Below are 55322 nucleotides of genomic sequence, written 5' to 3'. Positions count from 1 at the left end.
GGTAGATGCTCAGGCTCAGGCCCTTGAACAGCCAGAGCGGCCCCATGACACACAAGATGCAGGTGAAGGTCAGCCAGAAGCGGCCGCGGCTCAAGGCGAAGCTTTCCTTGATCGCCTGCAGCGGCTCGCGTCCGCGCAGTACCAGCAGGTATTCGGAGAAGGCCAGCACCACGATCAGCCAGATGCCCGGAATGAAATACAGCGACAGGCCCAGCACGATGGCGATGGTGTTGACCGCCGACAGCAGCGCAAAGCGCGGCCACAGGCGCAGGGACATGGCCAGCAGGTCACGGTTGAGCGGTGCCTCGCCACGGCTGCGGGCATCGAGAAACAGGATCAGCGCCGCCGTGTAGAGCGGATAGACCAGCAGCCCGGCCAGCAACCCGTAGATCGGCGAGGCATCCGGCCCCACGGCGTTGTCCAGCAGTTGCTGGAGCAGGGCTTCGAAGATCACCAGCGGCAGGCAGAGCAGGGCAATCTGGCGCAGGTTGCGCTGGAAAAAGTACAGGGAGTCACGGATTACATTGAACGGGTTCATCGCTTGTCTATCGCACAGGCTGGGGCAGGGCATCACTTTAACCGATGGCGCGGACCGACACCCAAATGTAAACGTTAGGTAAGGATCATTGAAACTTCCTGTAACAACCCCATAACTGATGTACGCCCGGGCCCGGTTGGGTCGGGGCAATCGATTTCTACCCGGCAATCTAACGAGGTCGCCATGAACAGCGAAGAGCAAACCCTGATCGATGGACTGTTTTCACGGTTGCAGCAAGCCGAAACGGGTTCAGGCCCGCGTGACGCCCTGGCCGAAGCACGGATCAAGGAGCACCTGACTCGCCAGCCGGCTGCACCGTACTACATGACCCAGTCGATCCTGGTGCAAGAGCACGCGATCAAGAGCCTCGACGAACAGAACAAGCAACTGCAGGCACAGGTGCAGCAGCTTCAGGACGAGTTGCAGCAGGCCCGCGCCCAGGGTGCCGCACCGGCACCGAGCAGCGGTGGTTTCCTGTCGAGCATTTTCGGGGGCAGTCGCGATCCAGCGCCCGCACCGGCACCGAGCAGTTCCGCGGGCGGCTGGCGTGAGCCGGGGCGTCCGGCATTCAATGCACCGCCGCAGCAGAACTACAACACCCAACCCAACTATGCCCAGCAGCCGGCCTACGCCCAGCCCGCGCCGCAGCAGGCGGCTCCGGCGGCACCTATCGGCAGCGGCTTCCTGGGTGGCGCGCTGAAAACGGCGGCGGGTGTGGCCGGTGGCGTGATGCTGGCGGAAGGGATCAGCAGCCTGTTCCATCACAACCAGCAGCAACCGCAGATCATCGAGGAAATCATCGAGCCCAGCCCGATGAGCAACAACGGTGGTTGGGGTGACGATCAGCGTATGGCCAACAATGATTCCTGGGGCAGTAATGACCAGGGTGGTTTCGCCGACGCCGACTTCAGTGGCGACAGTTCCTTCCTTTCTGACGATGACGATTCCTACGTCTGATCTCAGCCGCTGATGGGTGTCGAGCGCAGAGCCTGCGCTTGACACCCTCGGCTCATCCCCGTCCCGCCGATTATTCGCTGAACCTTCCCCCAGGCTGGCATACTGCGCACCTAATCGCTTCCGAGCGCTCGTCATCACCCGCCAGTGCGCCTTTGCGCCATGAGGATTTGCGGTGAAGAAAATCGCTGTGTTCGCCGATGTGCAGAACCTCTACTACACCGTTCGCCAGGCCTATGGTTGTCACTTCAACTATGCCGCCCTGTGGGCCGATATCAGCCAGCGTGGGCAGATTGTCGAGGCCTACGCCTACGCCATCGATCGTGGCGACAGCAAGCAGCAGCAGTTCCAGCAGATCCTGCGCAACCTCGGTTTCACGGTGAAGCTCAAGCCCTACATCCAGCGCAGCGACGGCTCGGCCAAGGGCGATTGGGACGTGGGTATCACCATCGATATCATGGACGCGGCGCCCCATGTCGACGAAGTGGTGCTGGCCTCCGGCGATGGCGATTTCGACCTGCTGCTCACGCGCATCATCGACAAGCACGGTGTCGAGGCCGTGGCCTATGGCGTGCCGGGACTGACGGCCAATTCGCTGATCCGCGCCGCCAGCCGCTACGTGCCCATCGAAGGCGCGTTGTTGTTGAAAAACTGAAACCGATTTTGCAAAGGGCTGGGCTTTTGGAACGTATTGCGGTCATCGACTTTGAAACCACGGGCATTACGCCGAACGCGGGGTGCCGGGCCACGGAAATCGCCGTGGTCATCCTGGAACAAGGGCGCATCGTCGACCGTTACCAGAGCCTGATGAATGCAGGCGTCAGGGTGCCGGCCTTTATCGAACAACTGACCGGTATCAGCAACGCCATGTTGCGCACGGCGCCGTCGGCGGAGCGGGTGATGAACGAGGTCAACGAGTTCGTCGGGACCACTCCGTTGCTGGCGCATAACGCCGCGTTCGACCAGAAGTTCTGGGACTACGAGCTGGGGCGGATCAAGCGTACGCGCTTGCAGAATTTTGCTTGTTCGTTGCTGCTGGCGCGGCGCTTGATGCCGGCGGCACCGAATCACAAGCTGGGCACGCTGACTGCCTTCGCCCGCTTGCCGCATACGGGGCAGGCGCACCGGGCCATGGCCGATGCCGAGATGGCGGCGAACCTGCTGGCGCATATGGCCGGCGAGTTGCGCGACAAGCATGGGGTGCAGGTGTTGTCCCATGAGTGGTTGTGCAAATTGCAGAAGGTGCCGGCGGCGAAGATTGGCGAGCATTTGAAGCGCTATCGGGGTGTTTGAGCGTCATTGCGGCTGTTACATGGCTGATCAGAAACGCTTCTTGGCCTGTTCATAAACAGCACTGCGCTCGCGCTTCCCTATAGCGAGTACTACAACAACGATTCGTTCGTCTTCGACTCGGTAAACGAGCCGGTACCCGGCCCCACGCAGCTTGATTTTGTAGCAGTCCTTGAGTCCATGGAGCGCGTCACTCTGAACACGTGGGCCACGCCGACGCTCATCGAGCTTGCGCAGCAGTTGCAGTCGAAGTGCGCCGTCCAGATTGCGTAGCTCCTTCAGCGCCTTGGGATCCCACTCGATGGTGTACTCAGCGCCCATTTGCGATATCGGCCTGGGCTTCGGCAATCAGGTCGTCAAAAGAAACACGCACAGGCGTTTCATTGGCCTCAATGCGTGCCCTGGCCAACTGAGCCAGATCCAGATCGTCCAGGCGCTCCATCATCGTCTCGAACATGTCCGCAGGCACCATGTAACCCATAACACGGTTATGGTTCAGCACTGCCACTGGTGCGCCACCCGCTCCGCTCAACACGGCCGATGGGTTTTTCTTGAGTTCAGAGATGCTCACGACCATGTTGCTCAAAATACTTTGCATAATAAAGACTCCTAAATAGGTCGTTATTTTGGTCTTTTTATTCCTGTTGGGCAAGGCGTCACTTTAGCCGTCAGTCGCCAGATATTACGAAGGATTGGGCTGGCGCGGTCGACAGACGCGATTGTCGTGTGGTTTTAGGAAATGTCGTACCGCTAGTGGCGACCTGCGCTGTCTTTCCCGAGCGGTGCAGTGAGGTTAGCCTTTCTCCTGTCATCGCCAAATCGGTGACAGGGCGTAGGAACCCTTGCAATTGACTCTGTCGGTACTGAGCATCCACCATGATGCCCCGATTTTGTATTCGGGGATCTGTTATGGCGGCCGTGCGCGGGCACGTTGATTCGTGGCCGAGTGTCCCGAGAGAGCTCGGTTCCTACCCCGCGTACGGCTGCCACCCAAGTCCGTAGGAAGGCTTTTATGGCAGCTCCTTGAATCTCTCGGAGTATTCCAACAATGGAAAAAGTCAGTCTAGAAAGTCCTGCTGAAACCATACAAAGCCTTCTTGATAACGGCAGTGTTCCTGACGCATCAAAGCCGTGTGATCTGGCTGTTGATATCGTCTTCGAACCGCACATTTTCACCCGCTACCACCTCAAGCTCCGCGCCTTGCTCCTGCATGACGAAGCTTGGTTCTGTGCTCGTGATATCGGGCATTTGATGGGTATCGAGTGGCATGAACGTAAAGCCATCAAACTCGATCCGGATCAGCGGCGGGTGCTGAAACTCAAGGGTAGTGGCCAATCTGAAGATCACCTGATGCTCAGCGAATCTGGTGTCTACGCGATGCTGGTGTATCACTACCTGCCGGAGAATCGCCACCTGCGCCAATGGCTGACGCATCAGGTGCTGCCGATGTTGCGCGGTCAGCCACAGCCGGCTTTGACCCAGGCGCCGAGTCTTGGGATTCTGGAATGGGATGGTGGTGCGTTGAGTCTGTTGCATTGGCGCAAGGAGCCGTGGATTCGGCTGCGTGATATGCCGCAGGTGGTGCCGGTCGGTGGGTGCGGTGGTATCTGGTAGATAGCTATCGCGAGCAAGCTTGCTCCTACAGGTTTTGCGTCGTACACAGGCTTTGCGTACGACGCGGTCCTGTAGGAGCAAGCTTGCTCGCGATGGGGTGCGAAGCGCCCCCAAAACCGGCCAACACGGACTCCCAGGCAGAACGCCGCAGCCGATTTATCAACCCTTCGCCTTTCCATTCACTTCCAAATGCCCCAACGGCACCCGCCGCTCAATCGCGCTCGACAGCACAATCGAGGTCTTGCTGAACCCGAACTGCGCAACCCGATTGATCAACTGCTCCAGCTCCGCCATGCTCCCCACCGCCGCCTGCAGGATCACACAGGGATCCCCGGTCACCCGATGGCATTCGGTGATCTGCGGAATCTGCGCCAGGTCGTCGTAGACCTGCTGCTTGCCATGCTGGTTGAGCCGCAACTCGATCACGCACTGGATCGGCAGGCCGATCTTGGCCAGGTCCACCTTGGCCTGGTAGCCGGTGATGACCCCACTGCTTTCCAGCTTCGCCACCCGCTCCGCTACCGCCGGCGCGGACAAGTTGACCTTGCGCGCCAGCTCGGCGAACGAGGCACGGCCATTGTCCAGCAGCTCACCCAGGATCAAACGATCGTATTTATCCATCCACAGCCTCTCTACTACATGGGCTTTCGAAACAACGGCAAACAGCCGTGATATCCATTTATTGCAAAGTGTACCGGCCTTATAACAGAGTTTTGTAACTTATTATTTGCCAGGCGCCTTTCTAGAATAGCTTTCCCTTGTCCAGCCTGGATCCGCCCCATGCCTGCCCCACGCCGCTTTCCGTTACCGCTGATCGGTGCCTTTTTTGCGTTGTATTTCATCTGGGGCTCGACCTACCTGGCCATTCGTATCGGCGTGGAATTCTGGCCGCCGTTGATGATGGGCGGCATCCGTTTCGTCATCGCTGGCAGCCTGCTGTACGTCTACCAACGCTTTCGCGGGGTACCGGCGCCGACCTGGCAACAATGGAAAGCGGCGGCGGCCATCGGCGTGCTGCTGCTCAGTTTCGGCAATGGCGCGGTGACCCTGGCCGAGCACATGGGTGTGGCCTCGGGCGTCGCCGCGCTGACGGTGGCCACGGTGCCGCTGTTCACCCTGCTCTTCGGCTATTTCTGGGGCAGCCGCAATACCGGCCTCGAATGGGCCGGGATCGTGCTCGGCCTGATCGGTATCGCCCTGCTGAACATGGGCTCCAACCTGCAAGCCAGCCCGCTCGGCGCCGGCCTGCTGTTGTTGGCGGCGGCGACCTGGGCCTTCGGTTCGGTGTGGAGCAAGCACCTGCCGCTGCCCCAGGGGGGCATGGCCAGCGCGGCGGAAATGCTGGTGGGCGGTGGGATATTGCTGCTGGCCAGCTTTGCCCGGGGCGAGCGCCTGACCCAGATGCCCTCGACCGACGGCTGGATCGCCCTGGCCTACCTGACGTTCTTCGGCTCGATCATCGCCTTCAACGCCTACATGTACCTGTTGAAGCATGTGCGTCCGGCGGCGGCCACCAGTTATGCCTACGTCAACCCGGCCGTGGCGGTGCTGCTGGGCATCCTCTTCGCCGGCGAGCGCATCGGCTGGCCGGAGTGCATCGCCATGGCCGTGATCATCAGCGCCGTGGTGTTGATCGGTTTACCGCAGTGGCGCAAGCCGAAAGAGGCCTGACAGGGTAAACTGCCGCGCATTGCTTCCATGCGCTGACACTTTTCCTCCGGTGCTTTTTTCTACGGGATCCCCATGACATTCGCCACACTCGGCCTGATCGAACCCCTGACGCGGGCCCTGGACACCCTCGGTTACCAGACCCCCACACCGGTCCAGACCCAGGCCATTCCCGCCGTATTGGCGGGGGGCGACCTGATGGCCGCGGCCCAGACCGGCACCGGCAAGACCGCCGGTTTCGCCTTGCCGCTGCTGCAACTGCTGACGATGGAAGGGCCGAAAGTCGCCGCCAACTCGGTGCGTTCGCTGATCCTGGTGCCGACCCGCGAGCTGGCCGAACAGGTGCATGAAAGCGTGCGCCAGTACGCTGAGCACCTGCCGCTGAGCACCTACGCGGTGTACGGCGGCGTCAGCATCAATCCGCAGATGATGAAGCTGCGCAAGGGCGTCGACCTGCTGGTGGCGACCCCGGGCCGCCTGCTCGACCTGTTCCGCCAGAACGCCCTCAAGTTCAACCAGCTGCAGACCCTGGTGCTCGACGAAGCCGACCGCATGCTCGACCTCGGTTTCCAGGAGGAGCTGGGCAATATCTACAAGGCCCTGCCGAAAAAGCGCCAGACCCTGCTGTTTTCCGCGACTTTCTCCGATGCCATCCGCCTGCTGGCCGGGCAGATGCTCAACGATCCGCTGAGCATTGAAGTCAGCCCGCGCAACGTGGCGGCCAACACCGTCAAGCAGTGGCTGGTGACGGTGGACAAGAAGCGCAAGCCGGAGCTGTTCGTGCACCTGATGCGCAAGCAGCACTGGAAGCAGGTCCTGGTGTTCGCCAAGACCCGCAATGGCGTCGACCAGCTGGTGGAAAAACTCCAGGGCCTGGGCGTCAATGCCGACGGCATCCACGGCGACAAGCCCCAGGCCACCCGCCAGCGCGCGCTGGACCGCTTCAAGGCGAGCGAGATCCAGATCCTGGTGGCGACCGATGTGGCGGCCCGTGGCCTGGACATCGAGGACTTGCCGCTGGTGGTCAACTTCGACCTGCCGATCGTGGCCGAGGACTATATTCATCGGATCGGTCGTACCGGTCGTGCCGGGGCCACCGGTGAGGCGATTTCCCTGGTCTGCGCCGATGAGGTGAATCTGCTGTCGGCGATCGAGACCCTGACCCGTCAGACCCTCAGACGCCAGGACGAAGCTGGTTTCGAGCCGGATCACCGGGTGCCGGACACCGATGCCTCGGGCAACGTGGTCAAGAAACCGAAGAAGCCGAAAAAACCGAAAGTCTCCGGCGGCGGCAAGCGCAACCTGGGCAAGTGGGTGGACAGCGGCGAGAAGCCGGAAGATGTGGCGCCGCCGATCAAGCCGGTGCGCAAGGTGCCGGCGTTCAATACCGGGCCGCGCAAGCGCAAGCCGTAAGGCTGTAGGAGCCGGCTTGCCAGCGATGAGGCCCTTGAGCCATGCGTCGTTTGTGCGGACGCCATCGCCAGCAAGCCGGCTCCCACAGTTGTCCGTGTCACCCTGAGATTTCCTGCGGGAACGCTTCCCCTTGCCGGTGCGAGCGGGGGCTCGAAAATCTTAAGCCCGCTGCCGCAACCACTCCAGCATCCCGTGTCCCGCCACCCGCCCGCTGGCAAAGCAGGCGGTGAGCAGGTAGCCGCCGGTGGGCGCTTCCCAGTCGAGCATCTCGCCGGCGCAGAACACCCCGGGCAACGCCTTGAGCATCAATCGCTCATTCAAGGCCTCGAACGGTACGCCACCCGCGCTGCTGATGGCCTCGTCCAGCGGCCGCGTCTTGACCAGCGTCAGCGGCAAGGCCTTGATGGCCCCGGCCAGTCGCGCCGGGTCGGCAAAGGTCTCGGCATTCGTCAGCTCGCGCAGCAATGCCGCCTTGATCCCGTCGATGCCCAACTGGCTGTGCAGGTGCTTGGCCATGGAGCGTGAGCCGCGCGGTTTGGCGAGCGCGGCCTGGACCTTGTCCAGGGGCTTGCCGGGCAGCAGGTCGATCTCGATCGTCGTGCTGCCCTGATGGTTGATCTGTTCGCGGATCGGTGCGGACAGCGCGTAGATCAGGCTGCCTTCGATGCCGCTGGCGGTGATCACGCATTCCCCCAGGCGCGGCGTGCCCTGGGGCGGGGCGATGGCGACGTTCTTCAGTGGAGCACCGGCGAACTTGTCACGCAGGACCTCGCTCCAGCCCGCGACGTCGAAGCCGCAGTTGCTCGGCTGCAACGGTGCAGCCGTCACCCCCTGTTGTTCAAGCAATGGCAGCCAGGCCCCGTCGGAGCCCAGTCGCGCCCAACTGCCGCCACCCAGCGCCAGAAGCGTGGCCTCGGGACGCAGGGTTTTTTCGCCGTCGGGGCTGTGGATAACCAGGCTGCCATCGCGCCAGCCCAGCCAGCGGTGGCGGGTGTGGATAACTACCCCGGCTTCGCGCAGGCGCTTGAGCCAGGCACGCAGCAGTGGGGCGGCCTTCATGTCGCTGGGGAAGACCCGGCCGGAGCTGCCGACAAAGGTAGTTATCCCCAGGCCGTGAATCCATTCGCACAGTTCATTGGCGCCGAAGGCCCGCAGCAACGGGGCGATCTGCGGTGCCCGTTCGGCGTAGCGGGACAGGAACGCCGGATAGGCTTCGGAATGGGTGATGTTCATGCCGCCGACGCCGGCCAGGAGGAACTTGCGCCCCACCGAGGGCATGCCGTCGTAGAGGTCGACCTGGATACCCGCCTGGCTCAGCACCTCGGCGGCCATCAGGCCGGCGGGGCCACCACCGATAATGGCGACGTGGGAGGAGGCGTCAGGGGCTGGTTGGGTCATGGCGGGCGGCGACTTGGCTGAACGAGCCGGGCATTCTACGTTTTTCCGCCGATGCTGTGGTGTATGCGGATTCTTGTGGGAGCCAGCTTGCTGGCGATGGCAGCTGGACGGGCACCTCAAGGCTCGAGGGCCTCATCGCCGGCAAGCCAGCTCCCACCGGATTGCTGTCGTCCCCGAGTCATGTGTTTGACGCGGACCACTGTGGGAGCCGGCTTGCCGGCGATGAGGCCCTTGAGCCTTGCATTGATTTCAAGGACGCCATCGCCGGCAATCGAGCGTCGACCGGCCGCTCCTACAGTAGAGCGCATTCGCCTGTGGGGGGAGCGGTGGATTCAGCGCTGTACGAAAAACATACAGCCTTCTGTAACCCTTTCCCCGTAAGGCCCGTAGCGTATTTCACTCAGGTTATCCACAGGCGGCTCCACAGCCATTGTGGGTAAGCCCAGGCTTCAATGACAACCCGATGACGTCCAGACCTTCCGTGCGCTGTGGTGCAGGATCCCGTGGCGCCGGGCCAGGGCCTGGCGATCCTTGCTGTAGCCGCCGCCGATCACCCCGACCACCGGGATATCCCGGCCCAGGCAATGGCGCAGGACGCTTTCATCCCGGGCGGCCACACCCTCATCGGTGAGTTTCAGGTAACCCAGGGCATCGTCCTTGTGTACATCCACGCCGGCGTCGTACAGCACCAGGTCCGGCTGGTAGAGCGGCAGCAGGTAGTTCAGGGCGTCATCCACCACCTTGAGGTAGTCGCTGTCACCCATGCCCATGGGCAAGGGAATGTCCCAGTCGCTGTGGGCCTTGCGCGCCGGGAAGTTTTTCTCGCAGTGCAGGGAAACCGTGATGGCGTCCGGGGTGTCTTCCAGGATGCGCGCCGTGCCGTCGCCCTGGTGCACGTCGCAGTCGAAGATCAGCACCCGACCCACGCGACCGCTTTCCAGCAGGTAGCGGCTGATGATCGCCAGGTCGTTGAAAATGCAGAACCCCGCCGGATGATCGTAATGGGCATGGTGTGTGCCGCCCGCCAGATGGCAGGCCAGGCCGTGCTCCAGCGCCTGCTCGGCGGCCAGCAGGGAACCGCCCACCGCGCGCACGGTGCGGCGCGCCAGGGCCTCGTTCCAGGGCAGGCCGAGGCGGCGCTGGTCTTCGCGGGACAGTTCGCCCGCCAGGTAGCGCTCGATGTAGCCACGGTCGTGGGCCAGGGCGAGGATATCCACAGGGCAGATCTCCGGGCGCAGCAGATCGGCGTCCCGGGTCAGGCCGCTGTCCACCAGGTGATCGCGCAGCAGGCGGAACTTGTCCATGGGAAAGCGATGCTCCGCCGGGAACTCGGGGCTGTAGTCATCGTGGTAGATCAGGGGCAACGGCATGGCATGCTTATGTGGGAAGACATGTAGGAAGAAGTGAAGGATCTTATCAGCGCGGTACACTGATGAGCAGGGAGTCAGCCTTGAAGGCATCCGCGGGAGGAATTGATGGAGCCGATACTGCAACTTGAGAGCGCACGCTTGCTGTTGCGCCAGTGGCGCGACGAGGACCTGCCGGAGTTTGCCCGGATGTGTGCCGACCCTCAGGTGATGCGCTATTTCCCGACGGCCCTGAACCGTCTGGAAAGTGCCGCATTGATCGGACGGATTCGCGGGCACTTCGCCGAATACGGCTTTGGCCTCTGGGCCCTGGAGCGCAAGGACACCGGGGCCTTTATCGGCCTGACCGGGTTGATGCAGGTGAACTTCGACGCCGCCTTCACCCCTGCGGTGGAGATAGCCTGGCGCCTGGCCCGCGAGCACTGGGGCCTGGGCTACGCCAGCGAGGCGGCCTGGACCGCGTTGGGTTGCGGCTTCGAGCACCTGGCCCTGGAGGAGATCGTGGCCTTTACCACCGAGAGCAACACGGCTTCGCAGAAGGTCATGCAGGCCATCGGCATGGATTACGATCCGCAGTCCGATTTCGATCATCCGAAGCTTGCCGACGACCATCCGTTGCGTCATCACGTGCTCTACCGCATCAGTCGCGAGCAATGGCTGCGAACCCTGCTTGGATAGCCGCGGGGTTGGCCGATCCGCTGCAACGCCTGGAGCGACAAACGCTGTATCATTCGAGGCCTGTGGCAAGCCTGCTGGCCACACAAGCACGGATGGCTTGATAGCGTCTTTAAGTGAACCGTATTGCCCTGTGTGAGGAGCGTTTGAATGAGCCAAGTGCTGGAAGACCTGGTCGACTTGCTGACCCTGGAGCCGATTGAAGAAAACCTGTTTCGCGGCCGCAGCCAGGACCTCGGGTTTCGCCAGTTGTTCGGCGGCCAGGTGCTGGGCCAGTCGCTGTCGGCGGCCAGCCAGACGGTCGAGCCGGCGCGGCATGTGCATTCGATGCACGGCTATTTCCTGCGCCCGGGCGATGCCGGACTGCCGGTGGTCTACTCGGTCGACCGGGTACGCGACGGCGGCAGTTTCAGCACGCGGCGCGTCACGGCGATCCAGAAGGGCCAGCCGATCTTCACGTGCAGCGCCTCGTTCCAGTACGACGAAGCCGGCTTCGAGCACCAGAGCAGCATGCCCCAGGTGGTGGGGCCGGAGAACCTGGCCACCGAGCTGGAACTCACCCAGCAGCGCGCCCACCTGATCCCCGAGCACATGCGCGACAAACTCCTGTGTCCCAAGCCCATCGAAGTGCGCCCGGTCACCGAGAAGGACCCATACAACCCGCAGCCGTCGGACCCGGTCAAGTACGTCTGGTTCCGCGCCGACGGTGCGCTGGCCGACTCGCCGGCGCTGCATAAGTACCTGCTGGCCTACGCCTCGGACTTCGGCCTGTTGACCACCTCCTTGCTGCCCCATGGCAAGTCGGTGTGGCAGAAGGATATGCAGGTCGCCAGCCTCGACCACGCGCTGTGGTTCCACGCCGACCTGCGAGCCGACGACTGGTTGCTGTATGCGATGGACAGCCCCTGGGCCGGCAACTCCCGCGGGTTCTCCCGGGGCAGCGTGTACAACCGCGCCGGGGTGTTGGTGGCCTCGGTGACCCAGGAAGGCCTGATCCGTCATCGCAAGGATTGGGCATGAGTCTGTCGGATGTGCGTCATTGGGTGTTCGACATGGACGGCACCCTGACCGTCGCCGTGCACGATTTCGCCGCCATCCGCGTGGCCCTGTCGATTCCGCCGGAACACGACATCCTCAAGCATCTGGCGGCGCTGCCCGCCGATGAGGCGGCCGCCAAACATGCCTGGTTGCTGGAGCATGAGCGGGATCTGGCGCTGGGTTCGAAACCGGCGGTGGGGGCGGTGGAGCTGGTCCGCGAGCTGGCCGGGCGCGGTTATCGCCTCGGCATCCTCACGCGCAATGCCCGCGAGCTGGCCCATGTGACGCTGGAGGCCATCGGTCTGGCCGACTGTTTCGCGGTGGAGGATGTGCTGGGCCGCGACGAAGCGTCGCCCAAGCCGCATCCGGGTGGCCTGTTGAAACTGGCCGCCGCCTGGGACGTGGCGCCGAGCGAGATGGTGATGGTCGGTGATTATCGCATCGACCTGGAGTGCGGACGGGCGGCGGGGGCGAGGACGGTATTGGTCAACCTGCCGGACAACCCCTGGCCGGAGCTGACGGATTGGCATGCCGAGGATTGCGTGGTGCTTCGGCAGATGCTTTCGGCTTGATGAGGATCGCCTACTTCCCGAACAACGCCTTCTGCCCCTGTGGCGAGGTCAACATCCCATCACCGTCATGCCCGACCCCGGGCACCTCCACCAGCGTCTGCGTGAACCCTTGCGGATGACGCTGCTGCAGGTAGGCAAAATAGTTATGTCCACGAATCAACCGATACGCGTCCTGGGCCTCCGCCGCGCAGCTCTTGTCCAGGGCCGGATGATTCGGGTCGGTATCCCGTTGCCCCAGCAGGTAGGTGATATCGCGCTGCACATAACCCTGCTCCAACTGCTCGGGTGATTGCCCCATGGCGTAGGCTGGCAGGTCCTGCAGGCCGTATTTCCAGCGGTTGAACCCCGGACAACTCGACGGATTGAATCCTGCCACCGGTCGCTGGGCGCTGAAATAGGCATAGGACGACGGGTTGGCGATCACATAGCGCAGCTTGATGCCGCTCCCCGCCAATTGCCTGTCGCCATGCCCCACCAGTGCATAGCGCTGCACCACCTGGGCACCGCCGGAGTGCCCGGCGACGACCACTTCGCGCAGTGCCGGAAACGCTTTGCGATCGTCCAGACGCGCGAGGATTTCATCCAGGGCCGTGTAGGAACTCAGCGCCGAAGGTCCGGTCGAGTCCGCACCGGCCATCCAGTCATTGCCCCGCCAGCGCAGCAGGTGATCCGGCAGGTGATGGCGCCGTACATCGCTTTCGTTGAGGAACTGCGGGGCGATGACCAGGCTGGTGGTCGCTTGTCCGGCCAGGGCGGCGGCCTGCTCGGCGCTGTGCAGATAGGTCTGGGCGTTGCGCAGGCGACCATGCACGATGATCACTGCCCGTTGGACTTCCGGTAGCGGCTGGCGCCAGTCCTGGCTGAGGCCCAGCGAAAGCTCCCCGGCGCCCATGGCCAGCCGTTCGGGGCTGATGACCGGCACTGCCGGCTGTGCCGCCTGGAGGCTGGAGGCACCTAGGCAGAGCGCGGCCAGTGTGAGTAGTCGGTACATTTTCCGGTGCTTTGCAGCCAAGGTGTCGTACTGGCCGCCGCCGCGAGCCTCCACCCCACCGTCGCCACGTCTTGCTGTTTTCCAGAGCATGCCGGAATCCTCTTGTGGGTCTCTTGTCGAGTGTCGCTGCTGCGTGGCCGGGAAGCCAGCCCGGGTGGCGGTCTGGCAGCTAAAGCCGGAAGCGGGTCACCAGGCCTTGCAGGTCCAGCGCCAGTTGGGCCAGCTCATGGCCGGTGGCCTGGGTCTGGCGCGACGCCTCGGCACTTTCCTGCGACAGGTCGCGAATGTTCAGCAGGTTGCGGTCGACCTCGCGCGCCACCTGGGCCTGTTCTTCCGAGGCGCTGGCAATCACTAGGTTGCGCTCGTGAATCTGCTCCATGGCCCGGGTGATCTCGCCCAGGGCACTGCCGGCATGCTCGGCGAAGGCCAGGGTGTCGGCGACCCGTTGGTGGCTGCCGTGCATCGAATCTACGACGCTGTCGGTACGCCCCTGGACATTGGCGATCATCTGTTCGATTTCCCGGGTCGACTGCTGGGTGCGGTGGGCGAGGGCGCGTACTTCATCGGCCACCACGGCAAAGCCGCGCCCGGCCTCACCCGCGCGAGCCGCCTCGATGGCCGCGTTGAGGGCCAGCAGGTTGGTCTGTTCGGCAATCGCGCGAATCACATCGAGCACTTTGCCGATCTCCCGCGATTGCTCGGCCAGCGATTGCACCTGTTGCAGCGCCGAGCCGACATCGCTGCTCATCGACTGGATCGAGCCCAGGGTCGCGTCCACCCGTTGGCGGCCCTGGCTGGCCTGTTCGCTCGACTGACGGGTGACGTCGGAGGTGGAGACGGCATTGCGCGCGACCTCCTCGACGGCCGTGGTCATCTCGTTGACCGCGGTGGCGGCCTGTTCGATTTCCTGATGCTGTTGCTGCACGCGGCGGCTGTCCTGCTCGGTGCTCCGGTTCATCCGCCCGGCAGTGTCGGCCAATCGGCCGGAGGTGCCGCTGATCATCTGCAAGGTCTCGCGCAGGCTGTCCTGCATGCTCGCCAGGGCCTTGAGCAGGCGCGCGGTCTCGTCGCTGCCGTGGCTGTGCGGGGTGCTGGTCAGGTCGCCACTGGCCACCTGTTCGGCGATGTGCATGGCCTGGCGAATCGGCCCCACGATACTGCGGATCAACCGCCAGGCCAGCAGCAGTGTCAGGCCTGAGACGGCGACCAGCGCGCCGATCACCGTGACTTTCACCCGGCCATACAGCGTATCGGCGCGGGCGGCGGAGTCGCCGACTTCCTGGGCGCTGAGGTTGACCAGTTCGGCGAACTGATCGCCGGTGCGTGTCGAATACTCCTGGATCCTGCCGTTGAGCAGGGCGTTCATTTCTTCGCTGCGGTTTTGCTGTGACAACTGCTCGTACTGATCCAGCGTCTGGCGATAATCCTGCACCGTGGCCAGGAAGGCGTCATAGGGCTTGCGGTTGTGCTCGTCGACCAGTGGCGCGAACTTGTCCAGCGAGTCCTGCAGCCAGCCTTTGACCAGGTGCAGGCGCGCGACGGTCGACTCGAGCACCTTGGGCTCGCGATTGAGCGCCATGCGCAGGCTCAGCACACGGATGCTCAGCACGTAGTCGCGGATTTCGCCCAGGTAACGGGTGCTGGGCAAGGAGATGGTTTCGATATGTTGTCCAGTGGCCCGCACCTGGGCGACCTGTTGCAGGGCAAACAAGCCCTGGAGCAGGACCAGCAGGGCGATCACACCGAAGCTGACCAGCGCACGCTGGGCGATGCTCGGATTTCTCAGGCTCATGGCTGATGCTCTTGCGTCGAGGGGGAGGGCAGCCGGTCGGCGGTTGCCGGTACGGGGGCCTGGAACCAGGCCCCCGTGGAGGGCCGATCAGTCCGCCAGGTTGGGGATCTTGCGCGGGGCCATGAAGTACAGCCAGGTCAGGGCAATGAAGTACATCGCCGGGATCAGGGTGAACAACACGGCGTAGTTGTTGTTGGTGACGGTCAGGATGTAGCCCACCAGTTGGGTCATGAACATGCCGCCGACGGCCGCGCACATGCCGCCGAAACCGAACACCGTGCTCATCATGTGCTTGGGGGTGTAGTCCATCACCAGGCTCCAGATGTTCGCGGTCCAGGCCTGGTGCGCGCCGATGGCCAGGGAGATTGCCGCGACGGCCACCCACAGGTGGCTGGCGCCGGCAGCCATCACCACGCCGACGATGCAGCAGGCGAACAGCAGCATCGACAGCAGGCGGGCGCGGATCGGGTTGATGCCGCGACCGATCAGGAACGAGGAGAGGATGCCGCCGCCGACGCTGCCGAAGTCGGCGGTCATGTAGATGATGATCAGCGGGATGCCCATTTGCGTCACGCTGATGCCCAGGTTGTATTGCTGGTTGAGGAACGGCGGCAGCCAGTACAGGTAGAACCAGAACACCGGTGCGGTGAGCGAGTAGGCCAGGGCGAAGGCCCAGGTGCCGCGCATGCGCAGGATCCGCGAGAAAGGCACGCCGGGTTGAACCGGTTCGGCTTCCTGCTGGATATAGGCCAGTTCCGAGGCTTTCACCGAAGGGTGCTCTTGCGGGTCGAAGTATTTCAGGCCCCAGCACACCAGCCAGACACCACCCAGCGCCGACATGCAGAGGAACGCCGCCTGCCAGCCCCAGACCTGCAGGATCAATGGCAACAACATGGGGGTGAACATCGCCCCGACATTGGTCCCGGCATTGAAGATACCGGTGGCCACCGCGCGTTCACCGGCCGGGAACCACAGGCGGGTGGTCTTCACGCAGGCCGGGTAGTTGGCGGCTTCGGTCAGGCCGAGAATGAGCCGGCAGACCATGAAGCCCACCGCCGAAGTCGCCAGGCCGTGGGCACCGGTCGCCAGGCTCCAGAACAGCACGGAGAAGAAGAACACCCGCTTCACGCCGATCTTGTCGATCAGCCGTCCCTGCAGGACGAAACCGACGGCGTAGCCGACCTGGAACCAGAAGTTGATGTTGGCGTAGTCCATCGCCGTCCAGCTCATTTCCTTGGACAGGATGGGCTGCATCACGCCCAGGGCGGCGCGGTCGATGTAGTTCAGGGTGGTGGCGAAGAACACCAGCGCCAGCATTCCCCAGCGGGTCGTGCCGACGGCCATGGCGCCGCGAATCTTGTCGGCGATACCGCCGCGGGTGCTGCCCTGGGTGACAGGGGAGCTTTGTGAAGTCGAGAGCATGAGCGATTACCCGTTTTTTGGAATTGTCTGGGTGTGTTTCTGGAGCGTTTGAAGCACTGCCTTGGCTGGGATGATGGTGCGCAGTGGGCAAAAAACCGTCAATTCGCCGGAGGTCATTGTGGTCGATAATCGCACACAAAACTAACTGGTTCGTACACTTTGATTGATGTCCGGGTTCCCTGCATCAATAATTCGATCGCCTCTTGAGTCCGACGGATGACGTCCTTGTAGGAGCCGGCTTGCTGGCGATGAACGATAACGCGGTCTTTCTGATGTACCGCGGCGCCTGCATCGCCAGCAAGCCGGCTCCTACGGTTTTGTTCCGTGTTCACAATAAAAATGCCCACTGTCGGGAGTCGTCCTATGCAGCGTTCCATTGCCACCGTTTCCCTGAGCGGCACCTTGCCGGAAAAACTCGAAGCCATTGCCGCCGCCGGGTTCGATGGCGTGGAAATCTTCGAAAATGACCTGCTGTATTACGACGGCAGCCCTCGGGAAATCCGTCAGATGTGCGCGGACCTTGGCATCGCCATCACCCTGTTCCAGCCTTTTCGCGACTTTGAAGGCTGCCGCCGCGACCGCCTGCCGCGCAACCTGGAACGCGCCGAGCGCAAGTTCGATCTGATGCAGGAACTGGGCACCGACCTGGTGCTGGTGTGCAGCAATGCGTCGGCCGACAGCGTGGGTGAGCAACAGATCCTGGTCGATGACCTGCACCTGCTGGCCGAACGCGCGGGCGCCCGTGGCCTGCGTATCGGTTACGAAGCCCTGGCCTGGGGCCGGCACGTCAATACCTACCAACAGGTCTGGGACATCGTCCGCAAGGCCGATCATCCGAGCCTCGGGGTGTTGCTCGACAGCTTCCACACCTTGTCGCTCAAGGGCGATCCGAGCGCCATCGCGCAGATTCCCGGCGACAAGATCTTCTTCGTGCAAATGGCCGATGCGCCGATCCTGGCCATGGACGTCCTGGAGTGGAGCCGACATTTCCGCTGTTTCCCGGGGCAAGGTGAGTTCGACCTGCCCGGGTTTCTCGCACCGATCATCAAGAGTGGCTACACGGGGCCGCTGTCCCTGGAAATCTTCAACGACGGTTTCCGCGCCGCGCCGCCTCGGGCCAATGCCGCCGACGGCTTGCGTTCGTTGCTGTACCTGGAAGAGAAAACCCGCGAGCGCCTGGCGCAGGAGGCCGAACCGGTGGCCAATCTCGATACCTTGTTCGCGCCGCCAGCGGTCAGCAAAAACGATGGCATCGAGTTCCTCGAGTTCGCCGTGGACGAAAGCCTCGGCGCCAAGTTGACCCACTGGCTGGAACGCCTGGGCTTTGCCAAGGCCGGGCAGCACCGCTCGAAAAGCGTCAGCCTGCTGCGCCAGGGCGATATCAACCTGATCCTCAACTCCGAACCCTACTCCTTTGCCCACAGTTTCTTCGAGGCCCACGGCCCGTCCTTGTGCGCCACGGCGATCCGGGTCGACGACAGCGCCAGCGCCTTGTCCCGGGCCGTGGCCTACAAGGGGCAGCCCTATCGCGGCCTGGTCGGCCCGAACGAACTGGAGCTGGCGGCGGTGCGGGCGCCGGATGGCAGCCTGATCTACCTGGTGGACAAGGACGCCACCGGGCAGACGCTCTACGACACCGATTTCAATCTGCTGCCCGTTACGCCTTCGCGCACGGGCCTCAAGCGCATCGATCACATGGCCATGGCGCTGCCCGCCGACAGCCTCGACAGTTGGGTCCTGTTCTACAAGAGCCTGCTGGATTTCGAAGCTGACGATGAAGTGGTGCTGCCGGATCCGTATGGCCTGGTGAAGAGCCGGGCACTGCGCAGCCGCTGCAGTTCGATCCGTCTGCCGCTGAACATTTCCGAGAACCGCAACACGGCGATTTCCCACGCGCTGTCGAGCTATCGCGGCTCAGGCGTCCACCATATCGCTTTCGAGTGTGACGATATTTTCGCCGAGGTCAGCCGGGCGAAAGCGGCGGGGGTGCCGTTGCTGGATATCCCGCTCAATTACTACGACGATCTGGCGGCGCGCTTCGATTTCGACGATGAGTTCCTCAGCGAGCTGGCCTACTACAACGTGCTGTATGACCGCGATGCCCAGGGCGGAGAGTTGTTCCACGTCTATACCGAGCCGTTCGAGGGGCGTTTCTTCTTCGAGATCCTGCAACGTCGTAATGGTTATGCCGGGTATGGGGCGGCGAACGTCGCGGTGCGCCTGGCGGCGATGGCCAAATCCCGCAGTGGCGGTGTGCGCCAGGCCCGGCTTTAATCCGACTGACACGCATCCCTGTAGGAGCGAGCTTGCTCGCGATGGAGGCCAACGATAACGCGGGCTCACTGGAGAAACGCGGTGTCCTTGCATTCATCGCGAGCAAGCTCGCTCCTACGAGAGATAGTGCTCATAATCGTCGGCATCTGCTGAGAAGGCCGTGAGCCCAGAATGACTATGACTTCAGAACTTTCCGCCACGTCCGACGCCTCGGGCGTCGTGCTGCGCAAGAGTCGCAAGAACAATCCCGAGAAGACCCGCGAGAACATCCTCCAGGAAGCGATTGTCGAGTTCGTTCAGCAAGGGCTCTCCGGCGCGCGGGTCGATGCGATTGCCGAGCGGACCCATACCTCGAAACGGATGATCTATTACTACTTCGGCAGCAAGGAACGGCTGTACGTCGAGGTACTGGAGAAGCTCTACGGAGATATTCGCAGCACCGAAAGCCGCCTGCACCTGACGGAACTGGAACCGCGGGAGGCGATTCGACGGATGGTGGAGTTCACCTTCGATCACCACGACCGCAACGTGGATTTCGTCCGGATCGTCAGTATCGAAAATATCCACAAGGGCGAGTACGTCAAGCAATCGAAGGCGATTCGCTCGCTGAACGTCACCATCCTGACCGCGCTGGGCGAAATCCTCCAGCGTGGCGCGCAGCAGGGGCTGTTCCGCAGTGGCCTGGACCCACTGGACGTGCATATGCTGATGACGTCGTTCTGTTTCCATCGGGTCTCGAACCGCCACACCCTTGGCGAGATCTTCCAGGTCGACTTGTCGGACGAGCAGATCAAGGCGCGGCATCGGGCGATGATTTGCGAGTCGGTGTTGCGCTACTTGCAGGCCTGAACGCCCGGACACTGGGCCGTGCTGAGCTTTATCCTGCATAAAGCTCAGCGAGGCGAGTCCTACAGACTCTGAAAATGCGCCACCATCCGCTGCGAGTCCGGCGTTACGCCGCTGAACAGTTCGAACGCCTTGACCGCCTGGAACACCGCCATCGTCCCGCCGTCCAGCGTGCGGCAACCCAGTTCCCGGGCGTTGCGCAACAGTTCGGTCTCCAGTGGGAAATACACGATCTCCGCCACCCACAGTTCGGCGCGCAGCAGCTCCAGCGGCACCGGCATACCGGGCAGCTTGGCCATGCCCATCGGCGTGGTGTTCACCAGACCGTCCGCTTGCGCCATGGCTGAAGGCAAATCGATGCCGGCCTTGGCCCGGCCACCGGCGAAATGCTGGTTGAGGTTGTCCGCCAGGCTTTGCGCGCGGCTGCTGTCGACATCGAAGATCGTCAACTGTTGTACGCCTTCGTCGAGCAGGGCATGGGCCACCGCCGCGCCCGCGCCGCCGGCGCCCATCTGCACCACGCGCTCCAGTGCAACCCCTTGGAGTCCACGGCGAAAGCCCTCGGCGAACCCCAGGCAATCGGTGTTGTGTCCCACCCGTTTGCCGTCCTTGAGCACCACCGTATTCACCGCGCCAATCCCCCGTGCCTCCGGGGACAGTTCATCGAGCAGCGGAATAATCGCCTGCTTGCAGGGAAAGGTGATGTTCAACCCGGTGAAGGCCATGCGCTCGGCGGCCAGCAACAGGTCGGGCAGGGCGTTGATGTTCAGCTGCAACGCATCCAGGTCGATCAGCCGATACAGGTAACGCAGTCCTTGGGCATCGCCCTCGCGCTCATGCAGGGCGGGGGTGCGCGATGCCTGGATACCGGCGCCGATCAGTCCCGCCAATACGCTTCCGTTGTTTTGCGACATCCTGCTTACCCCTTCAATTTCTGGCTGAAATAGTCCAGCGCCAGGCGATAGCCGTGGCTGCCGAACCCGCACATCACCCCGGTGGCGATGGACGAAACAAATGAGTGATGGCGGAACAGCTCGCGGGCGTGGACGTTGGACAGGTGCACTTCGATCACCGGCAATTCACTGGCCACCAACGCATCGCGGATCGCCACCGAGGTGTGGGTCCAGGCCGCCGGATTGATGACGATCCCGGCGCAACGGCCACGGGCAGCGTGAATCCAGTCCAGCAGCTCGCCTTCATGGTTGGTCTGGCGAAACTCCACGGTCAGGCCCAGTTCAGTGGCCGCGCGACCGCACAGTGCGGAAATGTCCGCCAGGGTTTCGTGACCGTAGGTGGCCGGCTCGCGCACGCCGAGCAGGTTCAGGTTCGGACCGTTGAGCACCAGGACGATAGGGGGCATCAGGGGATCTCCGTTGTTGTTTTTGGCTTGGACCGAAAGGCAATCGGTCTGTGGGGATAAAATGTACTAACCGGTTAATCCAAGTCAAATGAACAGCACGCGCCAGGCAGAAACCGCGCGCTTTAGTGTTCGATCAGCGAACAGTTCCCGGGAAATCTTTCAGGGCACGGGTCGACCAGTGATCGGCTGGGCGCTTGACGCTGTTTCATTCAAGGAGAATACTCGGGAAAAAATTCATATAGATGACTGGATAACCACAAAAATGAATGCCCTTTCCAGCGACGAACGCCTGCCCCTTTATCAACGCCTGCGCGACGAACTGGCCCGGCAGATTGCCAACAACCGCTGGCGCCCGGGCGAAGCGATTCCCACCGAAGCGGTGTTGGCCGGCGAGTACCAGCTGTCCATCGGCACCGTACGCAAGGCCATCGACAAGCTGGTGGAGGAGGGCATCCTCGAACGTCACCAGGGCCGCGGAACCTTTGTCCGGCGTCCGCAGTTCCAGTCTTCGCTGTTCCGTTTTTTCCGTTTCCAGACCCTGGCCGGCGAACGCCAGATGCCCGAGAGCCGGATCCTCAATATCGATTCCCTGCCCGCGCCCTCGGCGGTCAGCCAGGCACTGGGGCTGCCGCCCGAGGCTGAGGTGATCTGCCTGGTGCGCCTGCGGTTGCTGGAAGGCACGCCGCTGCTGGCCGAGGAAATCTGGCTGCCCAAGGCGCCGTTCCAGGCGTTGCTGACGGTCGACCTGGACCGCGAGGGCCCGTTGCTCTATCCGATCTACGAAGCGCTTTGCGGCCAGGTCGTGGCCAGCGCCGAGGAAACCCTCACCGCCGAGGCCGTGGGTGAGGTGCATGCACGGCTGCTGCAGATCGAGGCCAACAGCCCGGTGGTGGTGATCGAGCGGCTGGCCCGCGACTACGCCGGCCAGCCGCTGGAGTGGCGGCGCTCCCGTGGCCATGCCAGGCACTTCCGCTACAGCGTCGAGATTCGCTGAGCCCTGGGCGGCTCCCCCGTTTACCTATAAGGATAAGAAATCATGTTCAGTTGGTATCGCGACATCACCTCGAGGGAGCGCAAGACATTCTGGGCCTGCTTTGGCGGCTGGTCCCTGGACGCACTGGAAGTGCAGATGTTCGGCCTGGCGATCCCGGCCCTGATCGCCGCCTTCGCCCTGAGCAAGGGCGATGCCGGGCTGGTCAGCGGGGTGACCCTGGTCAGTTCGGCCATCGGTGGCTGGTTGGGCGGCGCGCTGTCCGACCGCTACGGCCGGGTCCGGACGTTGCAATGGATGATCCTCTGGTTCTCGCTGTTCACCTTTCTCTCGGCCTTTGTCACCGGCTTCAACCAGTTGCTGATCATCAAGGCGCTGCAAGGCTTCGGGATCGGCGGCGAGTGGGCGGCGGGCGCGGTGCTGATGGCCGAGACCATCCAGGCGCGCTATCGCGGCAAGGTCATGGGCGCGGTACAGAGCGCCTGGGCGATCGGTTGGGGCGCGGCGGTCGGGGTGTTCACCTTGATCTACAGCTTCGTGCCCGAAGCGATGGCCTGGCGGGTGATGTTCCTGGTGGGGCTGTTGCCGGCGCTGCTGGTGATTTATGTGCGGCGCAGCGTGGTCGAGCCGGACGGCACGCAACGCCAGGCGAAAGCCGAGGGCCGTGGCCTGTTGGCCTCGATGGCGGCGATCTTCCGTCCCGAGTTGCTGCGGGTGACGCTGCTGGGCGGGATTCTCGGCCTGGGGGCGCATGGCGGCTACCACGCGGTGATGACCTGGTTGCCGACCTTCCTCAAGACCGAACGCAACCTCTCGGTGTTGAGTTCCGGCGGCTACCTGGCGGTGATCATCGTCGCGTTCTGGTTCGGCTGTATCGTCAGCGGCCTGCTGCTGGACCGCATCGGTCGGCGCAAGAACATCATCCTTTTCGCCTTCTGCTGCGTGGTCACGGTGCAGTGCTACCTGTTCCTGCCGTTGAGCAATACCCAGATGCTGTTCCTCGGCTTCCCCCTGGGCTTCTTCGCCGCCGGGATCCCGGCCAGCCTGGGGTCGTTCTTCAATGAGCTGTATCCGGCGGATGTCCGCGGTGCCGGCGTGGGCTTTTGCTACAACTTCGGTCGGGTGTTGTCGGCGGTGTTCCCGTTCATGGTCGGGCATATGAGCGAGTCGATGTCCCTCGGCTCGGCCATCGGCATCGATGCGGGGATTGCCTATGGCGTGGCGGTGCTGGCCGCGCTGGCCTTGCCGGAAACCAGGGGCCGCAACCTGCAGGAGGTTACGCCGGACGCCGTGCCGGCCAAGGGGGCCAATGCCGGCCAGTTATCCTGAGAACGCCACGACCCCTGTATTCAACCTTTCCATAGATGAGTTCCATGTCCGAGATTTGCCCATTGCCGATTCGCGGCATCGATGCCCATGCCCATGTTTTCGAGCGCGGCCTGGGGCTGGCGACCGTGCGCCGTTATGCGCCGGATTACGATGCCACCCTGGCCGACTACCTGACACGCTTGGGGGAAAGCGACCTGAGCCACGGTGTGCTGGTGCAGCCGAGTTTCCTCGGCACCGATAACAGCTATCTGCTGGCGGCATTGCAGCAGGCACCCGAACGGTTGCGCGGCGTGGTGGTGGTCGAGCGCGATATTGCCTTCGACGAGCTGGAGCGGATGGCCGGGCTCGGCGTGGCGGGCGTGCGCCTGAACCTGATGGGGCAGCCGCTGCCGGACTTTGCCGAGGCCTCGTGGCAGGTGTTTTTCCAGCATCTGCGCCGCCTCGACTGGCATGTCGAAGTGCACCGCCAACTGGAGGATCTGCCGGCGTTGGTCGAACCGCTGCTGGCGCTGGGCTGCAAGGTAGTGGTCGATCATTTCGGCCGTCCCGATGCCCGACTGGGCGTCGGGCAACCGGCCTTTGCCCGTCTGCTTGAGTCGGGTCAAAGCGGGCGCTTGTGGATCAAGGTCTCGGGCATCTATCGGCTGGGCGGGACGCCGATGGAAAACCTGCATTTCGCGGAAAAGGCCTTGTCGCTGATGTTGCAATCCCTGGGGCCGGACCGCTTGCTGTGGGGCAGCGACTGGCCGCATACCCAGCATGAGCACGAAGTGAATGTCTGCTCGGAGCTCGAGCGGTTGCGCCGTCTGGCCTGCGCCGCACCGCTGCGCCAGCACCTGCTGTGCAACACGGCGGCCGAGTTGTTCGGGTTTGTCAAAGACTGAGGCGGGGCGGCAGGTGCCGCCCGCGCTCGGGTTCAGCGACGGGTCAGCAATACCCCGGATTCCATGTGATGGGTCCAGGGGAATTGATCGAACAGCGCGCAGCGTTCGATGCGGTGGGTATCGTGCAGTTGCGCGATATTCGCCGCCAGGGTCTCGGGATTGCAGGAGATGTACAGGATATTGTCGAAGCGCCGGGTCAGCTCGCAGGTGTCCGGGTCCATGCCGGCGCGGGGCGGGTCGACGAACACGCTGCCGAATTCATAGCTCTTCAGGTCGATGCCGTGCAGGCGGCGGAACGGGCGAACCTCGTTCAGCGCTTCGGTCAGTTCCTCGGCGGACAGGCGCACCAGGCTGACGTTGTCCACGGCATTCTCGTCGAGGTTGCTCAGGGCGGCACTGACCGAGGTCTTGCTGATCTCGGTGGCCAGCACCTTGCGCACCCGGGTCGCCAGCGGCAGGGTGAAGTTGCCGTTGCCGCAGTACAACTCCAGCAGATCGTCCGAACGCTCGCCCAGGGCCTCATAGGCCCAGTTGAGCATCTTCTGGTTCACCGTGCCGTTGGGCTGGGTGAAGGCACCCTCCGGTTGCCGGTAGCTGAAGGTGCGCCCGGCGATCTCGAATTTTTCCACCACGTAGTCGTGGCCGATCACCACGCGCTTGCCCTTGGAGCGGCCGATGACGCTGACACCAAGGTCGGCGGCCAACTGCTCGGCGGCGGTCTGCCAGTGCTCGTCCAGTGGCCGGTGATAGCACAGGGTGATCATCGCGTCGCCCGCCAGGGTGGTCAGGAACTCCACCTGGAACAGTTTGTGGCTCAGGGGCGCGCTGGCTTGCCAGGCGGCCTTGAGCCTGGGCATCAACTCATTGATGCGCAGGCTGGCGATAGGGAAGTCCTCGATCAGGATCGGCGTGCGCTTGTCGTCCTGGGAAAACATCGCGTAGTGGCGTTCGCCGGCCTGGCGCCACAGGCGGAACTCCGCCCGCAGGCGGAAGTGCTGCAGCGGCGAGTCGAACACCCGGGGTTCGGGTGCGTCGAACGGCGCCAGCAGGTCGCGCAGGCGCGCGACCTTGTCTTCGAGCTGAGCGGTGTAGGTGTTGGAATCGAAAGTCATGCGTTGAACCAGCCCAGCTTGATCACGAACAGAATCGACAGGATCACCAGCGCCGAGTTCAGTTCGCGGCCGCGACCGGACAGCAGCTTGACCGCGGTCCAGGCAATGAAGCCGAACGCGATGCCATTGGCGATGGAATAGGTGAAGGGCATGGCCAGGGCTGTCACCACCACCGGTGCGGCTTCGGTGATGTCATCCCAGTTGATTTCCGCCAGGCCCGAGGTCATCAGCACGGCGACGAACAGCAGCGCCGGTGCGGTGGCGAAAGCCGGGACGCTGCCGGCCAGCGGGGCGAAGAACAGCGCCAGCAGGAACAGGACGGCGACCACGATGGCGGTCAGGCCGGTGCGGCCGCCGGCGCTGACGCCCGCCGCCGATTCGATGTAGCTGGTGGTGGTCGAGGTGCCCAGCAGCGAGCCGGCCATGGCGGCGGTGCTGTCGGCGATCAGTGCGCGGCCCATTTTCGGCATGTGGCCGTCCTTGCCCATCAGCCCGGCGCGCTTGGCGACGCCGATCAGGGTGCCGGAGTTGTCGAACAGGTCGACGAACAGGAAGGCGAAGATCACGCTGACCAGGCCGATGTCCAGGGCGCCCTTGATGTCCAACTGCAGGAAGGTCGGGATCAGCGACGGCGGTGCCGAGACGATGCCGCCGAACGGGCTGAAGCCGGTCAGGATCGAGACGATGGTCACGCCGAGGATGCCGATCAGCACCGCGCCACGGACTTTCAGGGCGTCCAGGGCGACGATCACGGCAAAGCCCAGGGTGGCGAGGATCGGTGCCGGTTGCTTGAGGTCGCCGAGGCCGACCATGGTCGCCGGGTTGCCCACCACGATGCCGGCGTTGTGCAGGGCGATCAGTGCCAGGAACAGGCCGATACCGGCGGCAATCGCCGAGCGCAGCGGCAGCGGGATGCTGTTGATGATCCATTCGCGGATGCGGAAGATCGACAGCAGGAAGAAGCATACCGCCGAGATGAACACCGCTCCCAGCGCGACCTGCCAGGTATGGCCCATGTGCAGGACCACGGTGTAGGTGAAGAAGGCGTTCAGGCCCATGCCCGGCGCGAGGGCGATCGGGTAGTTGGCGATCAGGCCCATGACCGTCGAGCCGATGGCCGCGGCCAGGCAGGTGGCGACAAACACCGCGCCCTTGTCCATGCCCGTTTCGCCGAGGATGCTCGGGTTGACGAACAGAATGTAGGCCATGGCCAGGAAGGTGGTGACGCCCGCGAGTATTTCGGTGCGCACATTGGTGTTGTGTGCATTGAGTTGAAACAGCCTTTCCAGCATCTCTGCTCCCCCGTGGCGCACTCGGCGCCGTGAATGAATCGATCCCCAAACAGCCAAGCACAGACTCTAGCGGCCTGATGAGCTTCTGTCTGTGGAAAAAAGCCGCGCATCATACCAGTGGTTTGTGCCGGTTGGCTGCGCGTTGCAAGCAAGATGCCAGGACATGCGCAAAAAAGTTGTCCTCGCGCGGGGCAACGGTGTGGTCGCGGGGGCCATGAGGCATACTGCGCATTCCTTCCGGAGGGATCTATGAGCAGTCGAATGAAGAGTCTGGCCTTGGGCAGCGGCCTGCTGATGGCGAGTATGGCGGGCGCCGTGTCGGCCGCCCCGGCCCAGTCGCTGATCGGGGTGGCTATCTATACGGTCGTGTCCCAGGGCTGTGCCGAGGACGTGTCCGACGGCCGCACGCAAACCCGCTGCAACCATCGCGGGCCGATCACCGTGACGGTGGTGGAGTCGGGCTATGGCCGGGGACCGATGGCTTTTCTGAACGGCGCCCCGCTGCAATACGCGACGCGCAGCTCACTCTGCGAATTCCGCCGGCCTTTCGTGCCTTGCACCGTCGGCAAGGTGGTGGGTTACAGCTTCAGCTATGTGTTTGAACTGGATGACCAGCAGACCGCTACCTTCGTGGTCGGCGACCGCTCGCTGACGGCGCCCGTGCAGACCATGGGCGCGGAAATTCAAATCGCGGCCCACTAGGCGACTCTTGCCGGCTCGGTCGCTTCCGCCGACGGGTGCGGGGCTTCGTGCATGTGATCGCGCCGGGCCAGGGTCGGGAACAGTTTCATCCAGGTCCCGGTGATCGCCAGGGTGCCGATACCGCCCAGCACCACGGCGGGCACGGTGCCGAACCAGTGGGCCGTCAGCCCTGACTCGAACTCGCCCAGTTGGTTGGAGGCGCCGATGAAGAGCCCGTTCACGGCGCTGACCCGGCCGCGCATCTCGTCCGGGGTCTCCAGTTGCACGAAGGATCCGCGGATCACCATGCTGATCATGTCCGCCGCGCCCAGCACCATCAGCACCGCCAGAGAGAACCAGAAGGACGTCGACAGGCCGAAGGCGATGGTGGCCACGCCGAAGATGCCGACGGCGCTGAACATGGTCCGCCCGACCTTGCGCTCCACCGGGAAGCGCGCCAGCCACAGCGACATCAGCAGGGCGCCCACCGCCGGGGCCGAGCGCAACAGGCCCAGGCCCCAGGCGCCGGTCAGCAGGATGTCCTTGGCGAACACTGGCAGCAAGGCCGTGGCGCCGCCCAGCAGTACGGCGAACAGGTCCAGGGAAATGGCGCCGAGAATGTCCGGGCGACTGCGGATAAAGCGAATCCCCGCCAACAGCGAGTCGAGGGTGGCCTTACCCTTGTTCAGGGTGGTCTGCCGGGCTGGCAGGTTGAGCATCAGCAGGCAGGCGATCACATACAGGGCCACGGTGGGGCCATAGACCCAGACGCTGCCCAGGGCATAGAGCAAGCCGCCGACGGCCGGCGCGACGATGGTTGCCAGTTGCTGGGCCGACTGCGCAGCCGCCACGGCGCGGGGGAACAGCGCAGTCGGCACGATGGATGGCAACAGCGCCTGGGTGGTGGGCATTTCGAAGGCGCGGGAGGCCCCCAGCAGGAACGCCAGGATAAAGATCATTTCCCGGCTCACGTGGTCGGTCGCGCCGCCGATGGCCAGGCTCAGGGCGATCAGCGCCTGCAACGCCTGACACAGCGCCGAGACCCAGCGCCGGTCGTAGCGGTCGGCGACGTGGCCGGTGTGCAGCATGAACAGCAGCCGCGGGGCGAACTGCACCAGGCCCACCAGGCCGAGGTCCAGCACATTGCCGGTCAGTTGGTAGAGGTTCCAGCCGATGGCCACGCTGAGCATCTGGAAGCCGCTGGCGGTAAAGATCCGTGCCAGCCAGAAGGACAGGAAAGGGCGGTGGTGGCGCAACAGCAACGGCGTGGTGTCGGGCATCGCGGGCTCGGTCGGGGGCGAGGGAAAAGCAGAGGTTATCATTTGGGTGTAACAATAAGTTGCTGAGTCGCACGGGTTTTTTTTGCGGATCAGAAGGGCATCTGAGCTGAGACAACCTGTCACGCGGCAAAAGACCACGCAGGCAGCTCGTCGGAATGGGACTACTCTTTCAACGTTGATTGATCCGGATCAATACCTGACAGAGGAAGCATTATGTTCGGTTTGGAGGCGCTAGATCTCGCCCGAATCCAGTTTGCATTCACCATCTCCTTCCATATCCTGTTCCCGGCGATCACCATCGGCCTGGCGAGTTACCTGGCGGTACTCGAAGGCTTGTGGCTGAAGACGCACAACGACACCTACCGCGATCTGTACCACTTCTGGTCGAAGATCTTTGCCGTCAACTTCGGCATGGGGGTGGTGTCCGGGCTGGTCATGGCCTATCAGTTCGGGACCAACTGGAGCCGCTTCTCCGACTTCGCCGGCGCGATCACCGGGCCGCTGCTGACCTACGAAGTGCTCACCGCGTTCTTCCTCGAAGCCGGTTTCCTCGGCGTCATGTTGTTCGGTTGGAACCGCGTCGGCCGCGGCCTGCATTTCTTCTCCACGGTGATGGTGGCCATCGGTACGCTGGTCTCGACCTTCTGGATTCTCTCTTCCAACAGCTGGATGCAGACACCCCAGGGCTACGAAATCGTCGATGGCCGGGTGATCCCGGTGGACTGGCTGGCGGTGGTGTTCAACCCGTCCTTCCCTTTTCGCTTGATGCACATGGCCACGGCGGCCTTTGTCGCGACGGCCTTCTTCGTCGGTGCGTCGGCGGCCTGGCACCTGTTGCGCGGCCGCGATAATCCGGCGATCCGCACCATGCTCTCGATGGCCATGTGGATGGCGCTGATCGTGGCGCCGATCCAGGCGGTCATCGGTGACTTCCATGGTCTCAACACCCTCGAGCACCAGCCGGCGAAGATCGCCGCCATCGAAGGTCACTGGGAAAATGTCGGCAACGAGGCGACCCCGCTGATCCTCTTCGGCCTGCCGGACATGCAGGCCGAGAAGACCCGCTTCGCCGTGGAGATTCCCTACCTGGGCAGCCTGATCCTGACCCACAGCCTGGACAAGCAGGTGCCGGCGCTCAAGGAGTTCCCGGCGCAGGACCGGCCGAATTCGACCATCGTGTTCTGGTCGTTCCGGGTCATGGTCGGCCTCGGTTTCCTGATGATCTTCACCGGGCTGTGGAGCCTGTGGCTGCGCAAGCGTGAGCGCCTCTACAGCAACCGCCTGTTCCTGCACCTGGCGCTGTGGATGGGGCCGTCGGGCCTGATCGCGATCCTGGCCGGCTGGTTCACCACGGAAATCGGTCGCCAGCCCTGGGTGGTCTACGGCCTGATGCGCACGGCGGATGCTTCGTCCGGGCACACGCTGGTGCAAATGAGCATTACCCTGGCACTGTTCGTCGTGGTCTATTTCTCGCTGTTCGGTGCCGGCCTGGGCTACATGATGCGCCTGGTGCGCAAAGGCCCTATCACCAACGAAGGGGCTGAGTCGAGCCACGGTGGCCCCGGCCAGAAACGCACGCCGGCCCGTCCGCTCTCCGCCGCCGATGACGGCGCCGAAGACGCCCACAGCCTGAACAAGGGGAACTGAATCATGGGTATTGATCTTCCGCTGATCTGGGCCGTGATCATCATCTTCGGCATCATGATGTATGTGGTCATGGATGGTTTCGACCTGGGGATTGGCATTCTCTTCCCCTTCGTCGAGGGCGAGCGCGACCGCGACGTGATGATGAACACCGTCGCGCCGGTCTGGGACGGCAACGAGACCTGGCTGGTACTGGGCGGCGCGGCCATGTTCGGCGCGTTTCCGCTGGCCTATTCGGTGGTGCTGTCGGCGCTCTACCTGCCGTTGATCCTGATGCTGGTCGGCCTGATCTTCCGGGGCGTGGCCTTCGAGTTCCGCTTCAAGGCCAAGGAGCACAAGCGGCATATCTGGGACAAGGCCTTCATCGGCGGCTCGCTGACCGCGACCTTCTTCCAGGGCGTGGCGCTGGGGGCTTTCATCGATGGTATCCCGGTGGTCGACCGCCAGTTCGCCGGCGGTTCGCTGGACTGGCTGACCCCCTTCACGATGTTCTGTGGCGTGGCGCTGGTGGTGGCCTATGCCTTGCTCGGCTGCACCTGGCTGATCATGAAGACCGAGGGCAAGTTGCAGGAGCAGATGCACGACCTGGCGCGGCCCCTGGCTTATGTGGTGCTGGCGGTGATCGGGGTGGTCAGTATCTGGACGCCGCTGACCCACGCCGAGATCGCCGCGCGCTGGTTCACCCTGCCGAACCTGTTCTGGTTCCTGCCGGTGCCGATCCTGGTGCTGGTGACGCTGTACGGTTTGCTGCGGGCGGTGGCGCGCAATGCCCACTACACGCCGTTCCTGCTGACCCTGGCGTTGATTTTCCTTGGCTACAGCGGCTTGGGCATCAGCTTGTGGCCGCATATCGTGCCGCCGTCCATCTCGATCTGGGACGCCGCCGCGCCGCCGCAGAGCCAGGGCTTCATGCTGGTGGGCACCTTGTTCATCATCCCGTTCATCCTGGGTTACACCTTCTGGAGCTACTACGTGTTCCGCGGCAAGGTGACCCACGAGGACGGTTATCACTAGTGTGCCGCGCCCGTTCCGCGCAGGGGCGGGCAGGTTGGCGATGGCGTGTTCAGCAACGCCATCGCGCTTGAACGACGAGGACTGGGGTCATGACAGGCAAACCTTCTTTGCACGAGATCGAGGCGGCGGAAAAGAAACCGCTCTGGCAACGCCTCGGCTGGCTGGCGATCATCTGGACGGGGAGCGTGCTGGCGCTGTTCGTGGTGGCCAGCCTGATGCGGCTGTTCATGAATGCGGCCGGGTTGACCACTCACTAGCGACTGACCTTGTGGGAGCCGGCTTGCTGGCGATGAGGCCCTTGAGTCCTGCAGCGTCCTTGCGGCCGTCATCGTCGGAACGCCGCCCGCAGCAAGCCGGCTCCTACAGTTCGGCGTTTTGCAGGGGACAGCGGTGGTTATTTACGTGCCTTGAGAATCACGAACTTGGGCGTCGCCGCCACTTGTTCGACACCGCGGAACAGCCGCGCCAGCTTGCTGTGATAACCCAGGTGACGGTTGCCGACGATGTACAGCGCACCGCCCACCACCAGCGCTTCACGCGCCTGCTGGAACATCCGCCAGGCGAGGAAATCGCCGACCACCTGCTGCTGGTGGAAGGGCGGGTTGCACAGCACCACGTCCAGTGATTGCGGCGCTTGCCCGGCGAGGCCGTCGCCGGCCCGGATCAGCACCTCGCGCTCACCCAGCGCCGCCCGCCAGTTTTCCCGCGCCGACTGCACGGCCATGAACGACTCGTCCACCAGCGTGTAGTGGGCCTGGGGATTGCGCAGGGCACTGGCGATGGCCAGGACGCCGTTGCCGCACCCCAGGTCCGCGACCTGCGCGCTGCCCAGGTTACCCGGCAGATGGGGCAGGAACGCCCGGGTGCCGATGTCCAGGCCTTCACGGCAGAACACGTTGGCATGGTTGAGCAGCTCGATGGCCGGCGCATCGAGCCGGTAGCGCGTCGGGTAGGGCGAGACGGCCGGCTCCCGGTCCTGGGGCGTGGCGATCAGCAGGCGGGCCTTTTTCACCGCCAGGGACGCTTGCACCGGGCCGATATAGCGCTCCAGCAGATCGCCGGCAGCCCTGGGCAGGTGCTTGATCATGGCGCCGGCGATCACCTGGGCACCCGGCGCCAGAAGACCTTGCAGGCGAATCAGCTGTTCCTCCAGCAAGGCGAGGGTTTTCGGGACCCGGATCAACACCCGGTCGAACGGCCCGTCCCAGGCTTCGCTGGCGGGGACGTGCCGCACCGCGTCGAAGGCCTGGCCGTTGCGGGCCAGGTTCTTTTCCAGCGCCAGGGCGCCGAGGAACGAGTCGCCACTGCTGGTCACCCGCACATGCCCGCTCAGGCTGCCGGCCAGGGCCCCGAAGCTGTCGTTGAGCACCAGCACTCGGGTCTCGGCCGATACGCCTTGCTGCGCCAGATGCGCGAGCAGGTACTCATCCGCGGCATCGAAGGCTTGCAGGGGCTCGTTCTGTTGTTCGGGCTGGCGGATCAGGTCGAGTTGGGCAAACGGGCTTTCTAGCAGGGGCATGGAGGGCTCAGGAGCGTCGATGTTGCCTGTCGCGGGTGGGGACAGGACAAGCGGGAATCGGAGATCGAGGGATTTTACGTGGGTTTGGCGCAGATTGCCTGTTCTTCTGATGGCAGATCCCTCTGCCGTGTCGCTCCGTGCTGGTTCAGAAAAGCAAGCCTGATTTGGCGGCACACAAGACGGCGGAAGCTTTGTTGTTGACCCCGAACTTCCTCATGATGGTGCTCATGTGAAAGCCCACGGTGCGCGTGGTCAGGTGGAGGATGCCGGCGATTTCGGAGGCGGTCTTGCCTTCCGCGGTCCACTTCATGATCTCGGCCTCGCGCGGCGACAGCGGGTAGCAGTTATCCGGCCGTGGGGCTGGTAGCAGCTTGTCCGCCAGTGCCGAATGCAGCCAGTTGCAGAGCCAGAGGACCTGTCCGGCCTTGCTGTAGAACTCATCGGTGGTAATTGGCACCGAATGGCGAGCCAGGCTCAAGGTACTGACGATACCGCGTACGTCATGGACGGACTGTGAGCATCCTTGTCTCAACCCATGGTCTTGCATGTCTCTCCAGAGTGTCGGAGCGGATTGAAAGACCTCCGGGGACCAGAGGATCGGGAATACCGAGCGATGACAGTGGAAAAGCAACGGGTCGATCGTTTGGTAGTTGTTGCGTTGATAGCATCTGTTCCATTCGTTGGGGTAGTTGTTGAAGCTTGTGCTGTTCGTCTGATGGCTTCCGAGTAGGGTGGTTATGCTGAATGACGCGTAGGTGAAGCCAATTTGCACGGCCAGATTGAAAACTGCATTGAAGATTGCCTGTTCTTCTTTTTCACTCATGAGCTGGTGCAGTTGATTATCCTGCCAGTTCTCCATTGAAGTGCCCTTCCGTGATTGCGTGTAACTGTCGAAGGTGACGGAGGTAGTGTAGGAAAATTCTGCATCGGAGGCTGATATTTTTCGGCCTCTCGACGATATTTTTATCGACTTTAAAAAACCGCAGTTATCGCGCGTCGCATGCTAATTGAGGGCGTTTTGCTATCGGTTAGGCGTGTCTTCTCGTGGCGCATGCCGACAGGGGCGTGATCGTTTATGGCACTGTGGAAATGTCTATTTGTGAATGCTTGTTAAAATGGAGTTGGATATTGTGTGTAATGTATTGTTTTCAGTGCGATGTATACAAGCAATGTAAGAATGTATAAGTTTTTTGAAGAGCCTATACCACTACAAAGTATAGGTGTTTGTCCCGCGCCCTTTGCGCGACACTGAAGTGCATTACCTCACGGAGAGCGCCATGACCGCCAGCGCCGAGAAGTTCACCCGCCAGGCCCTGCTCGATGTCCAGACCTTGACGCCAAGCCTGTTCACCTTGCGTGCCGGCCGTGATACCGGCTTTCGTTTTCGTGCCGGCCAGTTCGCCCGCCTCGGGGTGACCAAGTCCGATGGCGGAGTCGTGTGGCGGGCTTATTCGATGGTGTCCTCGCCCTACGACGAGTTCCTCGAGTTCTTTTCCATCGTAGTACCCGGTGGCGAATTCACCAGCGAGTTGAGTCGCTTGCGTGAGGGGGACAGCCTGCTGGTGGATCGGCAAGCGTTCGGCTACCTGACCCTGGACCGCTTTGTCGGCGGGCGTGACCTCTGGTTACTGGCCACCGGCACCGGTGTGGCTCCGTTCCTGTCGATCCTGCAGGATTTCGAGGCATGGGAGCGCTTTGAGCGGATCATCCTCGTCTACAGCGCCCGTCAGGCGGTCGAGTTGGCTTATCGGGAGCTGATCGCCGGCCTGGGCGAACGGGATTACCTGGCCGAGTACGCCCACAAGCTGCGGTTCATTCCAACGGTTACCCGCGAACAGTGCCCGGGAATGCTGAGCGGGCGCATTACCCACTTGATCGAAAGCGGCGAACTGGAACGCGTGGCGGGGGTGGCGCTGACCCCCGAGCATTCGCGGGTGATGATCTGCGGCAACCCGCAGATGATTGACGACACGCGGGCGGTGCTCAAGCAACGGAACCTGCATCTGAGCCTGAGCCGCCGCCCCGGGCAGGTGGCGGTGGAAAATTATTGGTAGGGCAACACCGCGTTGCCTGTGTCAGGGCTTGTTTGACTGCGCCTTGAGCAGGTCGCGGATCTCGCCCAGCAATTCCTCTTCCTTGGTGGGGACCGGTGGCAGGCTAGGGGCTACTGCCTCTTCGCGCTTGAGCCGGTTGATGGCCTTGACCCCCATGAAAATGGCGAAGGCCACGATCACGAAGTCGATGCAGGTCTGAATGAACTTGCCATAGGCCAATACGACGGCAGGCACATTGCCGTCGGCGGCTTTCAAGGTGATGGCCAGGGCACTGAAGTCCACCCCGCCGATGAGCAGCCCCACCGGTGGCATCACCACATCGCCGACAAACGACGAAACGATCTTGCCGAAGGCGGCACCGATGATGATACCGACGGCCATGTCGACCACATTGCCCTTGACCGCGAAGGCCTTGAACTCACTGAGCACGCTCATAGGTTATTCCTTGTTACAGATGAGTGGAGTGAGCGCAGTGTAATTGAGCCGCGAGCATCTTGCCTTACGCGCGGGGCAGACTGCGCCTGCTGTTATCGACCGGGGGTGTGGCAAAAAGTTTGCAAAGTGCCACTCATCGCGCGAAATACCCGCCCTTCGGGAAAATGACCCGTCTATTTTCTCAATCGACCTCTTCAGGCTTTTCTATTTAGAAAATGACGCATCAGTCACTAGCCTCTGCTCAGCGCATTGGAATGCGCTTTACAAAAAACAGAGGAGTCCGACATGAACATCATTCCAGCCCTTGGGATCGTTTCTTCACGGCGTGTGCTGTGCGTCTTGAGCGCCAGCCTGCTATCCCTGTCCGTCCAGGCCGCTACCCTGACCCGGGACAACGGTGCCGCCGTCGGCGACAACCAGAACTCGCAGACCGCGGGGGCCGGCGGGCCGGTGTTGCTGCAGGACGTGCAACTGATCCAGAAACTCCAGCGCTTCGACCGCGAGCGTATTCCGGAGCGTGTCGTGCATGCGCGCGGCACCGGTGCCCACGGCACCTTTACCGTCACCGATGACCTGAGCGACCTGACCAAGGCCAAGGTGTTTGCCGCCGGCACCGCCACCCCGGTGTTCGTGCGTTTCTCGGCGGTGGTCCACGGTAACCACTCGCCCGAGACCCTGCGCGATCCTCGCGGGTTCGCCACCAAGTTCTACACCAGCGACGGTAACTGGGACCTGGTGGGCAACAACTTCCCGACTTTCTTCATTCGCGATGCCATCAAGTTCCCGGACATGGTGCACGCCTTCAAGCCGGATCCGCGGAGCAACCTCGATGACGACTCACGTCGCTTCGACTTCTTCTCCCATGTACCTGAAGCCACCCGCACCCTGACCGAGTTGTATTCGGACTCCGGTACGCCGGCCAGTTACCGGGAGATGGATGGCAATGGCGTGCATGCTTATAAATTGATTAATGCCAAGGGCGAAGTGCACTACGTCAAGTTCCATTGGAAGAGTTTGCAAGGGATTCGAAACTTGGATCCAAAATCGGTCGTCGAAGTGCAGGGCAAAGATTACAGTCATATGACTCACGACCTGGTGGCGCATATCAACAAGGGCAACTTTCCGAAGTGGGATCTCTATATTCAGGTTCTGACGCCACAGGAGCTGGGTAAGTTCGACTTCGATCCGCTGGATGCCACCAAGATCTGGCCGGGCGTGCCTGAACGCAAGGTCGGGCAGATGGTCCTGGATCGCAACCCGGTCAATGTCTTCCAGGAGACCGAGCAGGTGGCCATGGCCCCGGCCAACCTGGTGCCGGGGATCGAGCCGTCCGAGGACCGCCTGTTGCAGGGCCGGGTCTTCGCCTATGCCGACACCCAGATGTATCGCCTGGGGCCGAATGCCCTGCAATTGCCGATCAACGCGGCGAAAGTCGCGGTCAACAACGGCAACCAGGATGGCGCGATGAACAGCGGTCACAGCAGCACCGGGGTGAACTACCAGCCCAGCCGCCTGTTGCCCCGCGAAGAGCCGGCGGCGGCCCGCTACAGCCAGTTGGCCCTGGCGGGCAGCACCCAGCAGGCGAAGATCCAGCACGAGCAGAACTTCAAGCAGGCCGGGGACCTGTACCGCTCCTACAGCCAGAAGGAAAAGCAGGACCTGATCGAGAACTTCGGCGGTTCCCTGGCGGACACCGATGACGAGAGCAAGCACATCATGCTGTCGTACCTCTACAAGGCTGACCCGGAGTACGGCGCGGGGGTGGCCAAGGTCGCCAAGGGCGATCTGGCGCGGGTCAAGGCGTTGGCGGCGAAGCTGTCGGATTGACGTTCGCCAATCAGGACTGACTGGGTCTTGAAAACACAACGGAACCTGTAGGAGCCGGCTTGCTGGCGATGGCGTCCGGATGAGCGCTGCAAGGCTCAAGGGCCTCATCGTTGGCTAGCCGGCTCCCACAGGGAACTGTGTCGAGCCGTCATTGCGGCGGCGCGAACGCTGTAGGAGCATCACCATGCGTACCTATGCTTTCCTGCTTTTACTGGCCTGTACCTTTGCGGCTTCAGCCCAGGAATCCCCTGTTCCCACCGACCCGGGAGCGCTCCAGGCGCAGCTCAAGGATTACTATTTCGATGCCGCCCGCCGCGGTGATGTCGAAATGCTCAACACCTTCATCGACGCCGGCTACAGCCTCGATACCCAGGACGCCCAGGGCTACACCGCACTGATCCTGGCCGCCTATCATGGCCAGGGTCCTGCGGTCGAACGCCTGCTGGCGGCCGGGGCGAATGCCTGCGTCCAGGACAAACGTGGCAACACCGCCTTGATGGGCGCGATCTTCAAGGGGGAAGTGAGCATCGCCCGGCGCCTGCTCGCCACCGACTGCAACCCTGACCAACGCAACGGCGCCGGCCAGACGGCGGCGATGTACGCCGGGCTGTTCAAGCGCCTCGGCCTGCTCGACGAACTGGCCGCCAAGGGCGCCAACCTCGATGCCGAAGATCCCCTGGGCAACAGCGCCACACGCCTGGCCGGTGGCGAAATCCGTACACCGGCGCCGCGCTGATCGGCGCCAGCTGAGCTATCATCGCGGTTTTGCGTGGGGGTTCAGATGGCCAAGGCCAAGCGCATGTACGGCTGCACCGAGTGCGGCGCGACCTTTCCCAAGTGGGCCGGGCAGTGCGGCGAGTGCGGGGCCTGGAACACCCTGACCGAAACCCTGGTGGAAAGCGGCGGGGCCGCGGCGCCCAACGGTCGCACCGGCTGGGCCGGGCAACAGGCACAGATCAAGACCCTGGCCGAAGTCAGCGTCGAGGAAATCCCGCGCTTTCCTACCGCCTCCGGGGAACTCGACCGGGTGCTCGGCGGTGGCCTGGTGGACGGCTCGGTGGTGCTGATCGGTGGCGATCCGGGCATCGGCAAGTCGACCATTCTCCTGCAGACCCTGTGCAATATCGCCGCGCGCATGCCGGCGCTCTATGTCACAGGCGAGGAATCGCAACAGCAGGTCGCCATGCGCGCCCGGCGCCTGGGTCTGCCCCAGGACCAACTGCGGGTGATGACCGAGACCTGCATCGAAACCATCATTGCCACCGCACGGGTGGAAAAACCCAGGGTCATGGTGATCGACTCGATCCAGACCATCTTCACCGAACAACTGCAATCGGCGCCGGGCGGCGTGTCCCAGGTGCGCGAGAGCGCCGCGTTGCTGGTGCGCTATGCGAAACAGAGCGGCACGGCGATCTTCCTGGTCGGTCATGTGACCAAGGAGGGCGCCTTGGCCGGCCCGCGGGTGCTCGAGCATATGGTCGACACCGTGTTGTATTTCGAGGGCGAGTCCGATGGCCGCCTGCGCCTGTTGCGCGCGGTGAAGAACCGTTTCGGGGCGATCAATGAGCTGGGCGTGTTCGGCATGACCGACCGCGGCTTGAAGGAAGTCTCCAATCCCTCGGCGATTTTCCTCACCCGGGCCCAGGAGGAAGTGCCGGGCAGCGTAGTCATGGCCACCTGGGAAGGCACCCGGCCGATGCTGGTGGAGGTACAGGCCCTGGTGGACGACAGCCACCTGTCCAACCCGCGCCGGGTCACCCTCGGACTCGACCCGAATCGCCTGGCGATGCTGCTGGCGGTCCTGCACCGCCATGGCGGGATTCCGACCCACGACCAGGATGTGTTCCTCAACGTCGTGGGCGGGGTGAAAGTCCTGGAAACCGCCTCGGACCTGGCGTTGCTGGCGGCGATCATGTCCAGCCTGCGCAACCGGCCCTTGCCCCATGACCTGCTGGTGTTCGGCGAAGTCGGCCTGTCCGGGGAAGTGCGACCGGTGCCCAGCGGCCAGGAGCGCCTCAAGGAGGCGGCCAAGCACGGTTTCAAACGGGCCATCGTGCCCAAGGGCAATGCGCCGAAAGAAGCACCGCCGGGGCTGGTGATCATCGCGGTGACGCGGTTGGAGCAGGCGCTGGATGCATTGTTCGAATCATAGTGATCGCTTCACGAATACATCCACTCAAATGAAGGGAGTCAAGGGATGAAAGGTATCGGCTCTGCCGTGCTGGGGTTGGGAATGGCCGCGTGGTGCGGGTGGGCGATGGCGGCGGCGCAGGTGCCCGCCGGGTATCGCGTGGCCCAGCAACTGCCGATCGATGACGGCCAGGTGCTGGAGGTCCTGGAGGATGCGCGGATTACGCCGGACCTGCATCGCGCCTTGTGGGGCAGCGGCGCGGATCCGGAAAATCTCGAGGACGAGGTGCTCGCGGCGGATGTCGAGCGCACGCCGTTCGTCGAGGCTCAGGTGCGCTTGCTGGCGGCCTCCGGCGAGGCGCTGGAAAACAAGAGCCTGGGCTATCCGCTGGCCAGCGTCGAGAAAGCGCCGCTGACGGGCATGCCGGCCCCGGTGTTCTTCCTGACCATCGACGAGACCGCGCCCATGGGCAGTTACAGCGGGCCGGCCACCCAGGTGCTGATGCCGTCCGCGGGCAAACTCAATACCACGGTTTATCGCACGCCGGAGGGCAAGAGCGAAGCGCTGTTCCTGGCCCAGACCGGCAAGGCGGCCTGGCAGATCGGCGCGCCGGCGGCGGACGGTGTGGCGCAGATCCAGCAGGTTTCATCGGCGCCGGGGGACGAGGATGAAGAGTTTGTGACCACGTACCGGACCTATCGCTTCCAGGACGGCGCCTGGCAACTGTCGTCGCGGCAAGAGGCGGGGTATTGGGACAGCGAGAACGATTTTCCCCAGCGCTCTGCGTTTCCCTGACCGATCCGGGAACCTGTGGGAGCTGGCTTGCCGGCGATGAGGCCGGTAAGTGCGATGCAAGCCTCAAGGCCGCCATCGTCGGAACGCCGCCCGCAGCAAGCCGGCTCCCACAATGTTGTGTATCACCGCAAGCTGCCATGTTCCTACAGGTTGCGCTGGGGGGTAGGGGTTTTGGTTATAGCTCGATCAGGGCACCCAGTTCGCGCTCAAGCTCCGCCGAGTCGGCAAGGTTCAGCTCGATCAGGCGCCGCAGGTGCTGGATCGACTCCAGGCCGATATGCAGGCATTTGAAGCCCAGATGGTCTTTTTCCCGGTGCACCAGTTCGGCATCCATTTCGACGTGGGCGTTCGCCGCCAGGCGAATGTCGATGCGGAAGATGCCTTCGTTGCTGTCGTCCCAATTGCCGGGCCGTTGCAGCAGCAGCCCCTTGAGCGACAGGTCGATCAGATGCGCCGACCAGACGGTGGAGCCTTGGCTGAGGGTGGTGTCGGCGTCGAAGTCGATGCGTTTGAATTTGCGGCGATTGGAATTCGGGTCGCTCATGACGTGGCTCCTTTTCGGATCCCCTGACTATAGTCGTCACAGCCTGTAGGAGCGAGCTTGCTCGCGATGGATACCCGGATACCGCACTGTTTCCGATGCTCCGCAGTATCGTCGACGGCCAGCGCCGACCGCGGCCTCCACCGGGTGAGGGCAATAAAAAGCCGTTCCAGACCCCTGTCAGGTATGGCCTTTGGCCCTGTAGGCGCTAAACTCAAAGTGATGTCCTTCTTGTCCTCCCTGGCTGGAATATAAAAATGAAAAATAATAATAGCCCGCTACGCCACCTACCCTGGCTGCTGCTGGCGATCGTTGGAGCGTGCGCCCTGGGCGTCGTGGCCTTGCGCCGCGGCGAGGCGATCAACGCCTTGTGGATCGTGGTCGCCGCCGTGGCGATCTATCTGGTTGCCTATCGTTACTACAGTCTGTTCATCGCCAACAGTGTCATGCAGCTCGATGCCAATCGGGCCACGCCGGCGGTGCTCAACAACGACGGTCTGGACTACGTGCCGACCAACAAACACATTCTTTTCGGTCACCACTTCGCCGCCATTGCCGGCGCGGGGCCGCTGGTCGGGCCGGTGCTGGCGGCGCAGATGGGCTATCTGCCCGGCACGCTCTGGCTGATCGCCGGCGTGGTGCTGGCCGGTGCGGTGCAGGACTTCATCGTCCTGTTCCTCTCCACCCGTCGCAACGGTCGCTCCCTGGGCGACATGGTCCGCGAGGAAATGGGCCGCATCCCGGGGACCATCGCCCTGTTCGGCTGTTTCCTGATCATGATCATCATCCTCGCCGTACTGGCGCTGATCGTGGTCAAGGCACTGGCCGAGAGCCCATGGGGCATTTTCACGGTGATGGCGACCATCCCGATCGCGATGTTCATGGGCGTCTACATGCGCTACATCCGCCCGGGCCGCATCGGTGAGATTTCCATTGTCGGCGTGCTCCTGCTGCTCGGTTCGATCTGGCTGGGCGGGCAGATCGCCGCGGATCCGGTCTGGGCCAAGGCCTTCAGTTTCAACGGCGTGCAGATCACCTGGATGCTGGTCGGTTACGGCTTTGTCGCCGCGGTGTTGCCGGTGTGGCTGATCCTGGCACCGCGTGACTACCTGTCGACCTTCCTCAAGATCGGCACCATCATCGCCCTGGCGATCGGCATCCTGATCACCATGCCTGTGCTGAAGATGCCGGCGCTGACCCAGTTCGTCGACGGCACCGGCCCGGTCTGGAAAGGCGGCCTGTTCCCGTTCCTGTTCATCACCATCGCCTGCGGCGCGGTGTCCGGTTTCCACGCGCTGATCGCGTCCGGGACCACACCGAAGCTGCTGGACAAGGAAACCAACGCCCGCTACATCGGTTACGGCGGCATGCTGATGGAGTCCTTCGTGGCCATCATGGCGATGGTCGCCGCCTCGGTGATCGAGCCGGGCGTGTACTTCGCCATGAACAGCCCGGCCGCCGCGGTCGGCGCTGATGCAATGGCGGTGGCGCAGACCGTTAGCAGTTGGGGCTTTGCGATTACCCCGGACGCCCTGCAGGCGGTGGCCAAGGACATCGGCGAAACCACCGTGCTGGCCCGTGCCGGCGGTGCGCCGACCCTGGCGGTCGGTATCGCGCAGATCCTCCACCAGGTCCTGCCCGGTGAGAACACCATGGCGTTCTGGTACCACTTCGCGATCCTGTTCGAAGCGCTGTTCATCCTGACCGCCGTGGACGCCGGTACCCGTGCCGGGCGTTTCATGCTGCAGGATCTGCTTGGTTCCTTCGTGCCGGCGCTCAAGCGTACCGAGTCCTGGACCGCCAACCTGATCGCCACCGCCGGTTGCGTGGCAATGTGGGGTTACCTGCTGTACCAGGGCGTGATCGACCCGCTGGGTGGCATCAACACCTTGTGGCCGCTGTTCGGCATCTCCAACCAGATGCTCGCCGGTATCGCGCTGATGCTCGGCACCGTCGTGCTGATCAAGATGAAACGCGAGCGCTACATCTGGGTCACCTTGCTGCCGGCCGCCTGGTTGCTGATCTGCACCACCACCGCCGGCTTCATCAAGCTGTTCGACGCCAACCCGGCCATCGGTTTCCTTTCCCTGGCGAAGAAATACAGCGTAGCGTTGGAGGCCGGGCAGGTGATTGCCCCGGCCAAGGACATCGACCAGATGCAGCACGTGATCTTCAATGCCTATACCAACGCGGCCCTGACGGCGCTGTTCCTGTTCGTGGTCTTCAGTGTGCTGTTCTATGCGATCAAGGTCGGTGTCTCGGCCTGGGGCAACAAGCAACGCACCGACAAGGAAACCCCGTTCCAGGCCGTGCCTGAAGCGTAAGAGAGGAATGCGGACATGTTCAACGACCTGAGTCGTCTCGGTAAATACCTCGGTCAGGCTGCGCGCCTGATGGTCGGCATGCCCGACTACGACACCTACGTCGAGCATATGCAGACCAAGCACCCGGACAAGCCGGTCATGACGTACGAGGCGTTCTTCCGGGAACGTCAGGAAGCCCGTTATGGCGGCAAGGGCGGACCGAAGTGCTGTTGATCCAGGCCAGGCTCCCTTGAGGGAGCCCTGTGTCCTTCACGGCTGAACACCGTCACTGTGGGAGCCGGCTTGCCGGCGATGGCGATCTTTCGGACGCTATCGCCAGCAAGCCGGCTCCCACAATTTTTAGCGTATGGGAGATCTTTGTTTGTCAGTTCCTATTCCTGTGACCGTCCTGAGCGGTTTCCTCGGCGCCGGCAAGACCACGCTGTTGCGCCATCTGCTCAAGGCCGAGCACGGCCTGAAAATCGCCGTGATCGAGAACGAATTCAGCGATGCCGGGATCGATACCCAACTGCTCGGCGCCGAGCCTGTGCAGGTGATGACCCTGTCCAACGGCTGCGTCTGCTGCACCATCCACACCGACCTGACCAAGGCCCTGTACCTGCTGCTGGAGCGCCTGGACAGCGGCGAAATCGCCTTCGACCGGTTGGTGATCGAGTGCACCGGACTGGCCGACCCGGCCCCGGTGGCGCAGACCTTTTTCATCGACGAGGAGTTGCGCGAGCGTTACCTGCTCGACGGCATCATCACCCTGGTGGACGCCGCCCATGCCGAACAGCACCTGACCCAGGCCATCGCCCAGGCACAGATCGGTTTTGCCGACCGGCTGCTGGTGAGCAAGCGTGACCTGGTGGATGAGGCGAGCTTTACCGCGCTGAGCGAGCGACTGACCCGGATCAACCGCCGGGCGCCGATCCGCATCGTCGAGCACGGCGCCATCGATCTGGCGGAACTGCTGGATGTGCGTGGCTTCAACCTCAATGCCGACCTGGGGGGCGGCTTGAGTTTGCGCCCCGTCGGCAAGGCACCGTCCATTGACCGCATTTCCAGCCTGGTGCTGCGCACCGATCAGCCGCTGGATATCGACAAGCTCAGTGAGTTCATGAATGAGCTGCTGGAAGAGCACGGCAAACAGTTGCTGCGCTACAAGGGCGTGCTGAACATCGCGGGAGAGCCGCGCCGCATGGTGTTCCAGGGCGTACTCAAGTTGTACGGTTTCGACTGGGACAGCGAGTGGGAAGAGGGCGCGGCACGGGAGAGCGTGATGGTGTTCATTGCCGACGAGCTGCCGGAAGAGAAGATCCGCGAGGGATTTACCCGAATGGCAACGGGTTGATGGCAAGCCTGCGGTTCTAGAAGCAGCGCACCGTTCCAGCCTGGAGATACTTGCGGGCCATTTTCACTTCCGCCGCCTGCGCCGTGGCGGCGAGCATTTTTTCGTAGGCGACTTCGACGCCTTGCGGTGCCTGGGGCGAAGGGGTGAGGGCAAAGCAGTTGTACTCGGTATCCGTGTTATCCGTGGTTGTTTGTGCGTGTACGGCCGTGCAGGACAGGATGCCGAACACGGCCAGGGTGGCGCCCCGGATAATGGCTTTGATCATGGCTGAAACCTCGTTTTGAATGAGGTATCAGCATGTTCTTTGCGCGTCGATGGCAGTATTGGCAAAAGCCGCCGGTGGCAGAAAGGCGTTTCCGTCCTTGTGCGTAGAACCTGATGTTTCCTTAACAGAACAGCATGACGGCAAGCCGATCCAGATAATCGCTCATCCGCTCGATGGCCGCCCTGGCATTTCCGTTCTCCAGGGCATTGACGATGGCCTCACGGGCCCGCCAATCCTCGAGGCGCGTCGAATGTTGCGCCAGGGCCAATCCGGTCAAGGGCACCAGTGCGCCGAGAAAGTTCGCCAGGGGCGCATTGCCGGCCATCCTGGCCAACTCCAGGTGAAATTCGCCACCCAGTCTGGTCGCGGTGCTCCGCCGGCCACCTTCAGTGCTCTGGCGCTCCCGGGCGACCAGCGCGCGTAGCGGTTCGAACGTCAGGCCGGCGGCCCTGGCACAGGCCAGCGGGATAACGCTGGTTTCGGCCAGTCGCCGGGCTTGCAGGGTCTGGCGGATCTGTTCGGCATCCGGTTCGGCAACCCGGGCCCTCTGGTTCGGGCGGGTGACAATGACCTGTTGTCGCGCCAGGCGGGTCATCACCCGGCGTACCTGGCTGCGGCCCGCGCCATAGGCCCGGATCAAGGCGTCTTCGCTCAAGCCGTCGGCAAACTGGCGCTCGAGAATGTCTTCGAACACCTGGGCATAGAGCGTCTCGGCGCAGCAGGCCGGGCCCAGGGGCTGCGCGAAAGCATGCCGGGCGGTGAAGGGCAGGGGTGTCGCAACGCTGTTCATATCCGGTCTCCCCTTGGCGGGTGGGTTATTGCTCGGTACTGCCCAGATGGTCGTCCGGGATCGTCAGTTCGATGCCCATGCGCAGGCCCTCCTGGAGGATGTGCCGACGCATTTGCGCGCTGGCCAGCGCGCTGTTCTTGTCGCGGATGGCGCGCACCACGGCTTCATTTTCCTGCAGGCGTTCGGCCAGGTGCTGCGGTGAGTTGCGCAGGACCTCGGCGCTCTGCTTGAGGGCATTGCTGGTCTGCTGCACCACGTTCTGGAAAATCGGATTGGAGGTCAGGGCGAACAGCTCTTCATGGAAGGCGATGTAGGCGTTCATCCCGGCTTCGCTGTCGTTGGACTCCAGGGCTTCACGCATGTCCATCAGGGTCAGGCGCAACTGGCCGACCTCCGTGCTGCTGATGGACTGTGCCACCAGCCCGACGATAAACGGCTCCAGGGTGTAGCGCAGTTGCAGCACATCTTCGAGGCTGGCGTCGGCCACGCCGCTGTGGGTGGCGGCGGTTTCGCTGGGCGCGGCGTCGAGCACCACCACCCCTTTGCCCGGCATCGAGCGCACCAGGCCGAGGGTTTCCAGGACGGTCACCGCTTCGCGCAGGCTGGGGCGGCTGATGCCCAGTTGTTCGGCCAGTTCACGCTGGCCCGGCAGCATCTCGCCGGAGCGCCACTGGCCCCGGGCCAGGGCTGCCCTGAGTTTTTCTACCACTGAGTTGACGACGGTTGACGAGGTAATCACGGTTTGCTCCCTGTTGAAACGGTCAGGCCACGACCCGGGGCCGGCGAGGGTCTCGCGGGCCCGGTTCGGTACAAGTGCCCGTCCCTGGGCGTATCCCATCAGAACTCCTGCTGATGAGCCGGTGCCACCGGCTTTCTCGGTTGAAAGGTATAACCTTGCTGGCCATCGAGGACTTTTTGGGCTCGTTGGACATCGATGTCTTTTTCCCAGCGGGCGATGGCGACGGTCGCCACGCAGTTGCCGATCAGGTTGGTCATGGCCCGGCCGATGCCCATGAACCAGTCGACCGCCAGCACCAGCACCAGCCCGACCACCGGGATCGCCGGGATGGCGGTCAGGGTGGCGGCCAGGATCACCAGGGCCGAACCGGGAATGCCGTGGGCGCCCTTGGAGGTGATCAGCGACACCAGCAGGATGGTCAGCAGGTCGGTCAGCGCCAGCGGTGTACCGGTGGCGTTGGCGATAAAGACGATGGCCAGGGTCAGGTAGATCGAGAAGCCGTCCAGGTTGAACGAGTAGCCCGTCGGGATCACCAGGCCGACCGTCGAGCTGCCGATGCCCAGGTGTTCGAGCTTGCGCATCACTTGCGGCAGGACGGCATCCGAGGAGGCGGTGCCCAGCACGATCAGCAGGTCTTCGCGCAGGTACTTGAGCAAGGGCAGGATCCGCAGGCCGGACAGGCGCATCACCAGGCCCAGGATCACCAGCACGAAGGTCAGGCAGGTCACGTAGAACAGCGCCACGAGGCTGCCCAGCTGGCGCAGCGACTCCAGGCCGTAGGTGCTGGTGGTGAAGGCGATGGCACCGAACACCCCGAGCGGCGCCAGGCGCACGATCATGCCCATGATGCGGAAGATCACGTGGCTGAGCTCATTGATCAGCCGGGAGATGCCCGACGCGGACTCGCCCACCAGGTTCAGGGCGCTGCCGAACAGCACGGAGAACAGCAGCACCTGGAGGATGTTGTTGTCGGCAAAGGCGCCGATCACCGAGTTGGGAATCAGGTCCATCAGGAACTGCGAGGCCCCGCGCAGATGCTGGCCGCGGTCGGCGAGATCGCCCATGGCCGCCTTGGACAGTTGTTCCAGATGAATATTGGCGCCGCTGCCGACACCGGTGGAGAAGGCCAGGATCAACCCGATCAGCAGGGCGATGGTGGTCAGGATTTCGAAGTAGATCACCGATTTGAGGCCGATCCGTCCGACTTTCTTCAGGTCGCCGGCACCGGAGATGCCGCTGACCACCACGCAGAAGACGATCAGCCCGATGAGCATCTTGATCAGTTTGATGAAGCCGTCGCCCAGGGGTTTGAGTTGGACGGAAAATTCGGGAAGGGTGAGTCCGCAGATGATGCCGAGCACCAGTCCAAGGACAACCTGAAGGAATATCGAACGCGAGCACCATCTGAGCATGACGAGGATCCTGGTCGGTGTTCCGTTATCCGGGCCGGGGCCGCAGACTTGGAACTTAATTGTTGTGGTCTTACCGGTATGTCCAGTGCGAGTTCAGTCTACGCCCGGTTTTTCCGGGATCACAAGGGGTTTTTCGTTAAATTGGTTGGACCGGTCTGACCAGTTGGTTGACTTCACCGGCCGTGAAGGCTTTGGCTCAAGGCTTGTGACGGGTTTTCTCCAGGCGAAAAAAAGCCCGGTCATTGCTGACCGGGCTCTTGTGCTGCGGCGGGGTGCGGGCTGATTAAGCGCCGTAGACCGGCAGCTTGGCGCAGATGGCCTTGACCTTCGCACGAACGGCGTCGATCACCGCTTCGTTGTTCAGGTCAGCCAGGATGTCGCAGATCCAGCCGGCCAGTTCGCGGCATTCGGTTTCCTTGAAGCCGCGGGTGGTGACGGCCGGGGTACCGAAACGCAGGCCGGAGGTGACGAACGGCGAGCGTGGGTCGTTTGGCACCGAGTTCTTGTTCACGGTGATGAAGGCCTTGCCCAGTGCGGCGTCGGCGTCTTTACCGGAGATGTCCTGCTTGATCAGCGAGAGCAGGAACAGGTGGTTCTGGGTACCGCCGGAGACCACGTCGAAACCACGCTGGATGAACACTTCGGCCATGGCCTGGGCGTTCTTCACCACTTGTTGCTGGTACGCCTTGAACTCAGGCTGCAGCGCTTCCTTGAAGCAGATCGCCTTGGCCGCGATCACGTGCTCCAGCGGGCCACCCTGGGCGCCCGGGAACACGGCGGAGTTCAGCTTCTTCTCGATTTCGGCGTTGGCACGGGCCAGGATCAGGCCGCCACGTGGACCGCGCAGGGTCTTGTGGGTGGTGGTGGTGACCACGTCGGCGAACGGCACCGGGTTCGGGTAGACGCCGGCGGCGACCAGACCGGCCACGTGAGCCATGTCGACGAACAGGTAGGCACCGACTTTGTCGGCGATGGCGCGGAAGCGCGGGAAATCCAGGAACTGCGAGTAGGCGGAGAAACCGGCCACGATCATTTTCGGCTTGTGCTCGACCGCCAGGCGCTCGACTTCGTCGTAGTCGATCAGGCCGTTGGCGTCGATGCCGTACTGCACGGCGTTGTACAGCTTGCCGGAGGAGGACACGCTGGCACCGTGGGTCAGGTGACCGCCGTGGGCCAGGCTCATGCCCAGGATGGTGTCGCCAGCCGACAGCAGGGCCAGGTAGACCGCGGCGTTGGCCTGGGAGCCGGCGTGCGGCTGGACGTTGGCGTAGTCGGCGCCGAACAGTTCCTTGGCGCGGTCGATGGCCAGCTGCTCAACCACGTCGACGTATTCGCAACCGCCGTAGTAGCGCTTGCCCGGGTAGCCTTCGGCGTACTTGTTGGTCAGCACCGAGCCCTGGGCTTCCATCACCGCGGGGCTGGTGTAGTTTTCCGAGGCGATCAGCTCGATGTGCTCTTCCTGGCGCTGAGCTTCTTGCTCCATGGCGGCAAAGAGATCGGCGTCGTACTTGGCAATAGTCAAATCACGGCTGAACATGGCGGTCCTCAAGGATCGGGGGCAGAAAAGGAAAGCATTCTAACCCAATGGGTTTTATCTGGCATATGAAAGGGCATCATGTCGCAGATAAGCGGCATTCACCTGGGGTGTTGCGGTGTTTGTTCGGGCCTCATCGCCGGCAAGCCGGCTCCTACAGGTCCGTGCTTGGCCGCAAGTTATCGTCGTGCCCGAAACCCTGTGGGAGCCGGCTTGCCGGCGATGGCGTCAGGCCAGGCGCCGCAGGACTTCAGTCGAACATGAACAGCGCATCATTGCTGAACTGCGCTTCAAAGCGATTGGCCGCCATCGGCCGGCCGAACAGGTAGCCCTGCACTTCGTCGCACCCGTGCTCGCGCAGGAAATCGAGTTGCTCGTGGGTTTCCACGCCTTCGGCGATCACCGCCAGGTTCAGGCTGTGGGCCATGGCGATGATCGCCCGGGCGATCTGCGCGTCCTGTTCGCCCGACGGCAGGCCGTCGACGAAGGTGCGGTCGATCTTCAGCACGTCGATGGGGAACTGCTTGAGGTAGTTCAGCGACGAGTAGCCGGTGCCGAAGTCGTCCACCGCAATGCTCAGGCCGAGGTTCTTGAGGCCGTCGAGGATCAGCATGGCCTCGCTGACTTCGCGCATCAGGATACTTTCAGTCAGTTCCAGCTCCAGGCACGCCGGCGGTACCCCGGTGTCCTTGAGAATGGTGGCGATCCGCGTGCCCAACTGGCCGTCGGAGAACTGCCGCGCCGAGATGTTCACCGAGACCTTGGGCACCCGCACCTTGGCCAGGTGCCAGGCCTTGAGCTGGCGGCAGGCTTCGGCCAGCACCCAGTCACCGACATCCACCACCAGCCCCAGTTCTTCGAGCACCGGGATGAAATCCCCCGGCGGCACCAGCCCGCGCCGTGGGTGGCGCCAGCGCAGCAGGGCTTCGGCCCCGGTCAGGCGCTTGCCGTCGCCGCTGAACTGCGGTTGGTAATACAGCACGAACTCGTTCTGCTCCAGGGCATGGCGCAGGTCGCTCTCCAATTCCAGGCGCTCCAGGGCGCTGGCGTTCATGTCGGCCTGGTAGAACTGGAAGTTGTTCTTGCCGCGCTCCTTGGCGTGGTACATCGCGGTGTCGGCGTTTTTCATCAACTGGCTGAGCTCGCTGCCATCCTGCGGGCTCAGGGCGATGCCGATACTGGCGGTGACGAAGAACTCACGGCCTTCGAGCACGAACGGCGTCACCAGGCTGGTGAGAATCTGCTCGGCCACATGAATGGCCCGGTTCAAGGCCATTTCACGGGTGGCGCGTGGTTGCAGCAAGAGGGTGAACTCGTCGCCGCCCATGCGTGCCACGGTGTCGTCGTCGGCCACGCAGGCCAGCAGGCGGGTGGCCATTTCCTTGAGCATGCGGTCGCCGGCGGCGTGGCCCAGGGAGTCGTTGATCGGCTTGAAACGGTCGAGGTCGAGGAACATCAGCACCACCCAGGACTTCTGCCGCTCGGCCTGTTGCAGCGCGGTGTGCAGGCGGTCCTGGAACAGGGTGCGGTTGGGCAGGTGGGTCAGGGCGTCATAGTAGGCCAGGCGGTGAATGCGCTGTTCGCTGGCCTTGCGCTCGCTGATGTCGGTGAAGAAGCACACATAGCTCGCCAGGTCGCCTTCGTCGTCGAGTACCGCGGTGATGCCGACCCAGGCCGGGTAGTGCTCGCCGTTACGGCGCTTGAGCCAGACTTCACCCTCCCAGGTGTTGTGCTGTTCCAGTTGCTTGAGCACATAGCGCAGGTGGGCTTCCTGCTGGTCGTCGACGGTGAGCAGGTTCGGCAACTGGTCCAGCACATCGGCCGCGGCATAGCCGCTGACCCGGCTGAACGCCTCGTTGGCCTGGACGATGTAGCCGGCCGGGTCAGTGATCAGGATCGCCGAGGTCGAATGCTCGAAAACCGTGGCCGCCATGCGCAGGTCTTTTTCCGCGCGGCGCTGCTGGCTGATGTCACGGCCGATGCCGAGGATGCCCTCGAACGCGCCGTGTTCGTCCCACACCAGCACCAGGCGCAGCTCGATGGGGATCTTGCGCCCGTCGGCCTTCAGGCAATCGAACAGGAACAGCTGGGTTTGCACCTGCTCGCGCAGCCTGGCCAGTTCCTCGGGTTTGTCCAGCGCCTTGCTGACCCGCTCCATCAACAGGTAGATGCCCGTGAGTTGCTGCGGGTTGGCAATAGCGGACTGCCAGCCATTCTGGAACACCCAGTCGACTTCATAGCCGAGCACGGCCAGGACCGACGGGCTGACGTAGTTCAGGCTCAGGTGGCCGTCGGTGGAGAAAATCACGTCGCTGATGCTTTCGGCGAGCATCCGGTAGCGTTTCTCGCTGTCGCGCAGCGACTCGCTGGCCTCGATCTGGTCGGTGACGTCCTTGGCCACGCCGATGATGCGCGTGACCTGGTCGTACTTGTCCCGGGCCAGGGCCTGCTCACGGACCTCGAAACACCGCCAGTGCTCGTCGCGATGACGGAAGCGCAGCTGGCACTGGAGCAACTGGCTGTAACCGGCATGGCGCTGCTGCTGGCGCAGACGGTGATAGTGCTCGGCGTCTTCGGGGTGCAGCAGGATCTCCCAGAAGTACTCGCCCATCTGGTGCAGCTCGGTCTTGTTGTAGCCCAGGGTCTGGCCCAGGTGGTGGTTGCTGAAGATCATCCGCTGGCTGATCACATCCTGCACATACAGGTGGTCCGGCACGGTACGGACCACGTCCGACCAGAAGCCCTCGCGTTCCAGCAACGACAATTCGATCAGCTTGCGGCTGGTGATGTCGGTGATGCTCAGGATCACCGAACTATAGTCGCAAGGGTTTTCCGGCAGCCGCAGCACCAGCCACAGGTGCTGGTCCTGGCCTTGGCCGTCGCTGAGCTTGATCTCCAGTTCCAGCTGCTTCTGCTGGTTGAGCAGGGCTTCGACCAGCGGGTAGCCGATACCGGCGGCATTGCTCGGGCAACCCTCGATCAGGCAGCCCCAGGCGCTTTCGCGGGAGTCGACGTTGAGCAGGCCCAGGGCCACCAGGTTGACCTCGGTGATCCGCAATTCCTGCAACAACAGCCGGCGGTGCTCGGGATCATGGGCGATCCAGTGCTTGAGCGATTCGCTGTCCTGCAGGCGATGTTGTTCGAGAAAGCCCGGCAGCCCGGACAGGTCGAGGACGCACAGGGCAACGCCGGTCCCCTCGAAAATATCCTGGTAGCGCCGGCGTCCTTCAGTGACCTGGCGCTGGCGCCGGCGCATGTTGATCAGTGCCAGCACCGGCAGCAGCGACACCCCCAGCCCCAGCAGGCACTTGCCGATCAGGGCCGGGAGCAGGTCCTCGACCACCTTGCGCGGGTCGAACAGGCCGCGCAGTTGCCAGTCGCTGTTGGACAACGGTGCCACCAGCACGCTGTTGGCTTCTTCGTCGGCTTTCAGCGGTGCCGGCGTGGGGGCGATGTCGTCGTCGCGGCTGATCACCAGGTGGTTGTCGCGGTTTTCGATCAGCCAACTGGCGCCCGACGTCTGGTTACCCGGGCGGGTGAGGTCCTGGAACAGCCGGGGCGACAGGCGAAGGACCCAGTAGCCATTACTCTCGCCGCTGACCTGCTGCAACAGCAGGTGAACGGCCGAGCCGTGGTCGTCATTGGTGAAGTAGTAGGTCTGTTTACGGTTGCTGTGCCTGACCTGTTCGGCGAGGAAGGCGGCATCCCGGCTGTCGGTGGCGGTGTCGCCGATCAGCCGGCCCTTGTCGTCGAGCAGGGCGATGCTTTGCAGGTCCGGCATCGACACGCGCACCCGGTCGAGCAAGGCCAGCAGTTCTTCGCGATTGTTGGGTTTCTCGAAGATCGGTAGCAGATTGAGGGCGATCTGCGCATTGAGCGCCATGTTCAGGCTGACGCGCTCCGCCATGTCGGCGCTCGAGTCGATGCTGTTCTGGCGTTGCAACTGGCGGGTTTGCTGGAATTGATCGATCAGTTGCCAGAACAGCAGGGCGAGCAGGAACAGCACCAGCGTGGCCAGCATGCCTTTGAGTGTCCCGCGCAGGGGCGGAGCCGAAGCAGGGCTGGCTGCACGCGCGGACGATGGCGGATTGGCGTTGGTCAAACTGTGATCCTGCGGTTGGGCTGGATTGGCGCGACATGCACTATAAGCCGGACGCCCGAAGGGCGGCTAGCATGCCTTGAGTTGTGGCAAAGTGCCAGTCCCGTTCGACCGAGCGGTTTGCCCTGTCTGTCGCATTCAGGTAGTTTTACCGGTTACGCGCCAGCAATTCACGCTCCCTATTCAAAGGTGTCGACCGGTGTGGCCATGAATTGACCTCTTGGCTGTCCACGGGTCCGGTTCACTGCGGGTACCGCTCGCGCCCTTATTCATCCGTCACTGACGCTAGGTTCTCCATGGCTCAATACGTCTTCACCATGCATCGGCTGAGCAAAGTTGTTCCGCCGAAGCGGGAAATCCTGAAAAACATCTCCCTATCGTTTTTCCCGGGCGCCAAGATCGGCGTGCTCGGCTTGAACGGTTCGGGTAAATCCACCTTGCTGAAAATCATGGCGGGTGTCGACACCGAATTCGACGGTGAAGCCCGGCCGATGCCCGAGCTGAACGTCGGCTACCTGCCCCAGGAGCCTCTGCTCGATCCGAGCAAGACCGTGCGTGAAGTGGTCGAGGAAGCGGTCAGCGTGATCAAGGACGCCCAGGCCCGCCTGGATGAAGTCTACGCCGCCTACGCCGATCCGGACGCCGATTTCGACAAGCTGGCCGCCGAACAGGCCAAGCTCGAGGCGATCCTGCAGGCCAGCGACGGTCACAACCTGGAGCGCCAGTTGGAAGTCGCCGCCGATGCGCTGCGCCTGCCGGCCTGGGAGGCCCGGGTCGAACACCTGTCCGGCGGTGAAAAGCGCCGTGTGGCCCTGTGCCGCCTGCTGCTGTCGGCCCCGGACATGCTGCTGCTCGACGAACCGACCAACCACCTGGATGCCGATTCCGTGGCCTGGCTGGAGCACTTCCTGCACGACTTCCCGGGCACCGTGGTGGCGATTACCCACGACCGTTACTTCCTGGACAACGTCGCCGGCTGGATCCTCGAACTCGACCGCGGCGCGGGCATTCCTTACGAGGGCAACTACTCGGGTTGGCTGGAAGCCAAGTCCGATCGTCTGGCCCAGGAATCCAAGCAGCAGTCGGCCCATGAAAAGGCCATGAAGGAAGAACTGGAGTGGGTGCGCAAAGGCGCCAAGGCTCGTCAGTCGAAATCCAAGGCGCGTCTGCAACGCTTCGAGGAAATGCAGTCGCAGGAATTCCAGAAGCGCAGCGAGACCAACGAGATCTACATCCCGGCCGGTCCGCGCCTGGGTGACAAGGTCATCGAATTCAAGAATGTCACCAAGGGCTATGGCGACCGCGTGTTGATCGACAACCTGTCGTTCAGCATGCCCAAGGGCGCGATTGTCGGCGTGATCGGTGGTAACGGTGCCGGTAAGTCGACCCTGTTCCGCATGCTGATGGGCAAGGAAACCCCGGACTCGGGCAGCATCGAGGTCGGTGAAACCGTGCAGCTGGCTTGCGTGGACCAGAGCCGTGAGGACCTGGACGGCAGCAAGACGGTGTTCCAGCAGATTTCCGATGGTTCCGACCAGATCCGTATCGGCAACTACGAGATTCCGTCGCGTACTTATGTCGGTCGGTTCAACTTCAAGGGCGGCGACCAGCAGAAGTTCGTCAAGGACCTCTCCGGTGGTGAGCGCGGGCGCCTGCACCTGGCGTTGACCCTGAAAGAGGGCGGCAACGTCCTGCTGCTCGACGAACCGTCCAACGACCTCGACGTGGAAACCCTGCGTTCCCTGGAAGAGGCCCTGCTGGACTTCCCGGGCGCGGCGATCGTGATCTCCCACGATCGGTGGTTCCTGGACCGGGTGGCCACGCACATCCTGGCCTATGAAGACGATTCGCAGGCGGTGTTCTTCGAAGGCAACTACACCGAGTACGAAGCCGATCGCAAGAAGCGCCTTGGCGATGCCGCGGCACAGCCGCACCGTGTACGGCACAAGAAACTGGCCTGATCGCTGACCTTTGTAGGAGCGAGCTTGCTCGCGATGGTCGTTAACGATAACGCGGGGCGCCTGTCCCCCCGCGGCGTCTTCGAGTCCATCGCGAGCAAGCTCGCTCCTACAGGTTTTTCGGTG

General features: G+C 63.2%; 51 protein-coding genes and 1 pseudogene (1 of these 52 running past the window's edge). 27 read left to right on the top strand and 25 right to left on the bottom strand.

Annotated features, from left to right (window positions below; genetic code table 11):
* A protein-coding gene (locus UCMB321_RS23875) for a YciC family protein (protein ID WP_040071145.1) crosses the window boundary here: on the bottom strand, positions 1–538 show its 5' portion. Its footprint begins 125 nt before the window's first position; only the first 538 of its 663 coding nucleotides appear in the window; its start codon is at positions 536–538; its stop codon lies beyond the left edge, outside the window.
* Between the two features lie 183 nt (positions 539–721).
* Between UCMB321_RS23875 and UCMB321_RS23870 the strand changes: the two genes are divergently transcribed.
* From UCMB321_RS23870 to UCMB321_RS23860, 3 genes are all read left to right on the top strand, one after another.
* A complete protein-coding gene (locus tag UCMB321_RS23870) occupies positions 722–1495 on the top strand; it encodes a DUF2076 domain-containing protein (protein ID WP_040071144.1) in 774 nt (257 codons plus the stop codon).
* 172 nt (positions 1496–1667) lie between these two features.
* A complete protein-coding gene (locus tag UCMB321_RS23865) occupies positions 1668–2147 on the top strand; it encodes an NYN domain-containing protein (RefSeq protein WP_040071143.1) in 480 nt (159 codons plus the stop codon).
* Positions 2148–2173: 26 nt separating this feature from the next.
* The gene (locus UCMB321_RS23860; RefSeq protein ID WP_040071142.1) at positions 2174–2785 is read left to right on the top strand and encodes a 3'-5' exonuclease; all 612 of its coding nucleotides are present in this window, start codon (positions 2174–2176) and stop codon (positions 2783–2785) included.
* Between the two features lie 27 nt (positions 2786–2812).
* Here the strand turns inward: UCMB321_RS23860 and UCMB321_RS23855 are convergent, their stop codons facing one another.
* Positions 2813–3103 (bottom strand): type II toxin-antitoxin system RelE family toxin, encoded by a 291-nt coding sequence (locus tag UCMB321_RS23855; protein ID WP_040071141.1) that lies wholly within the window; start codon positions 3101–3103, stop codon positions 2813–2815.
* A complete protein-coding gene (locus UCMB321_RS23850; protein WP_040071140.1) occupies positions 3093–3380 on the bottom strand; it encodes a type II toxin-antitoxin system Phd/YefM family antitoxin in 288 nt (95 codons plus the stop codon). Before UCMB321_RS23850 ends, UCMB321_RS23855 begins: the two co-directional genes overlap by 11 nt.
* A gap of 450 nt (positions 3381–3830) precedes the next feature.
* Between UCMB321_RS23850 and UCMB321_RS23845 the strand changes: the two genes are divergently transcribed.
* Complete coding sequence (locus UCMB321_RS23845) at positions 3831–4397, top strand: BRO-N domain-containing protein (protein WP_084615149.1); 567 nt, start codon at positions 3831–3833, stop codon at positions 4395–4397.
* Positions 4398–4556: 159 nt separating this feature from the next.
* Here the strand turns inward: UCMB321_RS23845 and UCMB321_RS23840 are convergent, their stop codons facing one another.
* Positions 4557–5018: an Lrp/AsnC family transcriptional regulator gene (locus tag UCMB321_RS23840; RefSeq protein WP_040071139.1), complete on the bottom strand. Its 462-nt coding sequence runs from the start codon at positions 5016–5018 to the stop codon at positions 4557–4559.
* A gap of 159 nt (positions 5019–5177) precedes the next feature.
* On the opposite strand from UCMB321_RS23840, the gene yedA reads away from it, so the two are divergent.
* Positions 5178–6068 carry a drug/metabolite exporter YedA gene (gene yedA, locus UCMB321_RS23835; protein ID WP_040071138.1) on the top strand — a complete coding sequence of 297 codons (891 nt, stop codon included), beginning with the start codon at positions 5178–5180 and terminating at the stop codon, positions 6066–6068.
* A 72-nt stretch (positions 6069–6140) separates the two neighbouring features.
* Positions 6141–7478, top strand: coding sequence for an RNA helicase RhlE1 (gene rhlE1 / locus UCMB321_RS23830; RefSeq protein ID WP_040071137.1), 1338 nt, complete (start codon positions 6141–6143; stop codon positions 7476–7478).
* Positions 7479–7637: 159 nt separating this feature from the next.
* Here rhlE1 and UCMB321_RS23825 read toward each other — a convergent pair whose 3' ends face one another.
* Entirely contained in the window at positions 7638–8876 is a 1239-nt protein-coding gene (locus UCMB321_RS23825; RefSeq protein WP_040071136.1) for a TIGR03862 family flavoprotein, read from the bottom strand.
* A gap of 449 nt (positions 8877–9325) precedes the next feature.
* Complete coding sequence (locus tag UCMB321_RS23820) at positions 9326–10246, bottom strand: histone deacetylase family protein (protein ID WP_040071135.1); 921 nt, start codon at positions 10244–10246, stop codon at positions 9326–9328.
* A 105-nt stretch (positions 10247–10351) separates the two neighbouring features.
* On the opposite strand from UCMB321_RS23820, the gene UCMB321_RS23815 reads away from it, so the two are divergent.
* From UCMB321_RS23815 to UCMB321_RS23805, 3 genes are all read left to right on the top strand, one after another.
* Positions 10352–10921, top strand: coding sequence for a GNAT family N-acetyltransferase (locus tag UCMB321_RS23815; RefSeq protein ID WP_040071134.1), 570 nt, complete (start codon positions 10352–10354; stop codon positions 10919–10921).
* 147 nt (positions 10922–11068) lie between these two features.
* A complete protein-coding gene (gene tesB / locus UCMB321_RS23810) occupies positions 11069–11938 on the top strand; it encodes an acyl-CoA thioesterase II (RefSeq protein ID WP_040071133.1) in 870 nt (289 codons plus the stop codon).
* The gene (locus UCMB321_RS23805) at positions 11935–12528 is read left to right on the top strand and encodes an HAD family hydrolase (RefSeq protein ID WP_040071132.1); all 594 of its coding nucleotides are present in this window, start codon (positions 11935–11937) and stop codon (positions 12526–12528) included. The genes tesB and UCMB321_RS23805 overlap by 4 nt, the downstream gene beginning before the upstream one ends.
* A 10-nt stretch (positions 12529–12538) precedes the next feature.
* Here UCMB321_RS23805 and UCMB321_RS23800 read toward each other — a convergent pair whose 3' ends face one another.
* The 4 genes and pseudogenes from UCMB321_RS23800 to UCMB321_RS23790 form a co-directional block, all read right to left on the bottom strand.
* Positions 12539–13519: an alpha/beta hydrolase gene (locus UCMB321_RS23800; RefSeq protein WP_040071131.1), complete on the bottom strand. Its 981-nt coding sequence runs from the start codon at positions 13517–13519 to the stop codon at positions 12539–12541.
* 169 nt (positions 13520–13688) lie between these two features.
* The gene (locus tag UCMB321_RS31900) at positions 13689–14477 is read right to left on the bottom strand and encodes a methyl-accepting chemotaxis protein (protein ID WP_425338611.1); all 789 of its coding nucleotides are present in this window, start codon (positions 14475–14477) and stop codon (positions 13689–13691) included.
* A 66-nt stretch (positions 14478–14543) separates the two neighbouring features.
* Positions 14544–15311 (bottom strand): annotated as a pseudogene (locus UCMB321_RS31895) (MCP four helix bundle domain-containing protein); the annotation flags it as partial.
* 87 nt (positions 15312–15398) lie between these two features.
* On the bottom strand, positions 15399–16655 hold the full coding sequence (locus UCMB321_RS23790; protein ID WP_245220847.1) for an MFS transporter: 1257 nt from the start codon (positions 16653–16655) through the stop codon (positions 15399–15401).
* Positions 16656–17096: 441 nt separating this feature from the next.
* On the opposite strand from UCMB321_RS23790, the gene quiC reads away from it, so the two are divergent.
* Both quiC and UCMB321_RS23780 read left to right on the top strand, forming a co-directional pair.
* A complete protein-coding gene (gene quiC / locus UCMB321_RS23785; protein ID WP_040071128.1) occupies positions 17097–19007 on the top strand; it encodes a 3-dehydroshikimate dehydratase QuiC in 1911 nt (636 codons plus the stop codon).
* 171 nt (positions 19008–19178) lie between these two features.
* A complete protein-coding gene (locus tag UCMB321_RS23780; protein ID WP_040071127.1) occupies positions 19179–19856 on the top strand; it encodes a TetR/AcrR family transcriptional regulator in 678 nt (225 codons plus the stop codon).
* Between the two features lie 59 nt (positions 19857–19915).
* Here the strand turns inward: UCMB321_RS23780 and UCMB321_RS23775 are convergent, their stop codons facing one another.
* Positions 19916–20767, bottom strand: coding sequence for a shikimate dehydrogenase (locus tag UCMB321_RS23775; protein WP_040071126.1), 852 nt, complete (start codon positions 20765–20767; stop codon positions 19916–19918).
* A gap of 5 nt (positions 20768–20772) precedes the next feature.
* The gene (aroQ, locus tag UCMB321_RS23770; RefSeq protein WP_040071125.1) at positions 20773–21213 is read right to left on the bottom strand and encodes a type II 3-dehydroquinate dehydratase; all 441 of its coding nucleotides are present in this window, start codon (positions 21211–21213) and stop codon (positions 20773–20775) included.
* 262 nt (positions 21214–21475) lie between these two features.
* Between aroQ and UCMB321_RS23765 the strand changes: the two genes are divergently transcribed.
* From UCMB321_RS23765 to UCMB321_RS23755, 3 genes are read left to right on the top strand one after another with little or no spacing between them, the layout of a single operon-like run.
* Entirely contained in the window at positions 21476–22207 is a 732-nt protein-coding gene (locus tag UCMB321_RS23765; RefSeq protein ID WP_040071124.1) for a GntR family transcriptional regulator, read from the top strand.
* 42 nt (positions 22208–22249) lie between these two features.
* The gene (locus tag UCMB321_RS23760; RefSeq protein ID WP_040071123.1) at positions 22250–23533 is read left to right on the top strand and encodes an MFS transporter; all 1284 of its coding nucleotides are present in this window, start codon (positions 22250–22252) and stop codon (positions 23531–23533) included.
* 44 nt (positions 23534–23577) lie between these two features.
* A complete protein-coding gene (locus UCMB321_RS23755) occupies positions 23578–24417 on the top strand; it encodes an amidohydrolase family protein (protein ID WP_040071122.1) in 840 nt (279 codons plus the stop codon).
* A 32-nt stretch (positions 24418–24449) separates the two neighbouring features.
* Here the strand turns inward: UCMB321_RS23755 and trmA are convergent, their stop codons facing one another.
* Positions 24450–25529: a tRNA (uridine(54)-C5)-methyltransferase TrmA gene (gene trmA / locus UCMB321_RS23750; RefSeq protein WP_040071121.1), complete on the bottom strand. Its 1080-nt coding sequence runs from the start codon at positions 25527–25529 to the stop codon at positions 24450–24452.
* Complete coding sequence (locus UCMB321_RS23745) at positions 25526–26821, bottom strand: NCS2 family permease (protein ID WP_040071120.1); 1296 nt, start codon at positions 26819–26821, stop codon at positions 25526–25528. The genes trmA and UCMB321_RS23745 overlap by 4 nt, the downstream gene beginning before the upstream one ends.
* A gap of 249 nt (positions 26822–27070) precedes the next feature.
* Here UCMB321_RS23745 and UCMB321_RS23740 point away from each other — a divergent pair, with 249 nt between their 5' ends.
* Positions 27071–27523 carry a DUF4879 domain-containing protein gene (locus UCMB321_RS23740; protein ID WP_040071119.1) on the top strand — a complete coding sequence of 151 codons (453 nt, stop codon included), beginning with the start codon at positions 27071–27073 and terminating at the stop codon, positions 27521–27523.
* Here the strand turns inward: UCMB321_RS23740 and UCMB321_RS23735 are convergent.
* The gene (locus tag UCMB321_RS23735) at positions 27520–28782 is read right to left on the bottom strand and encodes an MFS transporter (RefSeq protein WP_040071118.1); all 1263 of its coding nucleotides are present in this window, start codon (positions 28780–28782) and stop codon (positions 27520–27522) included. The genes UCMB321_RS23740 and UCMB321_RS23735 overlap by 4 nt on opposite strands.
* A 213-nt stretch (positions 28783–28995) precedes the next feature.
* Between UCMB321_RS23735 and UCMB321_RS23730 the strand changes: the two genes are divergently transcribed.
* From UCMB321_RS23730 to UCMB321_RS30335, 3 genes are all read left to right on the top strand, one after another.
* The gene (locus UCMB321_RS23730; protein WP_040071117.1) at positions 28996–30429 is read left to right on the top strand and encodes a cytochrome ubiquinol oxidase subunit I; all 1434 of its coding nucleotides are present in this window, start codon (positions 28996–28998) and stop codon (positions 30427–30429) included.
* Between the two features lie 3 nt (positions 30430–30432).
* Complete coding sequence (gene cydB, locus UCMB321_RS23725; RefSeq protein WP_040071116.1) at positions 30433–31440, top strand: cytochrome d ubiquinol oxidase subunit II; 1008 nt, start codon at positions 30433–30435, stop codon at positions 31438–31440.
* An 89-nt stretch (positions 31441–31529) separates the two neighbouring features.
* Entirely contained in the window at positions 31530–31697 is a 168-nt protein-coding gene (locus UCMB321_RS30335; RefSeq protein WP_084615147.1) for a DUF2474 domain-containing protein, read from the top strand.
* Positions 31698–31834: 137 nt separating this feature from the next.
* On the opposite strand, the gene UCMB321_RS23720 is transcribed toward UCMB321_RS30335, so the two are convergent.
* Together UCMB321_RS23720 and UCMB321_RS23715 are read right to left on the bottom strand one after the other, a co-directional pair.
* On the bottom strand, positions 31835–32959 hold the full coding sequence (locus UCMB321_RS23720; protein ID WP_040071115.1) for a methyltransferase: 1125 nt from the start codon (positions 32957–32959) through the stop codon (positions 31835–31837).
* A 145-nt stretch (positions 32960–33104) separates the two neighbouring features.
* The gene (locus UCMB321_RS23715) at positions 33105–33818 is read right to left on the bottom strand and encodes an autoinducer binding domain-containing protein (protein WP_040071114.1); all 714 of its coding nucleotides are present in this window, start codon (positions 33816–33818) and stop codon (positions 33105–33107) included.
* 418 nt (positions 33819–34236) lie between these two features.
* On the opposite strand from UCMB321_RS23715, the gene UCMB321_RS23710 reads away from it, so the two are divergent.
* Positions 34237–35013: a ferredoxin--NADP reductase gene (locus UCMB321_RS23710; RefSeq protein WP_040071113.1), complete on the top strand. Its 777-nt coding sequence runs from the start codon at positions 34237–34239 to the stop codon at positions 35011–35013.
* 21 nt (positions 35014–35034) lie between these two features.
* On the opposite strand, the gene mscL is transcribed toward UCMB321_RS23710, so the two are convergent.
* Entirely contained in the window at positions 35035–35448 is a 414-nt protein-coding gene (mscL, locus tag UCMB321_RS23705; RefSeq protein ID WP_040071112.1) for a large-conductance mechanosensitive channel protein MscL, read from the bottom strand.
* A gap of 285 nt (positions 35449–35733) precedes the next feature.
* On the opposite strand from mscL, the gene UCMB321_RS23700 reads away from it, so the two are divergent.
* The 4 genes from UCMB321_RS23700 (at position 35734) to UCMB321_RS23685 (ending at position 40201) form a co-directional block, all read left to right on the top strand.
* Positions 35734–37275, top strand: a complete 1542-nt coding sequence (locus tag UCMB321_RS23700) for a catalase (RefSeq protein ID WP_040071111.1) — start codon at positions 35734–35736, stop codon at positions 37273–37275.
* Positions 37276–37459: 184 nt separating this feature from the next.
* Entirely contained in the window at positions 37460–38011 is a 552-nt protein-coding gene (locus UCMB321_RS23695; protein ID WP_040071110.1) for an ankyrin repeat domain-containing protein, read from the top strand.
* Between the two features lie 45 nt (positions 38012–38056).
* Entirely contained in the window at positions 38057–39427 is a 1371-nt protein-coding gene (gene radA / locus UCMB321_RS23690) for a DNA repair protein RadA (protein ID WP_040071109.1), read from the top strand.
* A 45-nt stretch (positions 39428–39472) separates the two neighbouring features.
* Positions 39473–40201 carry a hypothetical protein gene (locus UCMB321_RS23685; RefSeq protein WP_040071108.1) on the top strand — a complete coding sequence of 243 codons (729 nt, stop codon included), beginning with the start codon at positions 39473–39475 and terminating at the stop codon, positions 40199–40201.
* 175 nt (positions 40202–40376) lie between these two features.
* On the opposite strand, the gene UCMB321_RS23680 is transcribed toward UCMB321_RS23685, so the two are convergent.
* Positions 40377–40745, bottom strand: coding sequence for a PilZ domain-containing protein (locus UCMB321_RS23680; RefSeq protein WP_040071107.1), 369 nt, complete (start codon positions 40743–40745; stop codon positions 40377–40379).
* A 254-nt stretch (positions 40746–40999) separates the two neighbouring features.
* Here UCMB321_RS23680 and UCMB321_RS23675 point away from each other — a divergent pair, with 254 nt between their 5' ends.
* The 3 genes from UCMB321_RS23675 to yjiA all read left to right on the top strand — a co-directional run bounded on the left by UCMB321_RS23675 (position 41000) and on the right by yjiA (position 44399).
* Positions 41000–43066: a carbon starvation CstA family protein gene (locus UCMB321_RS23675; protein ID WP_040071106.1), complete on the top strand. Its 2067-nt coding sequence runs from the start codon at positions 41000–41002 to the stop codon at positions 43064–43066.
* Positions 43067–43081: 15 nt separating this feature from the next.
* Positions 43082–43279: a YbdD/YjiX family protein gene (locus tag UCMB321_RS23670; RefSeq protein WP_040071105.1), complete on the top strand. Its 198-nt coding sequence runs from the start codon at positions 43082–43084 to the stop codon at positions 43277–43279.
* 133 nt (positions 43280–43412) lie between these two features.
* Positions 43413–44399: a GTPase gene (yjiA, locus tag UCMB321_RS23665; protein ID WP_084615146.1), complete on the top strand. Its 987-nt coding sequence runs from the start codon at positions 43413–43415 to the stop codon at positions 44397–44399.
* 16 nt (positions 44400–44415) lie between these two features.
* Here yjiA and UCMB321_RS23660 read toward each other — a convergent pair whose 3' ends face one another.
* From UCMB321_RS23660 to UCMB321_RS23635, 6 genes are all read right to left on the bottom strand, one after another.
* Complete coding sequence (locus UCMB321_RS23660) at positions 44416–44664, bottom strand: hypothetical protein (protein WP_040071103.1); 249 nt, start codon at positions 44662–44664, stop codon at positions 44416–44418.
* A gap of 121 nt (positions 44665–44785) precedes the next feature.
* Positions 44786–45454 (bottom strand): GntR family transcriptional regulator, encoded by a 669-nt coding sequence (locus UCMB321_RS23655; RefSeq protein WP_040071102.1) that lies wholly within the window; start codon positions 45452–45454, stop codon positions 44786–44788.
* A gap of 25 nt (positions 45455–45479) precedes the next feature.
* Positions 45480–46193, bottom strand: a complete 714-nt coding sequence (locus tag UCMB321_RS23650; RefSeq protein ID WP_040071218.1) for a FadR/GntR family transcriptional regulator — start codon at positions 46191–46193, stop codon at positions 45480–45482.
* A gap of 98 nt (positions 46194–46291) precedes the next feature.
* On the bottom strand, positions 46292–47605 hold the full coding sequence (locus UCMB321_RS23645; RefSeq protein ID WP_040071101.1) for a C4-dicarboxylate transporter DctA: 1314 nt from the start codon (positions 47603–47605) through the stop codon (positions 46292–46294).
* A 283-nt stretch (positions 47606–47888) separates the two neighbouring features.
* A complete protein-coding gene (gene glyA, locus UCMB321_RS23640; protein WP_040071100.1) occupies positions 47889–49142 on the bottom strand; it encodes a serine hydroxymethyltransferase in 1254 nt (417 codons plus the stop codon).
* 247 nt (positions 49143–49389) lie between these two features.
* Complete coding sequence (locus UCMB321_RS23635; RefSeq protein WP_040071099.1) at positions 49390–53241, bottom strand: sensor domain-containing protein; 3852 nt, start codon at positions 53239–53241, stop codon at positions 49390–49392.
* Between the two features lie 293 nt (positions 53242–53534).
* On the opposite strand from UCMB321_RS23635, the gene ettA reads away from it, so the two are divergent.
* Positions 53535–55199, top strand: coding sequence for an energy-dependent translational throttle protein EttA (gene ettA, locus UCMB321_RS23630; protein ID WP_040071098.1), 1665 nt, complete (start codon positions 53535–53537; stop codon positions 55197–55199).
* The last annotated feature ends 123 nt before the right edge of the window (positions 55200–55322 follow it).

The organism is Pseudomonas batumici, assembly GCF_000820515.1.
GTDB lineage: Bacteria > Pseudomonadota > Gammaproteobacteria > Pseudomonadales > Pseudomonadaceae > Aquipseudomonas > Aquipseudomonas batumici.
The sequence above is the reverse complement of the archived record's forward strand: the minus strand, read 5'-3'. Positions and strand labels throughout refer to the sequence as shown.

What these genes read in the sequence shown, in the direction of transcription:
- UCMB321_RS23655 (WP_040071102.1), bottom strand. Translation starts at nt 45,454, where the DNA reads ATGAACAGCGTTGCGACACCCCTGCCCTTCACCGCCCGGCATGCTTTC.
- yjiA (WP_084615146.1), top strand. Translation starts at nt 43,413, where the DNA reads ATGGGAGATCTTTGTTTGTCAGTTCCTATTCCTGTGACCGTCCTGAGC.
- UCMB321_RS23745 (WP_040071120.1), bottom strand. Translation starts at nt 26,821, where the DNA reads ATGCTGGAAAGGCTGTTTCAACTCAATGCACACAACACCAATGTGCGC.
- rhlE1 (WP_040071137.1), top strand. Translation starts at nt 6,141, where the DNA reads ATGACATTCGCCACACTCGGCCTGATCGAACCCCTGACGCGGGCCCTG.
- UCMB321_RS23845 (WP_084615149.1), top strand. Translation starts at nt 3,831, where the DNA reads ATGGAAAAAGTCAGTCTAGAAAGTCCTGCTGAAACCATACAAAGCCTT.
- UCMB321_RS23710 (WP_040071113.1), top strand. Translation starts at nt 34,237, where the DNA reads ATGACCGCCAGCGCCGAGAAGTTCACCCGCCAGGCCCTGCTCGATGTC.
- tesB (WP_040071133.1), top strand. Translation starts at nt 11,069, where the DNA reads ATGAGCCAAGTGCTGGAAGACCTGGTCGACTTGCTGACCCTGGAGCCG.
- UCMB321_RS23740 (WP_040071119.1), top strand. Translation starts at nt 27,071, where the DNA reads ATGAGCAGTCGAATGAAGAGTCTGGCCTTGGGCAGCGGCCTGCTGATG.
- UCMB321_RS23695 (WP_040071110.1), top strand. Translation starts at nt 37,460, where the DNA reads ATGCGTACCTATGCTTTCCTGCTTTTACTGGCCTGTACCTTTGCGGCT.
- UCMB321_RS23645 (WP_040071101.1), bottom strand. Translation starts at nt 47,605, where the DNA reads ATGCTCAGATGGTGCTCGCGTTCGATATTCCTTCAGGTTGTCCTTGGA.
- UCMB321_RS23820 (WP_040071135.1), bottom strand. Translation starts at nt 10,246, where the DNA reads ATGCCGTTGCCCCTGATCTACCACGATGACTACAGCCCCGAGTTCCCG.
- UCMB321_RS23800 (WP_040071131.1), bottom strand. Translation starts at nt 13,519, where the DNA reads ATGTACCGACTACTCACACTGGCCGCGCTCTGCCTAGGTGCCTCCAGC.
- UCMB321_RS23760 (WP_040071123.1), top strand. Translation starts at nt 22,250, where the DNA reads ATGTTCAGTTGGTATCGCGACATCACCTCGAGGGAGCGCAAGACATTC.
- UCMB321_RS23825 (WP_040071136.1), bottom strand. Translation starts at nt 8,876, where the DNA reads ATGACCCAACCAGCCCCTGACGCCTCCTCCCACGTCGCCATTATCGGT.
- UCMB321_RS30335 (WP_084615147.1), top strand. Translation starts at nt 31,530, where the DNA reads ATGACAGGCAAACCTTCTTTGCACGAGATCGAGGCGGCGGAAAAGAAA.
- UCMB321_RS23790 (WP_245220847.1), bottom strand. Translation starts at nt 16,655, where the DNA reads ATGGCCGTCGGCACGACCCGCTGGGGAATGCTGGCGCTGGTGTTCTTC.
- yedA (WP_040071138.1), top strand. Translation starts at nt 5,178, where the DNA reads ATGCCTGCCCCACGCCGCTTTCCGTTACCGCTGATCGGTGCCTTTTTT.
- radA (WP_040071109.1), top strand. Translation starts at nt 38,057, where the DNA reads ATGGCCAAGGCCAAGCGCATGTACGGCTGCACCGAGTGCGGCGCGACC.
- quiC (WP_040071128.1), top strand. Translation starts at nt 17,097, where the DNA reads ATGCAGCGTTCCATTGCCACCGTTTCCCTGAGCGGCACCTTGCCGGAA.
- ettA (WP_040071098.1), top strand. Translation starts at nt 53,535, where the DNA reads ATGGCTCAATACGTCTTCACCATGCATCGGCTGAGCAAAGTTGTTCCG.
- UCMB321_RS23660 (WP_040071103.1), bottom strand. Translation starts at nt 44,664, where the DNA reads ATGATCAAAGCCATTATCCGGGGCGCCACCCTGGCCGTGTTCGGCATC.
- UCMB321_RS23780 (WP_040071127.1), top strand. Translation starts at nt 19,179, where the DNA reads ATGACTATGACTTCAGAACTTTCCGCCACGTCCGACGCCTCGGGCGTC.
- UCMB321_RS23700 (WP_040071111.1), top strand. Translation starts at nt 35,734, where the DNA reads ATGAACATCATTCCAGCCCTTGGGATCGTTTCTTCACGGCGTGTGCTG.
- glyA (WP_040071100.1), bottom strand. Translation starts at nt 49,142, where the DNA reads ATGTTCAGCCGTGATTTGACTATTGCCAAGTACGACGCCGATCTCTTT.
- UCMB321_RS23670 (WP_040071105.1), top strand. Translation starts at nt 43,082, where the DNA reads ATGTTCAACGACCTGAGTCGTCTCGGTAAATACCTCGGTCAGGCTGCG.
- UCMB321_RS23765 (WP_040071124.1), top strand. Translation starts at nt 21,476, where the DNA reads ATGAATGCCCTTTCCAGCGACGAACGCCTGCCCCTTTATCAACGCCTG.
- aroQ (WP_040071125.1), bottom strand. Translation starts at nt 21,213, where the DNA reads ATGCCCCCTATCGTCCTGGTGCTCAACGGTCCGAACCTGAACCTGCTC.
- UCMB321_RS23805 (WP_040071132.1), top strand. Translation starts at nt 11,935, where the DNA reads ATGAGTCTGTCGGATGTGCGTCATTGGGTGTTCGACATGGACGGCACC.
- UCMB321_RS23685 (WP_040071108.1), top strand. Translation starts at nt 39,473, where the DNA reads ATGAAAGGTATCGGCTCTGCCGTGCTGGGGTTGGGAATGGCCGCGTGG.
- UCMB321_RS23715 (WP_040071114.1), bottom strand. Translation starts at nt 33,818, where the DNA reads ATGGAGAACTGGCAGGATAATCAACTGCACCAGCTCATGAGTGAAAAA.
- UCMB321_RS23775 (WP_040071126.1), bottom strand. Translation starts at nt 20,767, where the DNA reads ATGTCGCAAAACAACGGAAGCGTATTGGCGGGACTGATCGGCGCCGGT.
- UCMB321_RS31900 (WP_425338611.1), bottom strand. Translation starts at nt 14,477, where the DNA reads ATGAACCGGAGCACCGAGCAGGACAGCCGCCGCGTGCAGCAACAGCAT.
- UCMB321_RS23680 (WP_040071107.1), bottom strand. Translation starts at nt 40,745, where the DNA reads ATGAGCGACCCGAATTCCAATCGCCGCAAATTCAAACGCATCGACTTC.
- UCMB321_RS23730 (WP_040071117.1), top strand. Translation starts at nt 28,996, where the DNA reads ATGTTCGGTTTGGAGGCGCTAGATCTCGCCCGAATCCAGTTTGCATTC.
- UCMB321_RS23815 (WP_040071134.1), top strand. Translation starts at nt 10,352, where the DNA reads ATGGAGCCGATACTGCAACTTGAGAGCGCACGCTTGCTGTTGCGCCAG.
- UCMB321_RS23755 (WP_040071122.1), top strand. Translation starts at nt 23,578, where the DNA reads ATGTCCGAGATTTGCCCATTGCCGATTCGCGGCATCGATGCCCATGCC.
- UCMB321_RS23675 (WP_040071106.1), top strand. Translation starts at nt 41,000, where the DNA reads ATGAAAAATAATAATAGCCCGCTACGCCACCTACCCTGGCTGCTGCTG.
- UCMB321_RS23855 (WP_040071141.1), bottom strand. Translation starts at nt 3,103, where the DNA reads ATGGGCGCTGAGTACACCATCGAGTGGGATCCCAAGGCGCTGAAGGAG.
- mscL (WP_040071112.1), bottom strand. Translation starts at nt 35,448, where the DNA reads ATGAGCGTGCTCAGTGAGTTCAAGGCCTTCGCGGTCAAGGGCAATGTG.
- UCMB321_RS23870 (WP_040071144.1), top strand. Translation starts at nt 722, where the DNA reads ATGAACAGCGAAGAGCAAACCCTGATCGATGGACTGTTTTCACGGTTG.
- cydB (WP_040071116.1), top strand. Translation starts at nt 30,433, where the DNA reads ATGGGTATTGATCTTCCGCTGATCTGGGCCGTGATCATCATCTTCGGC.
- UCMB321_RS23735 (WP_040071118.1), bottom strand. Translation starts at nt 28,782, where the DNA reads ATGCCCGACACCACGCCGTTGCTGTTGCGCCACCACCGCCCTTTCCTG.
- UCMB321_RS23720 (WP_040071115.1), bottom strand. Translation starts at nt 32,959, where the DNA reads ATGCCCCTGCTAGAAAGCCCGTTTGCCCAACTCGACCTGATCCGCCAG.
- UCMB321_RS23850 (WP_040071140.1), bottom strand. Translation starts at nt 3,380, where the DNA reads ATGCAAAGTATTTTGAGCAACATGGTCGTGAGCATCTCTGAACTCAAG.
- UCMB321_RS23840 (WP_040071139.1), bottom strand. Translation starts at nt 5,018, where the DNA reads ATGGATAAATACGATCGTTTGATCCTGGGTGAGCTGCTGGACAATGGC.
- trmA (WP_040071121.1), bottom strand. Translation starts at nt 25,529, where the DNA reads ATGACTTTCGATTCCAACACCTACACCGCTCAGCTCGAAGACAAGGTC.